49 protein-coding genes and 2 pseudogenes (1 of these 51 cut by a window edge) are annotated in these 56,719 nt (G+C 68.0%); 19 read left to right on the forward strand and 32 right to left on the reverse strand.

What is annotated here, in order from left to right:
- The first annotated feature begins 187 nt into the window (after positions 1 to 187).
- Complete coding sequence (locus ASF27_RS22105) at positions 188 to 808, forward strand: hypothetical protein (protein WP_156467464.1); 621 nt, start codon at positions 188 to 190, stop codon at positions 806 to 808.
- A gap of 540 nt (positions 809 to 1,348) precedes the next feature.
- Positions 1,349 to 1,942 (forward strand): hypothetical protein, encoded by a 594-nt coding sequence (locus ASF27_RS05745; protein ID WP_244480934.1) that lies wholly within the window; start codon positions 1,349 to 1,351, stop codon positions 1,940 to 1,942.
- A gap of 242 nt (positions 1,943 to 2,184) precedes the next feature.
- Here the strand turns inward: ASF27_RS05745 and ASF27_RS05750 are convergent.
- Positions 2,185 to 2,639, reverse strand: a pseudogene (locus ASF27_RS05750) (helix-turn-helix domain-containing protein); the annotation flags it as partial.
- A 55-nt stretch (positions 2,640 to 2,694) separates the two neighbouring features.
- Between ASF27_RS05750 and ASF27_RS05755 the strand changes: the two are divergent.
- Positions 2,695 to 2,946 (forward strand): annotated as a pseudogene (locus ASF27_RS05755) (transposase); the annotation flags it as partial.
- A 295-nt stretch (positions 2,947 to 3,241) separates the two neighbouring features.
- Here ASF27_RS05755 and ASF27_RS05765 read toward each other — a convergent pair.
- Positions 3,242 to 4,687: a saccharopine dehydrogenase NADP-binding domain-containing protein gene (locus tag ASF27_RS05765; protein ID WP_056358476.1), complete on the reverse strand. Its 1,446-nt coding sequence runs from the start codon at positions 4,685 to 4,687 to the stop codon at positions 3,242 to 3,244.
- Positions 4,688 to 4,969: 282 nt separating this feature from the next.
- Here ASF27_RS05765 and ASF27_RS22645 point away from each other — a divergent pair, with 282 nt between their 5' ends.
- Positions 4,970 to 5,140, forward strand: coding sequence for a hypothetical protein (locus ASF27_RS22645; protein WP_200918694.1), 171 nt, complete (start codon positions 4,970 to 4,972; stop codon positions 5,138 to 5,140).
- 17 nt (positions 5,141 to 5,157) lie between these two features.
- Here the strand turns inward: ASF27_RS22645 and ASF27_RS05770 are convergent, their stop codons facing one another.
- On the reverse strand, positions 5,158 to 5,721 hold the full coding sequence (locus ASF27_RS05770) for an N-acetyltransferase (protein ID WP_056303915.1): 564 nt from the start codon (positions 5,719 to 5,721) through the stop codon (positions 5,158 to 5,160).
- 124 nt (positions 5,722 to 5,845) lie between these two features.
- On the reverse strand, positions 5,846 to 7,012 hold the full coding sequence (locus ASF27_RS05775; RefSeq protein WP_056167385.1) for a type III PLP-dependent enzyme: 1,167 nt from the start codon (positions 7,010 to 7,012) through the stop codon (positions 5,846 to 5,848).
- Positions 7,013 to 7,680: 668 nt separating this feature from the next.
- Between ASF27_RS05775 and ASF27_RS05780 the strand changes: the two genes are divergently transcribed.
- Both ASF27_RS05780 and ASF27_RS05785 read left to right on the forward strand, forming a co-directional pair.
- Positions 7,681 to 9,258, forward strand: coding sequence for a glucan biosynthesis protein G (locus ASF27_RS05780; RefSeq protein WP_056303847.1), 1,578 nt, complete (start codon positions 7,681 to 7,683; stop codon positions 9,256 to 9,258).
- Positions 9,255 to 9,749: an N-acetyltransferase gene (locus tag ASF27_RS05785; RefSeq protein ID WP_200918695.1), complete on the forward strand. Its 495-nt coding sequence runs from the start codon at positions 9,255 to 9,257 to the stop codon at positions 9,747 to 9,749. The genes ASF27_RS05780 and ASF27_RS05785 overlap by 4 nt, the downstream gene beginning before the upstream one ends.
- 91 nt (positions 9,750 to 9,840) lie before the next feature.
- On the opposite strand, the gene ASF27_RS05790 is transcribed toward ASF27_RS05785, so the two are convergent.
- The 3 genes from ASF27_RS05790 to ASF27_RS05800 form a co-directional block, all read right to left on the reverse strand.
- On the reverse strand, positions 9,841 to 10,080 hold the full coding sequence (locus ASF27_RS05790) for a hypothetical protein (protein ID WP_056358607.1): 240 nt from the start codon (positions 10,078 to 10,080) through the stop codon (positions 9,841 to 9,843).
- A gap of 124 nt (positions 10,081 to 10,204) precedes the next feature.
- Entirely contained in the window at positions 10,205 to 12,328 is a 2,124-nt protein-coding gene (gene glyS / locus ASF27_RS05795) for a glycine--tRNA ligase subunit beta (protein WP_056358479.1), read from the reverse strand.
- 99 nt (positions 12,329 to 12,427) lie between these two features.
- Positions 12,428 to 13,375, reverse strand: coding sequence for a glycine--tRNA ligase subunit alpha (locus tag ASF27_RS05800; protein WP_056358482.1), 948 nt, complete (start codon positions 13,373 to 13,375; stop codon positions 12,428 to 12,430).
- 201 nt (positions 13,376 to 13,576) lie between these two features.
- On the opposite strand from ASF27_RS05800, the gene ASF27_RS05805 reads away from it, so the two are divergent.
- Complete coding sequence (locus ASF27_RS05805) at positions 13,577 to 13,816, forward strand: hypothetical protein (protein WP_056167396.1); 240 nt, start codon at positions 13,577 to 13,579, stop codon at positions 13,814 to 13,816.
- An 18-nt stretch (positions 13,817 to 13,834) separates the two neighbouring features.
- On the opposite strand, the gene ASF27_RS05810 is transcribed toward ASF27_RS05805, so the two are convergent.
- The 3 genes from ASF27_RS05810 to ASF27_RS05820 form a co-directional block, all read right to left on the reverse strand.
- Entirely contained in the window at positions 13,835 to 14,710 is an 876-nt protein-coding gene (locus ASF27_RS05810) for a S49 family peptidase (RefSeq protein ID WP_056358485.1), read from the reverse strand.
- A 113-nt stretch (positions 14,711 to 14,823) separates the two neighbouring features.
- Entirely contained in the window at positions 14,824 to 15,609 is a 786-nt protein-coding gene (locus ASF27_RS05815; RefSeq protein WP_056358487.1) for a methyltransferase, read from the reverse strand.
- The gene (locus tag ASF27_RS05820; RefSeq protein ID WP_056261169.1) at positions 15,590 to 15,814 is read right to left on the reverse strand and encodes a DUF2007 domain-containing protein; all 225 of its coding nucleotides are present in this window, start codon (positions 15,812 to 15,814) and stop codon (positions 15,590 to 15,592) included. The genes ASF27_RS05815 and ASF27_RS05820 overlap by 20 nt, the downstream gene beginning before the upstream one ends.
- A 195-nt stretch (positions 15,815 to 16,009) precedes the next feature.
- Here ASF27_RS05820 and ASF27_RS05825 point away from each other — a divergent pair, with 195 nt between their 5' ends.
- Positions 16,010 to 17,029, forward strand: coding sequence for a polyprenyl synthetase family protein (locus ASF27_RS05825; RefSeq protein WP_056167409.1), 1,020 nt, complete (start codon positions 16,010 to 16,012; stop codon positions 17,027 to 17,029).
- 22 nt (positions 17,030 to 17,051) lie between these two features.
- Here ASF27_RS05825 and ASF27_RS05830 read toward each other — a convergent pair whose 3' ends face one another.
- The 4 genes from ASF27_RS05830 to ASF27_RS05845 form a co-directional block, all read right to left on the reverse strand.
- Entirely contained in the window at positions 17,052 to 18,653 is a 1,602-nt protein-coding gene (locus ASF27_RS05830; RefSeq protein WP_056358490.1) for an EAL domain-containing protein, read from the reverse strand.
- A gap of 121 nt (positions 18,654 to 18,774) precedes the next feature.
- Positions 18,775 to 19,650: a 4-(cytidine 5'-diphospho)-2-C-methyl-D-erythritol kinase gene (locus ASF27_RS05835; protein WP_056358493.1), complete on the reverse strand. Its 876-nt coding sequence runs from the start codon at positions 19,648 to 19,650 to the stop codon at positions 18,775 to 18,777.
- Between the two features lie 88 nt (positions 19,651 to 19,738).
- The gene (locus ASF27_RS05840; RefSeq protein ID WP_056358495.1) at positions 19,739 to 21,580 is read right to left on the reverse strand and encodes a tetratricopeptide repeat protein; all 1,842 of its coding nucleotides are present in this window, start codon (positions 21,578 to 21,580) and stop codon (positions 19,739 to 19,741) included.
- A gap of 159 nt (positions 21,581 to 21,739) precedes the next feature.
- Positions 21,740 to 23,401, reverse strand: a complete 1,662-nt coding sequence (locus ASF27_RS05845) for an electron transfer flavoprotein-ubiquinone oxidoreductase (RefSeq protein WP_056167423.1) — start codon at positions 23,399 to 23,401, stop codon at positions 21,740 to 21,742.
- A 211-nt stretch (positions 23,402 to 23,612) separates the two neighbouring features.
- On the opposite strand from ASF27_RS05845, the gene ASF27_RS05850 reads away from it, so the two are divergent.
- The 3 genes from ASF27_RS05850 to moaB all read left to right on the forward strand — a co-directional run bounded on the left by ASF27_RS05850 (position 23,613) and on the right by moaB (position 26,090).
- Complete coding sequence (locus ASF27_RS05850) at positions 23,613 to 24,503, forward strand: uracil-DNA glycosylase (RefSeq protein WP_056358498.1); 891 nt, start codon at positions 23,613 to 23,615, stop codon at positions 24,501 to 24,503.
- A gap of 99 nt (positions 24,504 to 24,602) precedes the next feature.
- Entirely contained in the window at positions 24,603 to 25,508 is a 906-nt protein-coding gene (locus ASF27_RS05855) for a neutral zinc metallopeptidase (RefSeq protein ID WP_056167429.1), read from the forward strand.
- Between the two features lie 24 nt (positions 25,509 to 25,532).
- A complete protein-coding gene (gene moaB, locus ASF27_RS05860; protein WP_056358610.1) occupies positions 25,533 to 26,090 on the forward strand; it encodes a molybdenum cofactor biosynthesis protein B in 558 nt (185 codons plus the stop codon).
- A 51-nt stretch (positions 26,091 to 26,141) separates the two neighbouring features.
- Here the strand turns inward: moaB and ASF27_RS05865 are convergent, their stop codons facing one another.
- Positions 26,142 to 28,346, reverse strand: a complete 2,205-nt coding sequence (locus ASF27_RS05865) for a 3-hydroxyacyl-CoA dehydrogenase NAD-binding domain-containing protein (RefSeq protein WP_056358500.1) — start codon at positions 28,344 to 28,346, stop codon at positions 26,142 to 26,144.
- A 112-nt stretch (positions 28,347 to 28,458) separates the two neighbouring features.
- Here ASF27_RS05865 and ASF27_RS05870 point away from each other — a divergent pair, with 112 nt between their 5' ends.
- On the forward strand, positions 28,459 to 29,283 hold the full coding sequence (locus tag ASF27_RS05870; protein WP_056358503.1) for an EAL domain-containing protein: 825 nt from the start codon (positions 28,459 to 28,461) through the stop codon (positions 29,281 to 29,283).
- A gap of 93 nt (positions 29,284 to 29,376) precedes the next feature.
- On the opposite strand, the gene ASF27_RS05875 is transcribed toward ASF27_RS05870, so the two are convergent.
- The 3 genes from ASF27_RS05875 to ASF27_RS05885 all read right to left on the reverse strand — a co-directional run bounded on the left by ASF27_RS05875 (position 29,377) and on the right by ASF27_RS05885 (position 33,132).
- Entirely contained in the window at positions 29,377 to 29,859 is a 483-nt protein-coding gene (locus ASF27_RS05875; protein WP_056167438.1) for a hypothetical protein, read from the reverse strand.
- Between the two features lie 113 nt (positions 29,860 to 29,972).
- Positions 29,973 to 31,181, reverse strand: coding sequence for an acetyl-CoA C-acetyltransferase (locus ASF27_RS05880; RefSeq protein ID WP_056358505.1), 1,209 nt, complete (start codon positions 31,179 to 31,181; stop codon positions 29,973 to 29,975).
- Positions 31,182 to 31,344: 163 nt separating this feature from the next.
- A complete protein-coding gene (locus ASF27_RS05885; protein WP_056358507.1) occupies positions 31,345 to 33,132 on the reverse strand; it encodes an acyl-CoA dehydrogenase C-terminal domain-containing protein in 1,788 nt (595 codons plus the stop codon).
- Positions 33,133 to 33,423: 291 nt separating this feature from the next.
- Here ASF27_RS05885 and ASF27_RS05890 point away from each other — a divergent pair, with 291 nt between their 5' ends.
- Complete coding sequence (locus tag ASF27_RS05890) at positions 33,424 to 36,699, forward strand: SEL1-like repeat protein (RefSeq protein WP_056358510.1); 3,276 nt, start codon at positions 33,424 to 33,426, stop codon at positions 36,697 to 36,699.
- 129 nt (positions 36,700 to 36,828) lie between these two features.
- Positions 36,829 to 37,281 (forward strand): DUF3429 domain-containing protein, encoded by a 453-nt coding sequence (locus ASF27_RS05895; protein WP_056167449.1) that lies wholly within the window; start codon positions 36,829 to 36,831, stop codon positions 37,279 to 37,281.
- Between the two features lie 75 nt (positions 37,282 to 37,356).
- Here ASF27_RS05895 and pdeM read toward each other — a convergent pair whose 3' ends face one another.
- From pdeM to ASF27_RS05910, 3 genes are read right to left on the reverse strand one after another with little or no spacing between them, the layout of a single operon-like run.
- Positions 37,357 to 38,070 carry a ligase-associated DNA damage response endonuclease PdeM gene (pdeM, locus tag ASF27_RS05900; RefSeq protein ID WP_056167453.1) on the reverse strand — a complete coding sequence of 238 codons (714 nt, stop codon included), beginning with the start codon at positions 38,068 to 38,070 and terminating at the stop codon, positions 37,357 to 37,359.
- A gap of 37 nt (positions 38,071 to 38,107) precedes the next feature.
- On the reverse strand, positions 38,108 to 40,678 hold the full coding sequence (locus ASF27_RS05905) for a ligase-associated DNA damage response DEXH box helicase (protein ID WP_056303918.1): 2,571 nt from the start codon (positions 40,676 to 40,678) through the stop codon (positions 38,108 to 38,110).
- Positions 40,679 to 40,701: 23 nt separating this feature from the next.
- Positions 40,702 to 41,664: an alpha/beta hydrolase gene (locus tag ASF27_RS05910; protein WP_056358513.1), complete on the reverse strand. Its 963-nt coding sequence runs from the start codon at positions 41,662 to 41,664 to the stop codon at positions 40,702 to 40,704.
- A gap of 205 nt (positions 41,665 to 41,869) precedes the next feature.
- Between ASF27_RS05910 and ASF27_RS05915 the strand changes: the two genes are divergently transcribed.
- Complete coding sequence (locus tag ASF27_RS05915) at positions 41,870 to 42,214, forward strand: DUF6460 domain-containing protein (protein WP_056167460.1); 345 nt, start codon at positions 41,870 to 41,872, stop codon at positions 42,212 to 42,214.
- A gap of 68 nt (positions 42,215 to 42,282) precedes the next feature.
- Here ASF27_RS05915 and ASF27_RS05920 read toward each other — a convergent pair whose 3' ends face one another.
- The 6 genes from ASF27_RS05920 to ASF27_RS05945 all read right to left on the reverse strand — a co-directional run bounded on the left by ASF27_RS05920 (position 42,283) and on the right by ASF27_RS05945 (position 48,399).
- Positions 42,283 to 42,951: a L,D-transpeptidase gene (locus tag ASF27_RS05920; RefSeq protein WP_056358516.1), complete on the reverse strand. Its 669-nt coding sequence runs from the start codon at positions 42,949 to 42,951 to the stop codon at positions 42,283 to 42,285.
- Between the two features lie 199 nt (positions 42,952 to 43,150).
- Complete coding sequence (gene nadC / locus ASF27_RS05925) at positions 43,151 to 44,014, reverse strand: carboxylating nicotinate-nucleotide diphosphorylase (RefSeq protein WP_056167468.1); 864 nt, start codon at positions 44,012 to 44,014, stop codon at positions 43,151 to 43,153.
- Between the two features lie 37 nt (positions 44,015 to 44,051).
- On the reverse strand, positions 44,052 to 45,578 hold the full coding sequence (locus ASF27_RS05930; RefSeq protein WP_056358520.1) for an L-aspartate oxidase: 1,527 nt from the start codon (positions 45,576 to 45,578) through the stop codon (positions 44,052 to 44,054).
- Positions 45,575 to 46,597 carry a quinolinate synthase NadA gene (gene nadA, locus ASF27_RS05935; protein ID WP_056358523.1) on the reverse strand — a complete coding sequence of 341 codons (1,023 nt, stop codon included), beginning with the start codon at positions 46,595 to 46,597 and terminating at the stop codon, positions 45,575 to 45,577. The genes ASF27_RS05930 and nadA overlap by 4 nt, the downstream gene beginning before the upstream one ends.
- Before the next feature lie 132 nt (positions 46,598 to 46,729).
- A complete protein-coding gene (locus ASF27_RS05940; RefSeq protein WP_244472915.1) occupies positions 46,730 to 47,743 on the reverse strand; it encodes a hypothetical protein in 1,014 nt (337 codons plus the stop codon).
- Between the two features lie 89 nt (positions 47,744 to 47,832).
- On the reverse strand, positions 47,833 to 48,399 hold the full coding sequence (locus ASF27_RS05945; protein ID WP_056358526.1) for a sugar O-acetyltransferase: 567 nt from the start codon (positions 48,397 to 48,399) through the stop codon (positions 47,833 to 47,835).
- Positions 48,400 to 48,535: 136 nt separating this feature from the next.
- On the opposite strand from ASF27_RS05945, the gene thiE reads away from it, so the two are divergent.
- From thiE to ASF27_RS05960, 3 genes are all read left to right on the forward strand, one after another.
- Entirely contained in the window at positions 48,536 to 49,246 is a 711-nt protein-coding gene (gene thiE, locus ASF27_RS05950) for a thiamine phosphate synthase (protein ID WP_056167479.1), read from the forward strand.
- Positions 49,247 to 49,273: 27 nt separating this feature from the next.
- On the forward strand, positions 49,274 to 50,080 hold the full coding sequence (thiD, locus tag ASF27_RS05955) for a bifunctional hydroxymethylpyrimidine kinase/phosphomethylpyrimidine kinase (protein WP_056261127.1): 807 nt from the start codon (positions 49,274 to 49,276) through the stop codon (positions 50,078 to 50,080).
- 93 nt (positions 50,081 to 50,173) lie between these two features.
- Positions 50,174 to 50,803, forward strand: a complete 630-nt coding sequence (locus ASF27_RS05960; RefSeq protein ID WP_056167485.1) for an XRE family transcriptional regulator — start codon at positions 50,174 to 50,176, stop codon at positions 50,801 to 50,803.
- A gap of 68 nt (positions 50,804 to 50,871) precedes the next feature.
- Here the strand turns inward: ASF27_RS05960 and ASF27_RS05965 are convergent, their stop codons facing one another.
- The 5 genes from ASF27_RS05965 to ASF27_RS05985 form a co-directional block, all read right to left on the reverse strand.
- Positions 50,872 to 51,456 carry an ABC-type transport auxiliary lipoprotein family protein gene (locus ASF27_RS05965; RefSeq protein WP_056167489.1) on the reverse strand — a complete coding sequence of 195 codons (585 nt, stop codon included), beginning with the start codon at positions 51,454 to 51,456 and terminating at the stop codon, positions 50,872 to 50,874.
- A gap of 103 nt (positions 51,457 to 51,559) precedes the next feature.
- Positions 51,560 to 52,642: an MlaD family protein gene (locus ASF27_RS05970; protein WP_056167491.1), complete on the reverse strand. Its 1,083-nt coding sequence runs from the start codon at positions 52,640 to 52,642 to the stop codon at positions 51,560 to 51,562.
- A 62-nt stretch (positions 52,643 to 52,704) separates the two neighbouring features.
- Positions 52,705 to 53,427: an ABC transporter ATP-binding protein gene (locus ASF27_RS05975; RefSeq protein WP_244474187.1), complete on the reverse strand. Its 723-nt coding sequence runs from the start codon at positions 53,425 to 53,427 to the stop codon at positions 52,705 to 52,707.
- Between the two features lie 121 nt (positions 53,428 to 53,548).
- A complete protein-coding gene (locus tag ASF27_RS05980; protein ID WP_244472916.1) occupies positions 53,549 to 54,673 on the reverse strand; it encodes an MlaE family lipid ABC transporter permease subunit in 1,125 nt (374 codons plus the stop codon).
- Between the two features lie 65 nt (positions 54,674 to 54,738).
- Complete coding sequence (locus ASF27_RS05985) at positions 54,739 to 55,965, reverse strand: MFS transporter (RefSeq protein ID WP_056358529.1); 1,227 nt, start codon at positions 55,963 to 55,965, stop codon at positions 54,739 to 54,741.
- Positions 55,966 to 56,104: 139 nt separating this feature from the next.
- Here ASF27_RS05985 and ASF27_RS05990 point away from each other — a divergent pair, with 139 nt between their 5' ends.
- A protein-coding gene (locus tag ASF27_RS05990) for a hypothetical protein (protein ID WP_056358533.1) crosses the window boundary here: on the forward strand, positions 56,105 to 56,719 show its 5' portion. Its footprint extends 372 nt past the window's final position; the window shows 615 of its 987 coding nt (coding positions 1-615); it begins with the start codon at positions 56,105 to 56,107; its stop codon lies off the right edge, out of view.

The raw sequence follows: 56,719 nt of genomic DNA on the forward strand, positions 1-56,719 counted from the left end.
ATCCTGACCGCCCGCTCGCGGACCTCAGGGGAGAAGGGTGGGATATGCTTTGTCATGGCTCCAGTCTCTCAAGAGTTGGAGCCTCCGGAAATCCCGGGGCGGTTCACCGGCATGGAGGGATGCGCTTCCCCAAGACGATTTCGAGCGCCAGCTTTTTCGGAAGGCGAGCGATCTCGAGAAGCAAGGGGTGCCGCAAGGCGAGGTGCAGGACTGCTTCGACAAGGAGCGTGCCGCGCGTCGGGGGCGGGACACCATCGTCGAGGAGAAGCCGCGTCCCAGGTCGATACCGCCGCCTCCTGGGACCGTTCGCATCAACAGGAGAGATCGGAAATGCCTGGTCGATGAATACAAGAAGCTTCTCAACGTCTGTGACGGCGACTCGCATCACATCGTTCCGGATATGGTCTACCGGCTGGGCGCGCGACCGAAAGGCGCCGGGATGAGTTCGACCGCCGATCGCATCCCGAATGCTCCGACGCTGAACGAGGGTATGGCGATCTGTTTAAGCAAGGCGCAACACGGAAGTGGCCTGGACGGTATTCACGCCGATCTTCGGAAATCGCTGAACGATCTTGGAGCGCACTATACGCCATCGGGAACAGCGCCCCTTGGAGAAATCATTTCAGCAGCCAAGTTATCTATTGGTAATATTGAAGATCTTTCGGAAAAATGTAAGGATCTGGCGAAATCGAAACTCAGTTTTCAAATAGAACAAAAAGGTCTCGATTCAGAGCAGCCGGGTCGGACCCGGGAAAAACCGCTCCCAAGCGGGGCTGCGAAGAACGTCCTCCGACGCGGATATTATTGAAAGATGTCTATGGAAAATGAAATGATCGATTGGAAACCAATGATAAACGCAGCCCACGCCACGGGTCGTGGACAGTTCTGCGTCGCACTATGCGAATTGGAATATGACGATCCGTTCAGCGCGCTGCTCGATTACGATGAATCTTTCCCACAACCATGGTCGCGCACCGACATAGCACGAGAAATCTATTCTGTCACAGCCCCGGGAACCACAGAATATCCCGGATCTCGATTTGCTGCTCTTAGCAACGAAGGCGATGTTTACTGGGTCTGAGACCAAACGTCACTGGAGAAGATCCTCGGTGCAGGCGTGCAAAGTCCTGATGCTTCAGGCGCGGGTGCGCTCGCGGGTCTTGGGTTGATCGGAGGCCACCTATGGGCAGTCGGGCATGGCGCTCAGATCTATCGCAGGTCCGGCAGCCACCGTTGGGACAAGATACCTTTCACCAAAACGCCTAAGCTCGGCTTCGAGGTCGTGCGGTTTGGCCGTATCGTGAGCACCAACATCGATGACATATACGTTTCCGGAGTGTCTTTTCCGATGAAAGTCAAGATCGATAAAAAAACCCGGGAAGAGCTTCGTGAGAGCCGAAGCTGGGATGACTGGGACCGCGCTTACGAACTGGCCAGGAAGAACGCGCCGAGTAAGGGGCTATCCACGGAAGGACGGGCCTACCATTGGAACGGCGAAGCCTGGACAGAGATTCCGCTTCCAGGATCAAGTCCGTATGTCATCAAGGACATTTTCATCGAAACGCCCGACAGGGTTTGGATGGTCGGCAGTCGCGGCACCATACTGGTCGGAAATGCACGGAGTGGCTTCAGCAACGTAGGCTTTGCGGGCGACACCGAGACGCTCCTGTCGATCATCCGGTTCAAGGACAAGTACATTGTCGCGTCCGATTACGCCCTACACATCTTCGACGGCCACCACCTCACACCCCTGAAGCCGCGGCTGCGCCGGCGGGGGGGAGCACCGACGCCACTCAGGGTGCAGGCGGTGCACGACGTGCTGTTCTACTTCGACTACAAGCTCGGCGTTCATCGCTTCGACGGCAACCGCTGGGAGGAAATACCGATCCCACCCGAGTTGCTCGCGCGCGATTTCCGAGGCCTCGTCGGGCGCGGACCGTGACACCCCGGCCCTGGCACCTGCGTCCTTGGTTGCCTGTCGCCCGACGTGTGCCTGACGCGACAGGGCCCACCACTCGAAATGAGATTCGCAGACGATGACAGTCGAGAGATACGAAGCTCATTTCGATGAGATTGTGGAGAGCATGCGCCCTCGCACTACTTTGGCAGATTGATCTCAAGGTGGCTGGTCGAGGTCAGCGTCACAGCGCGGTCATCGCCGTGGTGGTGGCCGGCTGCGGTGATCCAGGATGGCTTGCCAGATCGCTGGTATCGAAGGATGGGGCGGTAGGCAGGCGATGCTCCTGCCAGATCCGTTGCATGGAGCGCAGTGAAATCCCGATCCGCTTGGCGACGGCACGTCCGGTCCAGTGCGTGACCTCGTCCTGCAGCTCCGAACAGGTCAGCGCCAGCACCTCCGCGACCCTCCGGGTGGAATGCGGTGGAGTACCAGGTGGGCGGGCATTGTCGCGCAGCAGGCCTTCGACGCCTTCTTCGGCAAAGCGCTGCTGCCAGCGCCAGACGGCGGGTCGACTGACACCGGCCCGCCGAGCCACCTCTTGCACGTTCACGCGCTCGGTTGAGAGCAGGACGATCCGCGCCCGCAGGATGTGCTTGAAGGGCCGAGATCGATCGCTGGCGATCGCGGCAAGCGCTGACTGGGTGGCATCGTCGAGGAGCACGCAGACGGTCTGAGCCAACGCTCAGACTCGCATGCATCACCTGATCCGTGAATCCTATGACCGCGTCACTGCACTAGGCAGCCATAAGAGTCCGGCCGTGCGGGCGGCGATCGAGGCGGCCGGCGCACGGCTGTTGTTCCTGCCGCCCTACTCGCCCGACTTCAACCCCATCGAGATGGCGTTCTCGAAGCTCAAAGCGCTGCTCCGCAAGGCGGCCGAACGCACCGTCGAGGGACTGTCGTCGGCCATCGGACGCCTCGTCAACACCGTCACACCCAACGAGTGCGCCAACTTCTTCGCCGCAGCAGGATACGAACCAGATTAAACCGAAAACGCTCAAGAGCGCTACGCAATCTTCAGTGGGAAAGGGAACGCTCCCCGTCGCGCATCGTGACGCTCGTCGCCTCAACCGCGCGCCCAGCCGAAGTCGGAAGACCACGCGGTCATCGACATCTCCGACTGCCGGGGATCCGTCGCGTTCGGACAAAGCGACGACTTCGTCGGATCGAAACGTTGCGAGGTCGATCGGTCGCCCTCACGGCTCCGGACCTCGATCCCGGACAGACCGTGAAGCACCGCGAACGCCGCCCGCAATCACGGGCGGCGTCGATCAGCGTTCGTCAGCCCTGGACCAGCACGTTCCGGAACTGCCACGGGTCGGTCTCGTCGATGTTCTCCGGGAACAGGCCCGGGCGGCCGGTCAGCGGGGTCCAGTCCGTGTAGACGCCGACCACTAGGCCGAGATACGGCATCTGCACTTCGAGGCAGCGGCGGAAGTCCATCTCGTCGGCCTCGACGATGCCGGACTCAGGGTTCTCGAGGGCCCAGACCATGCCGGCGAGGACGGCCGAGGTCACCTGAAGGCCCGTGGCGTTCTGGTAGGGGGCGATGCGGCGGGTCTCCTCGATGGAGAGCTGCGAGCCGAACCAGTAGGCGTTCTTCTCGTGCCCGTAGAGCAGCACGCCGAGTTCATCGATGCCGTCGACGATCTCGGTCTCGTCGAGGATGTGGTGCTTCTCCTGGACGACGGCGGCCTTGCCGAACATCTCGTGCAGGGACAGCACGGCGTCGTCGGCCGGATGGTAGGCGTAGTGGCAGGTCGGCCGATAGGCGGCGCGCTCACCCTCCAGCACCGTATAGTAATCCGAGATCGACACCGCCTCGTTGTGGGTCACGAGGAAGCCGAACTGCGCCTGGGCCGTCGGCGTCCACGAGCGCACGCGGGTGTCGGCGCCGGGCTGGAGCAGGTAGATGGCGCAGCGCGACCCCTTCTCCTGATCGCGAGCGTTGTCCGGACGCCACGTCTCGTGGGTGCCCCAGCCGAGTTCGGCCGGCTGGTTGCCCTCGGAGACGAAGCCTTCGACCGACCAGGTGTTGACGAAGACACCCCGGGGCTTCGGGTTCTTGGCGCGCTGGGTATCCCGCTCGGCGATGTGGATTCCCTTGACGCCGACTTCCTGCATGAGCTTCGCCCAGCCGGTCCTATCCGTCGGCTCCGCGGTCTTGAGGCCGATGTCGTTGGCGATGTTCAGAAGCGCCTGCTTGACGAACCACGACACCATGCCGGGATTGGCGCCGCAGCACGACACGGCGGTGGTGCCGCCGGGGCTGGCGGTGCGGGCATCGAGGATGTCCTGGCGCAGGGCATAATTTGTGCGGTCACCCTGACTCTTCGACTTGTCGAAGTAGAATCCGGGCCAGGGCTCGGCGACGGTGTCGATGTAGAAGGCGCCGAGCTCGCGGCACAGTTCCATGATGGCGCGGGACGAGGTGTCCACCGAGACGTTCACGCAGAAGCCCTGTCCTTCGCCCTCCGTGAGGAGCGGCGTCAGGATCGCGCGATAATTCTCCTTGGTCAGCGCCACCTGCTCGAAGCGCAGGCCATGCTGGTCGGCGAGCGCCTTATGGGCATCGGACGGCTCGACGACGGTGAATCGGCTCTTGTCGTACGCGAAGTGGCGCTCGATCAGCGGCAGGGTGCCGCGTCCGATGGAGCCGAAGCCGATCATCACGATGGGTCCGGTGATGCGGCCGTGGACGGGCCAGGCGGTGGCGGCTTCGGTCATGGGCAGGCACTCCTAACAACTTGCTCGGGCGTCGCGATGCGCGCGGGTGGCCGACGCACCTAGCCGGCACAGATGACGCGCACGCGACGGGCTCAGTGGCGGCTGGCGTCCGGCGGGTCAACCACGTCCAGCTCGGTTCCTAAGAGAGCGTGAACCCGTCCATGCTCTCACCGCAGCCTTGCATCCCACTCGGCGGGATTGCGAGCCTCGGGACGTGAGCCGATATTGCACTGCAACAAAGCCGGAGGACGCGCCGCCCCATCGAACCCAAGGACCCCAGCCATGCTCGCAATCCTCACCGCAAACCTGCCCGCCCAGGCGGAAGAGCCCATCGACCGCGATCCCGGCATCATCACCCTGACCGCCGCTCTCCTGCGCGCCCTCAGCCGCCAGCGGGATGCCGCCTTCCGCCGCCGCTGCGATCTCGCCGGACAGACCAATCCCAATCGTTAGGACGAACCACCCCGACGTCAGGCTACCCGTCGTCGCGACGCCGCACCGGCGTCGCCGAAGGCCGGGGGCGGAGCGTCCGCATCGCCCCATGCGCCGGTCGCGCGCACGATGCCCTGGGCACCATCGAGGCCGCCCTGGCGGAGATTGAGCCCGAGGAAGCGCTCGCGCTCGAACGGACCCGGCATCGATAAGCCCGCCACGAGTTCCGGCGTGAAGCCGAAGCGCGCGTAGTACGGCGCGTCGCCGACCAGCAGCACGGCGCCGTGGCCGAGAATCGTCGCCCGTGTGAGCGCATGGCTCATCAACGTCGCACCGAGGCCATGGCCCTGAATTTCGGGATCGACCGCGAGGGGCCCGAGCAGGAGGGCCGGCCGGCGAAATCCGGCCTCGACGTGCCAGAGACGGACGGTGCCGCAGACATGACCGTTATACTCGGCCGTGAACGCGAGTCCCTCGGCCGGAAGCCGGCCTTCGCGCAGCCGCTCGGAGGTCTTCAGGCGTCGGGCAGCGCCGAAGCACAGGTCGAGGAGATGCTCACGGGCGAGAACATCGCCCGAACGTTCATGGCGGATCTGAAACAAGGCCACACCCTTTCCCGAAATCTGGGCGGGGGACGAACGATCCTCGCGTCGGGCACGGGCCCTCGGTTCGGGATGAGAACGCGGACGATCGAAGGTCGACCGTCCGCGATGCTGGTAGTCCGAATCAGATGACGAATTGCTGAAGGGGCGGGAAGCCGTTGAACGCCACAGCCGCGTACGTGGTCGTGTAGGCGCCAGCGCCCTCGATCAGCACCTTGTCGCCGATGGAAAGCGAGACGGGCAGGGGATACGGCACCTTCTCGTAGAGCACGTCGGCCGAATCGCAGGTCGGTCCGGCCAGCACGCATGGGCTCGTGCGATCCCCATCGTGATCCGTGCGGATCGCGTAGCGGATCGACTCGTCCATGGTCTCGGCCAACCCACCGAACTTGCCGATGTCGAGGTAGACCCAGCGAATCTCGTCCTCGGCTTGCGACTTCTTCGAGACCAGCACGACTTCGGCCTCGATCATCCCGGCATTGCCGACCATGCCGCGGCCCGGCTCGATGATGGTTTCGGGCAGGTGGTTGCCGAAGTGCTTGGTGAGCGCGCGGAAGATCGCGTCGCCGTAGGATTCCACGCCCGGCACCGCCTTGAGGTACTTGGTGGGGAAGCCGCCGCCGAGGTTGACCATCGACAGGGTGATGCCCCGGTCGGCGCACTCGCGGAAGATCGTGGAAGCGGAGGCCAGCGCTCCGTCCCAGGCTTCGGTGTTGCCCTGCTGCGAGCCGACGTGGAACGACACTCCGTAGGCGTGCAGGCCCTGGCGGCAGGCATGCTCCAGCACGTCCACGGCCATCTCGGGCACGCATCCGAACTTTCGCGATAAGGGCCATTCCGCGCCTGCACCGTCGCAGAGGATCCGGCAGAACACCTGCACGTCCGCGGCCTCGACACCGGCGGCCTCGGCGGCCCGGGCGATCTTCTCGACCTCGACTTGGCAATCGACGGCGAACAGGCGCACGCCGAGCTTGAGGGCGCGGCCGATGCAGCGTTCCTTCTTGATGGTGTTGCCGAAGGAAATCCGGTCGGCGGTCGCGCCTGCGGCGAGCGCCATCTCCACTTCGACCACCGAAGCCGTATCGAAGCACGAGCCCATCTCGGCGAGCAGCCGCAGCACTTCCGGCGCCGGATTCGCCTTCACGGCGTAGAACACCCGGGTGTCGGGAAGCGCGCGGGCGAAAGCGGTGTAGTTGTCGCGCACGACATCGAGGTCGAGAACCATCACGGGACCTTCGTCCTGGCCCATGTCACGGCGCGCGCGAAGGAAGTCGCGGATGCGATCGGTCATGCTGTTTCCAACCCATAGGTTCGCAAGCGCCTTCGCGTGGGGCGCGCTGTCGAATGTCAGGACGACGTGAGTCGTCCGGCGTCTGGGATCGATGCGACGCGGCGCGCGGCGTGCTTTGGAGACACGCTGTCGAGCGCGGGCGCAAACGCTCCCGGAAGCTGCCTTGGATTGGAAGGGAGATCCCCACCGCACGCCGGGCAAAGAGAAACAAGCCTCTTCGGTGCCGGCCTTTGGAGGGCCGACGAGACCAAAAAAGCCCGTTCGTCGTTGCTTTAAGCTGCGTCCCCCGTGGAGAGCGGGGTTCGCCGGTTTCGCCTCCGGCTGCCGGTTGTTGTCGGGGTCCGGTGTCGCCACCTGGATGCCGGCCGTAGGGAATCCACCCTATCGACCATCGATCCTTTAAGACCCCTGGCGGCTGTCCGGCAGTTGGCCGGATGCCCACCAACCGACACGCGGCCACAGGCACGTGCGAAATTGGGCAAGGGCGATATACGAGCATCGCGTTCCGGCGACAAGAAAAAACGCGGATCTTTTCGACGCGACAGGGTCGCGGACCGCGAATGTTGCACAAACGCCGCGTCGGCCTCCACGGCCCCTTTCCAAGCCCGGGCTGACGCGCCATCAAGCGGTCCATTCACCCTTCGACGGCCGTATCAGGGCGCAGGATCATGACAGAACCGAACCGCCGCGCCGTCATCACCGGTTTGAGCGTCACGAGTCTGGCCGCCACCGGGCTGCTCTCCGGTGCCGCGTCGGCGCAACCGGGCGTGCCGCAGCCCTTTGGTTTTGCCGACGTGGAGCGGCGGGCCCGCGACTTGTCGAAAGTACCCCACGCCGCGAAAGCGCCGAACCTGCCACCTGCCATCGCCAGGCTCGACTACGATGCCTGGCGCGATATCCGCTTCAAACCCGACAAGGCGTTCCTGGGCGCCGAGGGCAGCCCGTTCCGGCTGCAATTGTTTCACCTCGGCTTCCTGTACGATCGGCCCGTCACGGTGAACCTCGTGCGGGGCGGCGTCGCCACTCCCATCGCCTATCAGGCGAGCCTGTTCGACATGGGCCGGACCAAGGTCGACAAGCCCTTGCCGGTGGATCTTGGATTCGCCGGCCTACGCATCCACTCCTTCCTCAACAGCCCGAGCCTCCTCGATGAGCTCATCGTCTTCCTCGGCGCCAGCTACTATCGCTTCCTCGGCCGCGATGAACGCTACGGCCTGTCGGCGCGCGGGCTCGCGGTGAACGTCGAAGGCGAGGGCGGACCGGAGGAGTTTCCGGTGTTTCGGGAGTTCTGGGTAAGCATGCCGGAAGCGAACGCCGATGCTCTCGTCGTCGATGCGCTCCTCGACGGCCCCGGCCTTACCGGTGCGTTCCGGTTCACCGTGCATCCGGGGGACGAAACCACGGTGGCGGTGCAGACCACGCTCTATCCCCGCACGGACCTCACCACCCTCGGGCTGGCGCCGCTGACCTCGATGTTCTTCATCGGCGAGAACGACCGGCGCCATTCCGACGATTATCGGCCCGAACTCCACGATTCCGACGGTCTTCAGATCGCAGCCGGCAGCGGCGAGTGGCTGTGGCGCCCCCTCGACAACCCGAAGGAGCGGCGCATTTCGAGCTTCTTCGACACAGACCCGAAGGGTTTCGGCCTGCTCCAGCGCGACCGGCGCTTCGAGAGCTATCAGGATCTGGAAGCGGCCTACCATCGCCGGCCCGGTTACTTCGTCGAGCCCGACGGGGCCTGGGGGGAGGGGGCGGTGATGCTCATGGAACTGCCCACCGACACGGAGACCAACGACAACATCGTCGCCTGCTGGCGCCCACGCCAGCCCTACGCGGCCGGCGAGGCGGTGCGCTTGTCGTACCGCGTGCGCAGCGTCGGCGGCGACCCCCTCCATCCCGGGGCCTGCGTGGTCAACACCTTCGGGGCGGCGGCGATTGCCAGCGGCACCGCCAAGGCGGACGAGGTCAAGGGTGCGCTGAGCCGCCGCTTCCTCGTCGATTTCGCCGGCGGCGATCTCGCCTACTACGGCGCCGATCCGAGCCGGGTCGAGGTGATCGCCAGCGCATCGAACGCCAAGGTGACGGCGACCTCCCTCGTCGCCAATCCGCATACGGGTGGCCTGCGCGCGGCCATCGACGTCACGGTTTCCACCCCGGGTCAGGAAACGGATCTGCGGGCCTTTCTGCGGGCGGGGGGACGGACGCTCTCGGAAACCTGGGTCTATCCCTGGATCGCCGCGTGAGCGCGGCCTTGCCGTTGCTCGATACCACGCCCGCCATCGCGATCCGCCCGGCGCGGATCGAGGATCTCGATGCGCTCGTCGCCCTCGAACATGCCGCTTTCTCCAGCGACCGCGCGGAGCGTCGGGCGATTCGCCACGCCATCCGCTCGCCCAGCATGACGGTTCTCGTGGCCTTGGCCGATGACGGGGAGGGGCCCGCGATGCTGGTGGGCGCCGCGACCCTGGAGCGCCGACGGGGCAGCCGCAACGCGCGGCTCTCCTCCATCGCCGTCTCGCCCGCGCGCGCCGGACTCGGGCTCGGCGGTCTCGTCCTCGATGCGGCGGAGGCGGACGCACGCGCCCATGGCTGCACGCACCTGCGCCTCGAAGTCCGCGCAGACAACGGCGCCGGCATCCGGCTTTACGAGCGCAGAGGCTACACGCGCTTTGCCGTGATCGAAGACTATTACGAGGACGGCATGGAGGCCTGGCGCTACGTCAAGGCGCTGTAGGCCGACGCGAAACGTAAAAACCCGCCCTGACGAAAGCCAGGACGGGTGTTGTGGACTTGTCATGCCCCGGCATCGCGCCGGAGCGGACGGATCAATCGCAGACTTCCTTCGTGACCGTCTTGCGGTCGCCGACGTCGTTTGCCTTCGTCACGGTCTTGGTGGCGCAGCCGTCGGCACTCTCGCGGGTCTCGACGGTCTTGCGCTCGCTCGCAGGCCGCTCGACGACCACGTCCGGCGCATCGCGGCGGATGATTGTGGTCTCGGCCTGGGCCAGGGCCGGAGCACCGACGAGGAGCGCTAGGGTGGTGGCGGCGAAGAGGGTGTTGCGCATGGGGACCTCCGTGTCGAAAACGTCGGCATCCAACGACGAACCAAGCGGGACCGTTCCCTCGATCCGCGCCTGTTCTTGCGCAATTCTCCCGTTCTGACGCAGGTCTCCCGAGATTTGGCGCGCTTCAACCTTCGATGCGCGAGAAATCCGCGACTTCCCGCGTCGCCGCCCGCAAGGCGTTGAGAAGGGCGAGGCGGTTTTCGCGCAAGGCCGGATCGTCCGAATTCACCGTCACCTTCTCGAAGAACGCATCCACGGGGGCGCGGAGCGTCGACAATGCCTGCATGGCGCCGGCGAAATCTTCCCGCTCGACCGCCGCCGAGGCGGCTGACCGCGCCGCCACGAGGGCTTCGGACAGGGCGCGCTCCTCAAGCTCGCCCCGTGCGGCGAGCGCCGCATCGGGCACGGCCTCGTAGGGCCGCCCGTCCTTCTTCTCCTCGATCCGCAGGATATTGGCCGCGCGCTTGTAGCCGGCGAACAGGTTTTTTCCGTCGTCGGTCTCCAGCAACTTGCCGAGGGCCTCGACGCGGCGAACCACCATCAGGAGGTCGTCTTGTCCCGGCAGGGCGAAGACGGCGTCGATGAGATCGTGGCGGGCGCCCTTGTCGCGGAGGTAGACTTTCAGGCGGTCGGCGAAGAAGGCGAGGAGATCAGGAAGATACTGATCTTCCAGCTTCTCAGGAGCAGAAACACTCTTCTGGGAAAATCCGAAGTCGGCGGTGTCGAAGTATTTCCGCAGCGGCAGTTTGACCTGGCGTTCATTGATAAGCCGAATGACACCCAGCGCGGCACGACGCAAAGCATAAGGGTCTTTGCTGCCGGTCGGCTTTTCGTCGATGGCCCAAAAGCCCACGAGCGTGTCGAGCTTATCGGCGAGAGCCACCGCGACAGCGACGGGATCGGTCGGCACGCGGTCCGAGGGGCCGACCGGCTTGTAATGGTCCTCGACCGCCGCCGCGACGCTCGGGTTCTCGCCCTGCAAAGCCGCGTATTTCCGGCCCATGAGCCCTTGAAGCTCAGGAAACTCGCCGACCATCTCGGTGACGAGATCGGCCTTGGCGAGGCGGGCGGCGCGCTCGGCGAGGTCGGGATCGGCGCCGACCAAGGGCGCGAGTTCGCGCGCGAGCGCCGCGATCCGCTTGACCCGCTCGCCCTGCGTGCCGAGCTTTTCATGAAACACGATCGAATCGAGCTTCGGCAGCCGATCCTCCAACTCGATCGCCTTGTCGGTCTCCCAAAAGAACTTCGCATCCGAGAGCCGCGCCCGCACCACCCGCTCGTTGCCGGCCGTGATGGCGAGCCCCCCGTCGCTGGCGACGAGGTTCGAGGTCAGGATGAAGGCCGGGGCGAGGCGTTCGGCGCCGGGCTCGCGCAGGACGAAACACTTCTGGTTGGCCTTGATGGTGGCGCGGATGGCCTCGGCCGGAATGTCGAGGAAGGCGGGGTCGAAGGTGCCGAGCAGCACCACGGGCCATTCCACGAGGCCCGCGACCTCTTCGAGCAGGCCCTCGTCCTCCACGAGTTCGAGGCCGCGCGCGAAGGCGAGATCGCGGGCGTCGTGCAGGATGATGTCTTTGCGCCGATCGGCGTCGAGCACGACCTTGGCGCGCTCCAGGGCGGCGACGTAATCGTCGAAGCGGCGCACCTCGATGGCGTCCGGTGCGAGGAAGCGATGACCGTAGGTGGTCGTCCCGGCCACGATCCCGTCGACGTCGAACGGCACCACGTCGGGCGTCTCGGTCTCCGGCCCGAAGGTGGCGACGATGGACTGCAGCGGGCGCACCCAGCGTAAACTGCCGGGCTGAGCCGAAGCCTTGCCCCAGCGCATGGATTTCGGCCACGGAAAGCTGCGGACGATCTGGGGCAGGATCTCGGCCAGCACGTCGAGGGTTTCGCGCCCTGGCTTCTCGATGATGGCGACGTAGAATTCGCCCTTCTTCGGATCGGAGACGATGGTCGCCTGGTCGAGGCTGGCGAGGCCCGCACTTTTCAGGAAGCCCTGGACCGCTCCGTCCGGCGCGCCGACGCGGGGGCCCTTGCGCTCCTCACGCACGTCCTTGCCGCGGGGCGGCAGGCCGGCGACGTGAAGGGCGAGGCGGCGCGGCGTCGCGAAAGCCTTGGCGCCATCGTAGAGAAAGCCGCGCTCGACGAGGGCATCGGTGACGAGCTTGCGCAAGTCGTCGGCCGCACGCCGCTGCATGCGGGCGGGGATCTCTTCGGAGCGCAGTTCGAGGAGGAGGTCGGGCATGGGATCAGGCGGCGTCCGAGATGATTTTTCGAGGGTGTCGCTGGTGCGGCGGGAGCCGCCATCGACGTCGAGAGGCCAAGTCGCGGTGCGGCCCTCGGATCAGGCCGCGCCACCGCCGGCCGTCTTCAGATACGCGGCCCCGCAGGCCTTGGCGAGTTCGCGCACCCGCAGGATGTAGCTCTGCCGCTCGGTCACCGAGATCACGCCGCGGGCGTCGAGGAGGTTGAAGACGTGGCTCGCCTTGATGCACTGGTCGTAGGCCGGCTGCGCCATCCGGTGCAGCCCGGCCTCGCCCTCGGGGGCCCCGGCGTCGAGGTAGGTCCGGCAGGCCTTCTCCGCATCGGTGAACTGCCGGAACAGCATCGCGGTGTCGGCGGCCTCGAAATTGTGGCGCGAATATTCTTGCTCCGATTGCAGGAAGACGTCGCCGTAGGTGACCTTGTCGTCGCCGATGCCGCCGTTGAAGTTGAGGTCGTAGACGTTCTCTACGCCCTGGACGTACATGGCCAGGCGTTCGAGCCCATAGGTGAGCTCTCCCGCGACCGGAGAGCATTCGACGCCGGCCACCTGCTGGAAGTAGGTGAACTGGCTCACCTCCATGCCGTCGCACCAACATTCCCAGCCCAGCCCCCAGGCACCGAGCGTCGGACTTTCCCAATCGTCCTCGACGAAGCGTATGTCATGGAGCTTGAGATCGACGCCGATGGTGTCGAGGGAGGCGAGATAGAGCTCCTGCAGGTTCGGGGGATTCGGCTTCAGGATCACCTGGAACTGGTAATAGTGCTGGAGCCGGTTCGGGTTCTCGCCATAGCGCCCGTCCTTCGGCCGGCGCGACGGCTGGACGTAGGCCGCCTTCCAGGGCTTCGGCCCCAGCGCCCGCAATGTCGTGGCCGGATGGAAGGTGCCCGCGCCCACCTCCATGTCGTAGGGCTGCAGGATCACGCAGCCCTGAGCGGCCCAGAACCGCTGCAGCGTCAGGATCAAGCCCTGGAACGAGGTCTGGGGCGCGAGATCGACGGCGCTCGACAGGTGGCTGGCGCTCGACATGGGCAATCCGGTCCGTGAAGGGGCGGCCAGCGTTTAAGAGGCGGGTCGGGGGTGTCAAGCGATGCCGGTGTGCGGGCGCACGCAATTTCGCCCCAATTCCGTCGGGTAGCCGGAACTGTCACGCTCACTGCCAAGTTGAGGCAACAATCAGGCAGTCTTCTCCGTCGCAGACCGACGGGCGACCATTTGGATCAACGCGCCATGCGCTCGTCTTTCGCAGTCTTCGCCGCCATCGCCGCCGCTTCGCTGGCTGCCACGCCCCTCGTGATGGGTGCCTCGAACGCCTTCGCGACGCAGGACTCCACCAACGTCGTCGCGATGCCGGCCCTCGTCACGCCCATCGACGTCGTCACCGTGCCGGCGCCGGTCCAGGCCGAGACCTGCACCCGCAAGGTTCGGGTGGTCTATGCGGGTTACGGTTCCGAGGGCTGCGCCCGCTAGAACCGCTGCAACGGCCGATCAGAGACCGTAGCGCGCCCATGCGGCGCGCTCCTCGATGACCGCCAGAGCCTCGGCGGCAAGACCGTCTGCCGCCAGACCGGCGGTGCTTCCGGGGTTCGCGCGCCGCAGCAGGCGGGCGACGAGTGAGCCGCGCTTCTCGGCCACCATGACGAGTTGGACATCCTCGCCGAACCGCGCTCGAAGGGTCGAGCGCGCATCCCCCAACCCGTCGACGAGGCCGAGGCGCAGGGCCTGACGTCCGGTCCAGACGGCGCCAGTGAACAGGTTCTCGCCATTGAAATCGAGGCTCGGGCGCCGGCCTCGCACCAGGGTGGCGAACAGGTCCTGCACATCGGCCTGGATCTGCTTCAGTCTGACGATATCGTCGGGATTTTCCGGCCGGAACGGATCCAGCATCGCCTTGGCCTCGCCCTGGGTGTGGACGCGGCGCTCGACCCCGAGGCGTTCGATGAGGCGATCGAAGCCGAACCCCGCCGAGACAACCCCGATTGATCCAATGAGGGACGTCGGATCGGCGACGATCTCGTCGGCTGCGCAAGCGATCATGTAGCCGCCGGACGCGGCGATGTCCTCGACGAAGGCGTAGACCGGCAAGCCCTTCTCCGCCGCGAGCGCCCGGATGCGCTGGTGGATGAGGTGTGACTGCGCCGGCGACCCGCCTGGCGAATTGATGACCAGCGCCACCGCCGCGACGTGCGGCATGGAAAAGGCCTGTTCCAGGGGACCGGCGAGCCCGGCAATGGAGAGCCCCGCCCGGAACGGCGAGGCGGCCCCGATGGCGCCGTTGAGGCGGACCACCGCCACCCGTGGCTTGCGCTTGCGCCAGCGCGCCGGAAGGAAGGCCCGCAGACCGGTCGGAATCGTGAGCGCCATCGTGTCTCGCTGGGATGTCGGGGAACCGGGCGCCGGATATTCCCGTGCCGTTCCCGCAGAGATGGTGCGCCGATCGGGCTTCGCCAACGCGGCTTAGCAACGGCGACCCGTCGTCAATCCTCGCTCGGCCGCGTGCCGATCCAGGCCGTACCGGCGTTGAGTGCGGCCAGGATCGGTGTGAACGCGCCGTCGGCACCGTGCAGCACGAGGGGCGTCAGCAGGCTGAACGGCGCGCGGCTTCCCTTCACGGCGGTGATCAGGACCCGGATCGCCGGCTCCCCGGCCCGCGCCTGGACCGGCCGGACGGCGATGCCGCCGAAGCGTCCCCGCAGGGCGTCGAGGCAGTCCGGCAGAGCATCGGCCCGGTGGATCAGACCGAGATGCCCCCGGGGACGAAGGATCTCGACGCAGGTTCGCAGCCATCCGTCGAGTGAGCCCGTTGGGAAAGTATGGGCGGCGGCCTTGTCGGCGATGGGAGAGATGCGGTGTCGGCCAGCCTCGAAATAGGGGGGGTTGGTGAGAACGAGATCGCAGCATTCCGGGACGAGGCCGGCGGCGCGGCGCGCGCCACCTTTGGCCAGAACGTCCGCCGCGACGACATCGACCCGACCGTCGAGACCGTTGAGCGTCGCGTTGAGGCGAGCGAGGTCCGCGAGGGCAGGATCACGCTCGACGAGGAGCATGCGGCAGGTCGGAGCACGCAACGCGACGGCGAGCCCCACCGCCCCCGTCGCCGCGCCGACATCGCAACACGTGGCACCCGGTGCGGGTCTGAGGAGCGCTGCCAGCAGCACCGCATCCGTGCCGGCCCGATGAGCGCCGCGGTCGGGCTGATACAACTGGAGGCGGCCGCCGAGCCACGCATCGGGGGAGCGCGGCTCAGGCGTCGCGCAGTTCATGGGCCAGACCCGCCTCCGTCAGCAGGCGGCGAGCCTGGGCAGCGTGATCCGCCGGCACGAGGAGCCGGCGTGCGAAGGCCCCGATGGAGCCTTCCAGACCGCTCATGTGACCGTCGGCGACGAAGGCCGGAATCTCGGCGCTCGCGAGAAGGGATTCGGCGAAACCGATCAGGACGATGTCGTTGCTGCGGATGAGTTCGGTCATCGCGGTTCCTGGAGAGGGCGAACGGTTCGTCCCCGTTCCTTCCGGCCCTTGCGGCATGGTGCATGTTGCAGCGCCTCCGAGCCCATGCGATGGGGTGCCGCACGGAAGTCGGTCGCGCAAGACGGGGTTTGGTGTTCGGGTCGGCCGGTTGCGGCGCGCCCGCATCGAGCCTGTCGGGTTGGGAGGCAGCGGGGTTTGGGCGTCGTAATACCCTTGGAGGACACTCGTCCCGATCCGGAGGCGAGCCTGACGGACCTCGTGGCCCTCGTCGCCGCGGGGATGGAGCGCGTCAACGCGACCATCCTGTCGCGCACCGGATCGTCCGTGCAGATGATCCCGGAAGTCGCCAATCACCTGATCGCGTCCGGTGGCAAACGCCTGCGTCCGATTCTGACCCTCGCGACGGCGGATCTGTGCGCCTACGCGGGCGACGGGGCGGTCAAGCTCGCGGCCAGCGTCGAGTTCATGCACACGGCGACCCTGCTGCACGACGATGTGGTGGACGAAAGCGACATGCGTCGCGGCACCGTCGCGGCCCGGATCAAGTGGGGCAACGAGGCCAGCGTGCTGGTCGGTGACTTCCTCCTCGGCCAGGCGTTCCGGATGATGGTCGAGGTCGGCTCGCTGAAAGCCCTCGACATTCTGTCGGCCGCCGCCACGGTGATCGCCGAGGGCGAGGTGATGCAGCTCGCGGCCGCCAAGAATACCGAGACGACGGAGGACGAGTACCTCGCCGTCATCCGCGCCAAGACCGCCGAACTGTTCGCCGCCGCCTGCGAGGTCGGGCCGGTCATCGCCGAACGCCCCCGGGCCGAGCAGGCTGCGTGCCGCGCCTACGGCATGAACCTCGGCATCGCCTTCCAGCTCGTGGACGACGTGCTGGATTACGGCGGCACCAGCGCCAGCCTCGGCAAGAATGTCGGCGACGACTTTCGCGAGGGCAAGATCACCCTGCCGATCGTGCTGGCCTTCCGCCGCGGTACGGACGCGGAGCGGGTGTTCTGGAAGCGTGCGCTGGAAGACGGCGACGTCTCGGACGACGATCTCGCCACCGCGCTCGCGATTCTGCGCCGGCACCGCGCCCTCGAGGACACCATCGAGCGAGCCCGGCATTACGGCGCCATGGCCCGCGACGCTCTCGGGCTTTTCCCGAAAAGCCCGATGAAGCAGGCTTTGCTGCAGGTCGTAGATTTCTGCATCGCCCGCGCGCACTGAGCGCGCAGGCGGTGCGGAGCTTTCAGGCGGCGACCGCTTTTGGCAGCGTGAGTTGGTCCTTGCCGGTCTCCGCGATGACGATGTTGCCGGCAGCGTCCGACCATTGGGTCAGCAGGCCGTCCGTCGTCGCTTTGTTCATCGGTTTGCCGAACAGGTAGCCCTGCCCGTAGGTGCAGCCCTGATCCGCGAGCCAGCCGACGCTCGACGCGGTCTCGATGCCCTCGGCCGTGGTCGAGAGGCCGAGGCTCGATCCGAGGGCGATGATGGCATCCACGAGCTTGGCCCGATCCTCGCCGAGGGGAATCGAGGCCACGTAGCTGCGGTCGATCTTCAGCTTGTCGAACTGCAACTCGCGCAGGTGGTAGAGGCTCGAATAACCCGTGCCGAAATCGTCGAGGGCGATACGCACGCCGAAGTTCTGGAGGGATTTCAGGGCCACCCGCGCGGATTCCAGATCGTTGACCAGGGCGGTCTCCGTGATCTCGATCTCGAGACGGCCCGGGGCGAAGCCGGTCTCCGTCAGGATCGCGAGGATACGCTCCGGCAACTGCTTGTCCTGAAGTTGCAGCGGCGAGATGTTGACGGCGAGTTGCAGGTGGCCGGGCCACGACCGGGCGTCGGTGCAGGCCTTGCGCATGAGTGCCCAGCTCAGGTCGGCGATCATGCCGGTCTCTTCGGCCAGCGCGATGAACTCCGCCGGTCCCAGGAGGCCCTGCTCGGGATGGCGCCATCGCGCAAGCACCTCGAATCCAATCAGCTCGCGGCCGGGGAGTTGCACCACGGGCTGGTAGAACGGCTCGATCTCACCGCGCTCGATGCCGAGGCGCAGATCTGCCTCCATGCGGGCCCGAACCTTCAGGGCGTGGCCCATGTCGAGATGGAAGAACCGGAAGTTGCCGCGGCCTTCGCGCTTGCCCTGATACATGGCGACATCGGCGGCATGCAGGAGCGAGACGGCATCGGAGCCGCTCTCCGAGGCGAGGGCGATGCCGATGGTGGCACCGACCTCGACCCGGCTCTGCTCCCAGACGACCGGCTTCGACAGGGCGGAGATGATCTGCTGGGCGAACCGGGGTACGGCTTCGCTGTCCTCACCGTAGTCGATCATGACGACGAATTCGTCGCCGCCGAGACGCGCGATCAATCCGCCTTGCGGAACCAGGGCGCGCATCCGATCGGCAACGGCGCAGAGAACGGCATCACCCGCAGCATGGCCATGGACGTCGTTCACGGGCTTGAAGCGGTCGAGATCGATCAGGAGGACGGCGATGGCCGCCGATCCCGGCTTCGATAGACGACCGTCCAGGGTCTCCTTGAAGAACCGCCGGTTGGCGAGGCCTGTCAGCGCATCGTGCCGAGCCGCGGATTCCGCGCGATCGCGGGCGAAATCCCTGGCCATCATGGCCTGACGAAGCTTGAACGACTTGCGGATCGACGCGACCACCAGGCCGAAACTCATGCAGATCGCGAGCATGAGAAGGTCGTGGAGGTGATGAAAGGTCGTGAAATGCAGGAGGTAGTCGAACATCCCGAGCTGGGTGCCGGCAGTCCAGATGCAGACGCCGATCATCATGAGGCACAGGGCCTCACGCAATTCCCCTTCGCCCCATGAGGCTTGCTTCATCTGACCCTCTGCCAATCCCGCCGAGTGACAGTGCCGACAAGACCCTTTCGTCTCGGTAAAAGACCGACTGTCCGGTGGACTTTGACCAATATTTCGTGGGCGATGGAACCGCTCTGCTAGCCTACCGTAGCAAGGACGGCTTCACCCACCATTGCGGATGACGGTCACGGATACGGCGCGCGGCCCGTACCGCGGCGGAGCGATCGACAAAGAGGCCGAACACCGTCGCACCCGACCCGGACATCCGCGCCAGTCGACAACCGGCCTCGACCGACAGGGCCTGAAGCGCCTCACCGATCACCGGGGCGAGACCGAGGGCCGGCGCCTCGAGATCGTTGCGGGCCGGGCTGATCGACGCCACCACCGCCTCGGCATCTGCGCCCTCGGCGATCTCCGGATGCGGCCCGGGTCGATACCGCTCACCCACCATCAACCCCAAGGCGCGGAAAACCGGTGCCGTCTCGACGGGGATGCCGGGGTTTATGAGGATCGCCGGGAGGGGAGAGATCCCAAGGGCGGCCCCAATGGTCTCGCCAGCCCCTCGCATCATCCGGGCCCGGGGATCGAGACAGACGGGAACGTCGGCGCCCGTCGCGCGCGCGGCGTCCAGAAGATCGGGATCCGTGGGGTCGAGGCCGTTGCTGCGGCCGAGCAGCCGCAGGGCAGCGGCCGCATCCGACGAGCCGCCGCCGATGCCCGCCGCCACGGGGAGGCGCTTGACGAGATGGAACGTCCCGAGTCGAAGACCGGGCCGGCGCCTAGAGAGATGACGGGCGGCCCGGATCACCAGGTTGTCGTCGAGGGGGCCGGCCGGACCCGCCGTCGGCCCCGACACTTCGAGGGCGAGCGCTTCGCCCGGATGAAGCGACAGGGTATCGCCGGCGCCGGTGAACGCAACGAGGCTTTCGAGCTCGTGGTAACCGTCCCCGGCGCGGCGCCCGAGAACGTGCAGGGTGAGATTGATCTTCGCCGGAGCGCGGATGACGAGGATTGGCACGGGCTCTCGACGGCTGTTCAGGGGATCGGGGCGCCGGTCTGGCCCTGCGCCCCTGCCCACGTCAAGTCCGATGCCGTGACGGACTCGATCAGCCGCCGCTCTTCTTGTCGGCCGCGCCCGGAGGCTCGCTCGGAGCCGGAGCGCCCTTGGGCAGTTCGGGATTGGCTTTCCCCTCGGGCGGATTCTCGGCCGTGGCGGCCGGCTTGTCGAGTTCCGGCAGGCCGTCCTTGAGCTTGGCGTTGATCTTCTCGAGTTCCTCCGGCTCGGGGTTCAGGTCCTTGGCGTGCTGCCACTGGAACTTGCCCTCCAGACGGCGGCCGGCGCGCCAATAGGCATCGCCGAGGTGGTCGTTGATCGTCGGGTCGCCGGGCTTGAGCTCGATGGCCTTCTCCAACTCGCGCATGGCTTCATCCCAACGCCCGAGGCGGAAATAGGCCCAACCGAGACTGTCGATGATCATCCCATCGCGCGGGCTGGCGTCCACGGCCTGCTTCAGCATGGTGAAGGCTTCGTCGATGTTGATGTTCTGGTCGACCCACGAATAGGCGAGGTAGTTCAGGACCTGGGCGCGGGCACCCGGCTGCGAGGCCGGCACGAGTTCCAGAGCCTTCTTCAGGTCGGCCTCGGCCTTGCTCCACTGCTTGGCCCGCTCGTAGGCGGTGCCGCGGAAGTAGAACGTCGTCCAGTAGTTCGCCGCCGGCTGGTCGCCGATGAGAGCGATGGCGCGGCTGTAGGTCTCGGCCGCCTCTTCGTACTTCTTGCGCGAGCGCTGAACGTTACCGAGCGCCGTGATCACGTCGATGTCGTTGGGATGAGCCTTCATGGCTGCATCGAGGTGCTGGATCGCCTCTTCGCCCTTGCCCATCTGCTCGAGATTGAGCCCGATCTGCACGTCGGCATTGAGGCGCAGCGGCGAGTTCGCCGGGATCTGGGCATAGGCCTCGTTGGCGCGCTCCGGCTGCTTCATCCGGTCGAGGATGTCGGCCAGGGTCAGGCGAGCCAGGGCGTGCTCGGGTGCGAGATAGAGGGCGAGGCGCAGATAGACCACCGCCGGCAGTTCGTCGCCCTGCGTCGAGCCCGCCGAACCGAGCCCATAGAGCACCTCGCCGGCTCCCTCCTGCGCCGTATTGACGAGGCGGGTGAGGGGCTTGCCCTCCTTCAGCCTGGTAAGCGCATCGCGAACGACGGGATGGCGTGGCAACAGCTTGTCGAAGTCGGTGTAGGCCTGGATCGCCAGATCCGTGCGCCCCGCCTGCGCCTCGAACCGCGCATAGGCGTCGACAACCCGGAGGGTGTTGCGGTCGCCGTCGTAGGCCGCCTTGAGACGGCGCTCCGCCTCGGCCTGGTCACCAGTCAGCGCCGCGATCAGGCCAGCGTGGTAATCTCGGAACGTGTTGTAGGTTCGCTCGCCCTTGAGCTTGTTGATGGTCTCCTGGGCGCGCTTGCCGTCACCGGCCCCGGCGAAGGCCCAGGCCGTGAGGAGGGTGCCGGTGAGATCGGCGGCGGCACCCCGGCCGCTGCGGGCGAAGTTCTGACGGGCCTGGGCGAACTGACCGGCCTTGATCTGCCGGACGCCGAGCGCGAGCTGAGCGAGACCATTGGCACCGTCGCGGGTCGTCAGGCGCTCTGCGGCGCGGAACGCGTCCGGTAGGGACCCGTCGGCCAGGAGCGACACGAAGGCGCGCTCCAGCAGTTCGGCGTTGCGCGGGTCGGCCTTCACAGCCTCGCGGTAGAAGCTCGCCGCCGCCGCCGTGTCCTTCGAGGCACCGGCGATGTAAGCCGCGAGGAAGTTGCCTTCCAGGGATTCCGCGGGCTCGAACTCCGGCAGCGGCGTCGATTCACGTGGTTGCGCCGCGTGCGTCGGCACAGTCGCCGCGAGGCAGAAAGCGAGGGCCGACAGGGCTCGGCGAGTCGCGGCGTTTCCGTTCATGGGCACCGTTCAGGGCTTCTGCGCACCGGCTCGATCGGGGCCGGCGCTCGATCGGGCGGGACACTGAACTCTTCCCACCATCCCTGCAAGGCATAAGGATGCCGCCCCGAGCGCGGGGAGGGCGACCTCAAGGCCTCACCCATCCCTCCCGCGCGGCGATCACATATTCGGGTAGTTCGGACCGCCCGGGCCCTCCGGCGTCACCCAGTTGATGTTCTGGTTCGGGTCTTTGATATCGCAGGTCTTGCAGTGGACGCAGTTCTGCGCGTTGATCTGGTAGCGCACACCGTCGCTCTGGGCCGCATCCGCCACCCACTCGTAGACGCCGGCCGGGCAATAGCGCGCCGACGGTCCGCCGTAGACATCGTGCTCGGATGCCTTCTGGAGGTCGAGGTTCTTCACATTGAGGTGGGGCGGCTGATCCTCCTCGTGGTTGGTGTTGGAGAGGTACACCGACGAGAGGCGGTCGAAAGTCAGCTTGCCGTCCGGCTTCGGGTAGACGATGGGCGTCACCTCGGCGAGCGGCTTGGTACAGGCGTGATCCGGCTTGCCGTGCTTGAGCGTGCCGAACAGGGACGTCCCGAGCAGGGTGTTGGCCCACATGTCGGCGCCGCCGAGGCCGACACCCACCAGGGTGCCGTACTTCGACCAGAGCGGCTTTACGTTGCGCACGCGCTTGAGGTCCTGGCCGATGGCGCTGTCGCGCCAGCCGTTCTCGTAGGCGGTGAGTTCGTCCCCCTGGCGTCCGGATTCGAGGGCCTGCGCGATGGCCTGCGCCGCCTGCATGCCCGAGAGTACGGCGTTGTGCGATCCCTTGATGCGCGGCACGTTCACGAAGCCGGCGGAATCGCCGACGAGGCAGCCGCCGGGGAACACGAGCTTCGGCACCGACTGCCAGCCACCCTCCATGATGGCCCGCGCGCCGTAGCCGATGCGCTTGGCCCCCTCGAAGGTCTCGGCGATCATCGGGTGCGTCTTGAAGCGCTGGAACTCGTCGAACGGCGACAGGGTCGGGTTCTCGTAGTTCAGGTGCGTGACGAACCCCACCGAAAGCAGGTGGTCGTCGAAATGGTAGAGCCACGAGCCGCCGCCGGCCTTGTTCGGCAGGGGCCATCCCATGGTGTGCTGGACGAGGCCGGCCTGGAACTTGTCTGGGCTCAGCTGCCACAACTCCTTGACGCCGAGACCGTACTTCTGGTGGTCGCTGTCGGCGTTGAGCTTGAATCGGTCGATGAGCGTCTTCGTCAGGGAGCCGCGGGCGCCCTCTCCGAAGATCGTGTACTTGCCGCGCAGCTCCATGCCGCGGGTGTAGTCGTCCCGTGGCTCGCCCGAGCGGCCGATGCCGAGATCGCCCGTGGCGATGCCGACCACCACGCCCCGGTCGTCGTAGAGCACCTCGGAGGCCGGAAAGCCCGGGTAGATCTCGACGCCGAGCGCCTCGGCCTGGGCGCCGAGATACTTCGTCACGTTCGACAGCGAGCCGACGAAGTTGCCATGGTTGGACATGAATTTCGGGAAGAACAGGTTCGGCATCGTCAGGCCGCTGTTCTTCGTCAGGAACATGAACTCGTCGCGCTCGACCGCGGTCTTCAAGGGCCGGTCTGGATCGGTGCGCCACGCGGGCAGGAGGTCGTCGAGGCCCGCCGGATCGACGACGGCGCCCGACAGGATGTGCGCGCCGACCTCGGACCCCTTCTCGACCACCACGATGCTGACGTCGGAGGACAACTGCTTGAGGCGAATGGCGGCGGCGAGGCCCGCCGGCCCGGCGCCGACGATCACCACGTCGAAATCCATCCCCTCGCGTTCGGGCAGCGCCATTCCGTCATCCTCCTGTCACGCCCGCCGTCCGGCGGGTCCCGTGAATTGGTTCAGATCACTCTCAACCGATTCCAAGATGGGAACGCAAGCGGCCTGCGCTCCCTGCGCGGTGTCGTGATGAAGAGTCGCGCCGTGCGAAAGCGGAGGATCGGGTCGCCGGGACGCCGCGCCCCCGTTGTCCACAGGCGACGAACACGCCACATCTCACCTCATGACTGCGAGCGACGAACGCCAGCGTGATCTCATCGCCGCCCTCGACTTCCATGTCGCGGCGGGGGTCGATCTCATGCTCGACGAGCACCCCCACGACCGCTTCTCGGAAGCGGATGCCCCGGCACGTCCCATGGTGTCGACGCTGGAGCCGGAGCACAGCCCCCCCCTTGAGCATTCTGCGCGGCGGGAGCCCGCCACGACGGCGCTCCGTCGCGAATCGCCGCCACGCGGCGAGGCGCCTCCCCAAGCCGGGACCTACGGCCAATCCGCCGCCGCCCGTCCTGGCGAAGCGGCCGGCGATGCGCGGGCGCGGGCAAAGGACGTCACGTCCCTCGAGGAACTGGAAGCGCTTCTCGGCGGCTTCGACGGCTGTCCGCTCAAGTTCACGGCAAAGAACCTCGTCTTCGCCGACGGCAATCCGGCAGCGAAGCTCATGTTCATCGGCGAAGCGCCGGGAGCTGACGAGGACCGGGTCGGTAAGCCGTTCATGGGCCGCTCGGGCAAGCTGTTGGATCGGATGATGGCGGCGATCGGCCTCGACCGGACGAGCGCCTACGTGACCAACATCGTGCCGTGGCGCCCGCCCGGCAACCGCAACCCGACGCCCCAGGAGGTCGCAATCTGCAGGCCGTTCATCGAGCGGCAGATCGAACTCGCGGCGCCCGACCTCATCGTCTGCCTCGGCAGTCCCTCCACCCAGGCGATCACCGGCACCAAGGACGGGATCCTCAAGGCGCGGGGCCGGTTCTTCCCCTACCGGGTCGGGGATCGCGAGATCCGCGTTCTGGCGACCCTTCATCCGGCTTACCTGCTGCGCCAGCCGCTGCAGAAGCGGCTGGCCTGGCGAGATTTTCGCACCCTTCGTGCCGCCCTCGACGGCAAGGCCTAACCTCGGTACGGAGACCCCAAGCGGAACTGTATGTGACAGGCGGAGATTACTTCGCAGGGGTGGCGTCCGTCCGCGGTCCGGAACGAGTGGTGAGAGCACATGCGCTGGGAAGATTTCCGTAGTTCGGACAACGTCGAGGACCGTCGCGGCGAAGGTGGCGGCGGGGGCGGCTTCCCGGGCGGCGGCGCCGGCGGACTCGGCATCGGAACCATTGTCATCCTGTGCATCATCGGCTGGGTCACGGGCATCAATCCGGCGGTCCTCATCGGCGGGGCCGAGCAGATGACCGGGGGCGGGCGGCCGCGGCAGGAGCAGGTCGACCCTCAGACGCAGGCGCAGCGCAAGACCAAGCCAACGGACGAGAGCGGGCGCTTCGCCGCCGCGATCCTCGGCAACACCGAGGATGTCTGGCGGGAGATCCTTCCCAATCAGACCGGCAAGCAGTACCGGCCGACCGGCATGGTGCTGTACACCGGTGGCACCCGCAGCGGCTGCGGCTCGGCCCAGGCCGCCATGGGGCCGTTCTACTGCCCGCTCGACAAGAAGGTTTATCTCGACACGTCCTTCTTCAAGGAAATGGAGCAGAAGTTCGGCGTGAAGGGCGACTTCGCCTACGCCTACGTCATCGCTCACGAGGTCGGGCACCACGTCCAGGACGAGCTCGGCATCCTCGGCAAGGTCCAGGGCCGCCAGCAGGCCGCATCGAGCAAGGTCGAGTCGAACCAACTCTCCGTGCGTGTCGAGCTCATGGCCGATTGTCTCGCCGGCGTCTGGGCCAAGAATTCCAACGACAAGTACAATTCCCTGGAGCCGGGCGACATCGAGGAAGCGATGAACGCCGCCAGCGCCATCGGCGACGACAGGCTGCAGAAGCAGTCGCAGGGCTACGCTGTGCCGGACTCGTTCACACACGGATCGTCGGCGCAGCGCCAGCGCTGGTTCATGACCGGCTACAAGAGCGGCCAGACCAAATCCTGCGATACGTTCCGGGCCGCCCGGAACTGAGTGCCTTCGGAGGTCACGAACGTCATGGTCGCATCCGACAAGACCCGCAGCTTCGTGCCCCTCGCCATCGCGGTGCTCACCGTATCGGACACGCGTTCCCTGGAAGAGGATCGCTCCGGCGACGTGCTGCGCGACCGTCTCACCGCGGCCGGTCACACCCTCGCGGCCCGTGCCGTGGTACCGGATGAGGTCGAACGGATCCGCGGGCAGGTCGATGCCTGGTCACGGGATCCGGCGGTGGACGTGATCCTCACTACGGGCGGGACGGGCTTCACCGGGCGCGACGTGACGCCGGAGGCCATCGAGCCGCTGTTCGAGAAACGGATGGACGGATTCTCGGCGGTGTTCCACCGGATCTCGTACGACAAGATCGGCACCTCGACCCTCCAGTCGCGGGCGACGGCGGGCGTCGTGAACGCCACTTACGTGTTCGTGCTGCCGGGCTCGCCCGGCGCATGCCGGGATGCCTGGGACGGCATCCTGGCCGCCCAACTCGATTACCGGCACCGGCCCTGCAACTTCGTCGAGATCATGCCGAGGCTGGACGAACATCTCCGGCGCGGAGCATCCATCACGGTCTGAGACGGGGCCTTAAGGAAGGGCGTGCATGGAGATGCACGCCCTTCCGCGTTTTCAGGCTGCTTTGCGGGCGGCCGCGTCGCCGTAGAACGTCCCGCCCCGCTCGGCCATGGCGAGGAGATTGTGCGGCACGGCGAAGCGTGGTCCGTGCTTGGCCTCCAGCCCCTGCGCCAGGGCCACGAAGGCCTTGGCGCCCATGAAATCGATGTACGACAGGGCGCCGCCGGTGAACGGGGCGAAACCGAAGCCGAGGATCGAGCCGACATCGGCCTCGCGCGGATCGGTGACGACGCCTTCGCCGACGGTGCGGGCCGCCTCCAACGCCTGGACCACGAGGAGGCGCTGCTTCAGTTCCGTGAAGTCGACGGCCTCCGCATCGACATGGGTCGCCTGTAGATCCTTGAGGCCGGGCCACAGGCGCTTCGGTGCTCCGTCCGGATAATCGTAGAAGCCACGCTTGTTCTTGCGCCCGAGGCGGCCCTCGCCCTCGACCAAGGTGGTGAGGAGCGCCTTCTGCGCCGGATCGATGGACCCGGCGCCGAGTTGCGCCTCCGTCGCCTTGACGATCTTCAAGGCCAGATCGACCGCCACCTCGTCCGTGAGCGACAGCGGTCCGACCGGCATCCCGGCCTGCCGTCCGGCATTCTCGATCATCGCCGCCGGGATACCCTCGTTGAGCATGGTGTGGCCTTCGAGGAGGTAGGCCCCGACGCAGCGGTTGGCGAAGAACCCGCGCGCATCGTTGACGACGATGGGGGTCTTCTTGATGGCGCGGACGAAATCGATGGCCGTGGCGAGGGCCGTGTCGCCGGTCTGGTCGCCCTTGATGATCTCGACGAGCATCATCTTTTCCACCGGCGAGAAGAAGTGGATGCCGACGAAGTTCTCCGGCCGCGCGGACGTCTTCGCGAGGCCGGTGATCGGCAACGTCGAGGTGTTGGAGGCGAAGATGGCGTCGGGACGGATCGCAGCTTCGACCCTGCCGATGACCTCCGCCTTCACCGCCGGATCCTCGAAGACCGCTTCGATGACGAGGTCGCACTCGGACAGGGCAGCGTAGTCCGCACTCGTCGTGATGCGCGCGAGGAGCGCGTCGCGGTCTGCCGTCTTGGCCCGGCCCTTGTTGATCTGGTCGGTGACGAGCTTATGGGCGTAGGCCTTGCCCTTCTCGGCCGCCTCCGTGGACTGATCGACCAGCACCACGTCGAGGCCGGCATTGGCCGAGACGTAGGCGACGCCCGCCCCCATGAAGCCGGCGCCGACGACGCCGATCCGCTTCACCGCGGTCGGGGCGACATCCTTCGGCCGACGAGCCCCCTTGTTCAACTCGCCCATGGATAGGAACAGGGTGCGGATCATCGCCGCCGCTTCCGTGGACCGCAGGATCTTGGCGAAGTATCGGCTCTCGACCCGCAGGGCCAAGTCCATGGGCAGTTGCAGTCCCTCGTAGACCGCGCCCAGGATCGCCTTGGCCGCGGGATAATTGTCGTGGGTCTCGCGACGGTAGATGGCATTGGCGGGCGGCCAGGTCATCATTCCGGCGGGCGAGTACACCTTGCCGGACGGCGCCTTGAACTTCGGCACGTCCCACGGAGCCACCGCCGAGCCGCCGCCGAGGATCCAGGCCTTGGCCTTCGCCACGATCTCGTCCTTGCCCGCGACCTCGTGGACGAGGCCCATGTTGCGAGCCATGAGCGGCCGGATCTGCTCGCCCTTGAACAGCATCTGCAGGGCATCGCCCGTCTGCATCAGGCGGGGCACGCGCTGGGTGCCGCCGGCGCCCGGGAACAGGCCGACCTTGATCTCCGGCAAGCCGACGCGGGTCTTCGGATCATCCGACAGGACGCGGTGATGGCAGGACAGCGCGAGTTCGAAGGCACCACCGAGGCAGATGCCGCTGACCGCCGCCGCGAAGGGCTTGCCGCAGGTCTCCAATTTGCGAAACAGCAGGGTGAGCTTTCGCGACTCCTCGAAGAAGTGCCGCATGGCTTCTTCCTCGCCGCGCTCGGCCTTGAGCGCTTCGAAGGCGCGGCCGAGCCCTTGAAGCATGGTGAGATCGGCGCCACCGGAGAAGTTGTCCTTCCCCGAAGTCATGACGCAGCCCTTGATGGCGGGATCCGCCACCACCGCGTCGATGACAGCGTGCAGGTCGTCCATCACCGCATTCGTAAAGACGTTCATCGAGCGGCCAGGCATGTCCCACGTCGCCAGCGCAACACCGTCGGCATCGGTCTCGAAACGGAAATTGGTGAGATCCATGGCTGATCCTCGGGTTTGGGGTGGCCTCGGGCTGGCTGCCTTAAGCCAAAATCAAAACTTATGGGTGCAGTCGGGTGGAGTAGGGGCCCATGCGAACCTTCAAGGGATCACGATGACAGGACGGATCGGCTGCCAGGGTTGCCGCGAGGGCGCCGAGCTCGATTTCACCTTCACCATGGCGTTCCAGCCGATTCTCGACATCGAGACGGAGCGCGTCTGGGGCTACGAGGCGCTCGTTCGCGGCACCGGCGGTGAATCCGCCGGTTCCATTCTGGCCCGCGTGACCCCGGAGACGGTCTACCGCTTCGACCAGGCGGCACGGGTCAAGGCGATCGAGTTGGCGGGGCGCCTGTTCCCCGCAGACGACCGGACCAAGCTGTCCATCAACTTCATGCCGAACGCGGTCTATGAACCGGCAGCCTGCATCCGCTCGTCCCTGGAGGCCGCACGCCGGGCCGGGTTCGCCCATGATCGGATCATGTTCGAGTTCACGGAGAACGAGAAGTTCCGCGATACGGCCCATGTCACCCGCATCGTCGCCGAGTACCGCAAGCAGGGCTTCCTCACGGCGCTCGACGATTTCGGCGCGGGCTTCGCCGGCCTGAGCCTGCTGGCCAACTTCCAGCCTGACCTCATCAAAATCGACATGGATCTGTTGCGCGGCATCGATACCGATCACCGTCGACAGATCATCGTCGGCGGCCTCATCGGGATCGCCCGGGGCCTCGGCTTGGCCGTGATCGCCGAGGGTATCGAGACGGAAGCCGAGTTCGCGACCCTCCGGGGCCTCGGCGCGACGCTGTTCCAGGGCTACCACTTCGCGCGGCCGCATCTCGAACACCTCCCGGCCGTGGCCGGTTTCCCGACCCACGTTGCGTTCGCCCAAGAACTTGCGTTCGCCCAAGAACTTGCGTTCGCCCAAGACATGGTCGCCTGAGCCGCCCGACCGGATTGGGCGAACCCGATCCGGTCCGCCCGGGTGGCGTGGGGTCTCGGTCATGGGCGAGGCCGACACGGGTGCGGGCGTGTCCTAGCGTGCCGGCATCGGCAGGGGCGGCGCGCCGGCCTTGCTGTCCCCCGCCTGCGCGATGGCGAGCATGTTGAGGAGCTTCGTCACCGAGGCCTGCGAAATCGCCGTGACGCTCGACGCCGGGTCGGCGTTGACCGCCTGGAACTTCTGGTAGGTCTTGTCGTCGTAGATGCCGCTGAGGTGCTTGAGTTCATCCAGGGTGAACTTCTCGGCGTAGGCCTTCGACAAACCCTCGATCATCACCTCGCGCTGCTTGTCGAACTCGGCGCGCACTTCCTTGCGCACGGCCTCGGCCTTGTCCTCGGGCATCGACGCGACGGTCTTCTCGAGGGCGCCGGTGAACCCGGTCTCGAGGTTCTTGATCAGGGTCTTCTGGACCAGATCCTTGGCCACCCCGACGCGGTCGGAGGCATCGTCCGCGCGGGCACTGAGCGGCAGGCACAGGGCGGTGGTCAGGCACAGGGTGGCGAGCAGGCGCGTCATCGTGGCGTTTCTCCCGATTGTTCTAGGCTTGCGCGCCATCGCGAAGAACGCGACGGGCGCCGCCGTCTACCAGTGTTTCGAAGGGTTTGTCGCCCCGTGGCCGGGACCCGGCATCACACCCGTTCGATGATGGTCGCCGTGCCCATGCCCGCGCCGATGCAGAGCGTGACGAGGGCGCGCTCCTTCCCGGTGCGCTCCAGCTCGTCGAGGACGGTCCCGAGGATCATCGCCCCGGTGGCACCGAGCGGATGCCCCATGGCGATGGCGCCGCCGCAGACGTTGACCCGCGCCGGATCGAGGTCGAACGCCTGCTGAAAGCGAAGCACGACGGCGGCGAAGGCCTCGTTGACCTCGAACAGGTCGATGTCCGACAGGCTCAGGCCCGACCGCGCCAGCACCTTGCGGGTGACGTCGACGGGGCCGGTGAGCATCAGGGCCGGGTCGGAGCCGATATTGGCGAAGGCACGGATCCGCGCCCGCGGCCTCAGGCCCGCAGCGTCGCCGGCCTCGCGCGAACCGATGAGCACGGCGGCCGCTCCGTCGACGATGCCCGACGAGTTGCCGGCATGGTGGACGTGATCCACGGCCTCGACATCCGGGTGGGCGTCGATGGCGACCGCGTCGAAGCCGCCCATCTGACCCATCTGGACGAAGGACGCCTTGAGCTGTCCGAGCGACTGCATGTCGGTCGTGGGCCGCATGTGCTCATCGGTGGCGAGCAGGGTGATCCCGTTGATGTCGCGCACCGGCACGACGGCGTCGCCGAACCGACCCTCGGCCCACGATGCGGCCGAGCGCTTCTGCGACTCGACGGCGTAGGCATCGCATTCGGCGCGGGAGAACCCGTACTTCGTCGCGATGAGGTCGGCCGACACGCCCTGGGGCATGAACCAGGACTTGATGGCGATGGCGGGGTCCACGGGCCAGGCGCCGCCCGAGGCGCCGAGGCCGACGCGGCTCATGGATTCGACGCCGCCGCCGATGGTCATGTCGTGCTGGCCGGCCATCACCTGGGCCGCGGCGAAGTTCACAGCATCGAGGCCCGAGGCGCAGAAGCGATTGATCTGCACACCGGGAACGTGGGTGCCGTAATCGGCCACGAGGGCTGCGGCACGGGCGATGTCGCCGCCGGCCTCGCCGACGGGATCGACGCAGCCGAGGATCACGTCGTCGACGCGCCTGGTGTCGAGGCCGTTGCGATCCTTGAGGGCACGCAGCGTGATCTCGGCGAGGCGCAGGGCCGTCACCTCATGCAGCGCGCCATCGGGCTTGCCGCGACCGCGCGGGGTGCGGACGTGATCGTAGATATAGGCCTCGGGCATGCGCGCTTCCTTGTTTCCATCCTCCCTCCGCGGGGAGGGCGGCGAACGTCAGTGAGCCGGGCGAGGGGAGCGCGACATCTCCAGGGACGGCGCTCCCCCCAGCGACCCGGCCTTTCCAGCCGGGCCACCCTCTCCCGCAGAGAGGAGAGGCAACGGCGCCTTCTTAGAAAGCCTCGGCGTTCAGCGCCATGGTGGTTTCGGCGCCGGCCTTGATTCGAACGAGCCGCATGGCCGTCTCGGGCAGCATCCGCTCCATGTAGAACCGCCCGACGACGAGCTTGTCGGCCATGCGGCTGGTCGCCGCCTCGGCCTGCTTGGCCAGCGCCGCTTTGGCGATGCGCGCCCACATGTAGCCCATGGCGACGAGGCCGAGGAGGTGCATGTAGTCGGTGGCACCTGCTCCCGCATTGTCGGGCTTCGAGAACGCGTTCTGCATGAACCACATCGTTGCGCCCTGCAGGTCGTCGAGCCCGGCCTGGAGCGGCGCCGCGAAGGGTTTCATGCCCTCGTCCTCGCCGTGATCCTTGAGGAAGGTCTGGACCTCGGACAGGAAGCCCATCATGGCGCGGCCGCCATCCTTGGGAAGCTTGCGCCCGATGAGGTCCATGGCCTGGATGCCGTTGGCGCCCTCGTAGATCATGGCGATGCGGGCATCGCGCACGAATTGCGACATGCCCCATTCCTCGATGTAGCCGTGGCCGCCGAAGAGCTGCTGGGCCTCCACGGCATTGGCGAAGCCCCGATCGGTGAGCACGCCCTTCACCACCGGAGTCATCAGGCCCATGTGGTCCTCTGCGCGCTGCCGCTCGGCCGCGTCCTCGGAGCGGTGGCCGATATCGGCCTGGAGCGCGGTCCACAGCACGAGGGCGCGACCGGCCTCGTTGAAGGCCCGGATACCCATGAGGGTGCGGCGGACGTCGGGGTGGACGATGATCGGATCGGCCACCTTGTCGGGGGCCTTGGCACCGGTGAGGGACCGGCCCTGAAGCCGGTCTTTCGCGTAGGCCACGGCGTTCTGGTAGGCGACCTCGGATTGGCCGAGGCCTTGGACGCCGACGGCGAGGCGGGCCTCGTTCATCATCACGAACATGGCGTTGAGGCCGCGGTTCTCCTGGCCGACGAGCCAGCCCTTGGCGCCGTCGTAGTTCATCACGCAGGTCGAGTTGCCGTGGATGCCCATCTTGTGCTCGAGGGAGCCGCACGAGACCGGGTTGCGCTCACCCACCGAGCCGTCGGCGTTCACGAGGAATTTCGGCACCACGAAGAGCGAGATGCCCTTGGTGCCCGCCGGTGCGCCCTCGATGCGGGCGATGACGAGGTGCACGATGTTCTCGGACAGGTCGTGCTCGCCGGCCGAAATGAAGATCTTCGTGCCGGTGAGATTGAAGGAACCGTCGCCGTTCGGCACCGCCTTGGTCTTGAGGAGGCCCAGATCCGTGCCGCAATGGGGCTCGGTGAGGTTCATGGTACCGGTCCAAGCGCCCTCGACCATCTTGGGCAGGTACATCGCCTTCTGCGCGTCCGAACCGTGGACGAGCAGCGCCGCCATGGCACCCTGGGTCAGGCCCGGATACATGCCGAGCGCCAGGTTCGCGCCGGACACGAACTCCGAGATCGCCGTGTTGAGGGTATGGGGCAGGCCCTGTCCGCCGAACTCCTCCGGTACGGACAATCCCATCCAGCCGCCGGCCGCGTAGGTGTCGTAGCCGGCCTTGAACCCCTTCGGCGTGGTGACACCGGAATCGGCCTGGCGGGTACAGCCCTCGCGGTCGCCGACGGCGTTCAAGGGGGCGAACACCTCCTCGGCGAGCTTCGCCCCTTCGCCGAGGACGGCCTCGACCACGTCGGGCGAAGCATCGGAGAAGCCCCGGAGATTGCTGTAGCGTTGGAACCCGAGAACGTCGTTCAGAAGAAACAGAACGTCCTCGACCGGCGCCTTGTAGCTCGGCATCGCACAGCGTCCTTCCCTGGTCACGGCGACACGCGCATCCGACCGGATCGCGGTACCGCTCGATGGATGGTTCATATCTAAACCATCCTGAGGCGAGCGGAAAGAGGAAACGGTCGGGAAACCGAATGTCGAAGTCGGCCGCGGCGCGGCTTCGGAAGCGGCTTCGGTTAACCCGCTATTTACCAAGAAAGTTAAAGGTCGGGTTAGACGATCCGACGTGGACCCGCGCCATCATCCGCCGGGGGCCGGCGCCGCGCATCGAGACCGGACCTCGCCGCATCAGGTTAGACGATGACACGCTCCGCCCCCATCGATCTCGACGGCTTCGACCCGGACATCCTCGACGCCGCGCGCGATGTGGCCCGGCGGGCCGGCGTCCCCGTCGAGACCTGGATCGCCTCCATCGTCACCCCGGATGACGTGGCCGCGCCGCAACGCGACGCTTCTTCCGGAACGACCCGGGAAGCCCCCGCCACACCGCCCGGCGCGTCCCCCGCCAAAGCACCCCGACAGGGGACTGCGAAGTCGAGTCGCGAGAACCCGTCGAAGCCGGCACCGAAGACCGCGCCGCCGGCGCCACTCCCCGACGCAAAGCCGGCGCCCGGCGCCGAGGCCGCCGAAGCGGGCTCCGAGGCGCCCGCGACCGCAACGCCGACGCCCGACGCGACGGCGCAGGCGCTTGCGGAGATGATGCAGCGCCTCGATGCCATCGATCGACGGATCGCTCAGGAGCAGACGGCCACGCAGACGGCGGCCAGCCGCACCATCGCCGACCTCCAACGACGCGTGGCGGAACTCGGCGAGCAGGTCGTCGCGCCCCGTCCCATCGGTCGGCGCGGCCGTTCGGCCGCCCTCGAAGTTCGGGATGCGGTGAGCGAGATCCGCCAGCGCCAGCGCGAACTCGATACCGGCCCTGCCCCCATCGCCACGGTCATCGGTGAACTGCGCAGCGAGACCAGCCGCCTGCGCGCCTCCCTCGACGGCGTGGCGACGGGCCGTGAGGTCGGCGCCCTCGAGGAGGCGATGCACGCCCTCGCCACGGGCGTCGACGGCGCCCCGGCACAGGCCGACCTCTCCGCCGTCACGGCACCCCTCGATCGCATCCGTGCCGAGGTCGGCCGCTTGTGCGGCGACACGGCCCGTGAGGTGCAGACCCGCCTCGCCGCCGACCTCGAGACCCTCGGAGCGCGGGTCGATGCCGTCCTGAGCAACGGCCCGGACGCCTTCGCCGATCGCGAGGCCCTCGACGAACTCTTTCGTGAACTCCACGACATCCGCACCGCAATCGCGGGGCTCGCCGCGCCCGAGCGCATCGAGACCCTGGCCTCCGGCGTCGCTGCGATCAGCGCCGAGATCGCCCGCCTCCAGACCGGCGTCGGGGCCGATTCGGGCGTGGCCTCACTGCGTCCTCTGCTGGAGGAGATCCGGTCGGGGTTGAACCGTCCCGTACCGGGCGGCCTCGAAGACCGGATCGACGCCATGGCGGCGAAGCTCGACGCCCTGCGCGACGGCTCCGCCCTGAATGGCGGCCCGAACTCGAACGCGATCATCCATCGGATCGATGCGTTGTCGGCGAAGGTCGATGCCGTCCACGTCAACCCCGTCGGCGACCTCATCGAGCGTCTCGAAGGCCTCGGCGCGACCCTGCGCCGGCCCGTGTTGCCGGACGGCGACCTGGCGGCCATCCACGGTATGCTGCACGACCTTTCCGTGAAGGTCGACCGCATGGGGACGTCGGACACCGTCTCGGCGGAGGGGCTCGATTCCCTCGAGCATCAGGTCCTGGCGCTCGCCGCCCGTATCGACACCCGCGACAGCGACCCGGCCCTCGCCGGTTTGGAACGCACCATGGGTGACCTGCTGGCTCAGGTCTCCGCCCTGCGCGAGGAAGCGCCGCTGATCGAGCGGACCGGCCGCCACGGATCCGTCGAGACCCAGACGGATGGGAACGACCTCGTTCGCCTCCAGGCCGGCCTCGCCGACCTGCGCGACCAGCAATTCGCGTCCGAGCAGCGCCTGCAATCGACCCTGGTCGGAGTCCACTCGATCCTCGAACGCCTTGCCGGACGGGTCGGATCGACCGAATCCGGACCGATGTCGTCCGAGACGCAAACACCGGCCGAGCGTCTCCTCGGCACCGGTGGCATGCCCCCGACCAAGTCTGCGGCCAGATTCGCCGGCAAGCCGATCGCGCGAGCGAGCGCCCGCACGACGGAACGTCCCATCGCCGACGCCGTTCTGGGCGACCTTCCCCTGGAGCCCGGGGCCCGGCGGCCCGGACGCGACCCGATCACCGAGGACGCGGAGCCCAACGCGTCCGCCGCCCTCGACGGCGACATCAAGTCCAGCTTCATCGCCGCCGCTCGTCGCGCCGCTCAGGTGGCGCAGGCGGAGGCATCCGGTGCCGTGCAGGCGCCCCGTGCCCGGCACGGCTCCGATGCGTCCTCCTCGAGCGAGGCGGTCGCGTCGGCTCCGGTGAACGCCCGGTTCGCCCGCCTGCGCGCTGAACTCGATCGCCGCCGCAAGCCCCTGCTTCTCGGGCTCGCCGCCATCATCCTCGCCCTCGGTGCGCTTCAGGCCATCGGAACCCGAGGCCCGGCCCGCGAGACCGTCGCCGCATCGGCGGAGGCCCCGAGGACCGAAACACCCGCGGGCGCAGCCTCCGGCCTCCCGGACCCGGTCACCACCCAGTCACTCGCCGATTCGGCCTCGCTCAAGGAAGAGGTGGCCAAAGCCGACGCCACGAAGACGGATTCGGCGAAGACCGACCCCGCCCGGGTCGATGGTGCCAAGGCCGAAACCGTCCGATCGGGCACGAACCGGATCGTCCCGCAGGTGACTGCGATGGCGGCCCTGTCGCCCGATCTCACCGCCGTTCCGGCAAACTTGGCCTCCCTGCGTCAGGCCGCCATCGAGGGTGATGGCACGGCCGTCTACGACCTCGCCGCGCGCTTTGCCGACGGGCGCGGCGTGACGCGCGACCTCGCCCTGTCGCACAAGCTCTACGACAGGCTCGCGCAGGCCGGCTACGCGCCGGCCCAGTACAAGCTCGGCGGGCTCCATGAGAAGGGACTCGGCGTGCCCCGCGACCTCGCCCAGGCCAAAGTCTGGTACGGACGCGCGGCGGAGCAGGGCAATGCAAGGGCGATGCACAACCTCGCGGTGATCCATGCGGAGACACCGACGGCCTCGGGCAAGCCGGACTACACCACGGCGGGGCAATGGTTCCGGCGCGCGGCCGAGTACGGCCTGCGCGACAGCCAGTACAATCTCGCGGTGCTCTACGCCCGCGGCCTCGGCGTGCAACAGGACCTCCAGCAATCTTTCCTGTGGTTCTCCGCTGCCGGTGCGCAGGGTGATGCCGACGCGGCCAAGAAGCGTGACGACGTGGCGGCCAAACTCGAACCGAAGGACCTCGCCACGGCGCGGGCCCTCGTCGCCGCGTTCAAGGCCAAGGTGCCCGATCCGGCCACCAACGAGGCCCCCACGGCTTCAGCTGCGCCTCGGACGATGACCCTGCTCGGGGCGACGCCCCCGGCTCCGGTCACCCCGCCGCGACGCAGCTGAGAATTGTCACAACGCGTCCATCCTGTCGCGCGTGCGGGTATCTGCCGCCTTTCCTCGGGCGCCCCGAGGCGTTTGGATGGCGGATGCTTTCTCGCGGACGGCGGGGGCCGGCCCGAATGGGATTCACGGATGACGGGAGGGCCGAGGGTGCGGGTGACGACGGTGCCACCGGCGGCGGTGATCCTCGGGATCGCCGGCCTGATCCCGTTCCTCGGCTTCGCGTTTCTCTCCGTCAGCGGTGGCAATGCGGGCCTGAGCACCATCGGCCTCGATCCGCGCATGGTGTTGTCCACCTACGGGGCGGTGATCGCTTCGTTCCTCGGTGGAATCCGCTGGGGCGCCGCTGCGGCACGCGGCGGTGGCGGGGCCGATTACGCCATCGCCATCGTGCCGTCCCTCCTGGCCTGGGCGGCCTTGGCCATGCCGGCCCCATGGGACTTGCGGACGCTCGGCTGCCTCGTCCTGGCCTGGGGCTTCATCGATCAGGATCTTCCACGCCGCGGCCTCGTGCCCGTGTGGCTGGGCCGTCTCCGGCTCGTCCTGTCGGTCGTGGCCGGGGCGTCCCTCCTCGTCGCGGCGTAGAACTCCGGCGTGAGAGCTTGTCGTCGGCTTCCGCGAGAGCCGATCGGAGAAAGGGTGCCTCGCGTACCCTGACGATCAGTCCTTCGCCAGCATAGACTTCCCGATGGCGAAGACCCGCCCATCCCCCAGGAGATGCGCGGTGAAGCCCGCCGGAAACAGCGGCTCGAACACCGGATTGCGCACGTTGAGACCCCCCGCATAGGCGCCGAAGGCCGGCATGATGAGGCGGCGACCGTCGGTGACGAAGCAGCGGCGACGCACGGCCCGACCCCGCATGGCGACCTTGCCGCACGGATGCAGGTGACCGGACACCTCGCCGTCCACCGCGTCGGGGGTCGGCTCGTGGCGGAGCGTGAGGCCGCCGAGCGTCAGGATCTCGGCGTAGCGCCCGCCCACCCCCTCGGTCACGGCGTGATCGTGGTTGCCGGCGATCCAGACCCAGTCGCGCCCCTCCTGCAGGGCCGCCACCATGGCGCGGTCGCCCGGCTCCATGCGATCCGGCCCGCGCGCATCGTGAAACGAATCGCCCAGAGCCACGACGCGGGCCGGGTCGAGGCGGGCCACCACCTCGTGTAGACAGGCCAGGGTCTCGCGGGTGTCGTAGGGCGGCAGGAACTGGCCCGAGCGCGCCGCGAACGCCGAGCCCTTCTCCAAGTGGAGATCGGAGACGATGAGGGTGCCGTGGGCGGCCAGCCACAGGCCGCCGCACAGGTCGAGGGTGAGGTGTTCGCCGGCAAGCGTCAGGCCGGGGGCCTTCGTGGTCTTCTCGAGTCGTGCGCCGAGCGCCAAAACCGCATCCTCGTCATCGGGTGAGCAGGGCGACACGTCAGCCGAGCGCCTCTTCGAGAAGCTGCGCCTCGGCCTCGGCCAGGATCTCGTCCGCGCCCTCGCCGTAGACCTTCTCCCGCCCGATCTCGAGCATGACGGAGACGGACAGGGGCGAGACGCGGTCCAAGGCCTTATGGACGATTCGCCCCTGGATGCGCCTCAACATCACACCGAGGCGCTTCACGTCGAGGAGTCCGGTTGCCGCATCCTGCCGCGCCGCGCGCAGGAGCAGGTGGTCGGGCTGGTGCTTGCGCAGGACGTCGTAGACCAGATCCGTGGACATGGTGACCTGGCGCCCGGTCTTGGCCTGCCCCGGATAACGGCGCTCGATGAGCCCCGCGATGACGGCGCATTGCCGGAATGTGCGCTTCATCATCGCCGATTCGTCGAGCCATGCCTCGAGATCGTCGCCGAGCATGTCCTCGGCGAATAAGGCTTCGAGGAAGTCCGACTCGGTGGCGATGCGCGCGCTGAGATCGCGGGTCATCCAGATGGCGATGCCGTAATCGTTGGCGGCGAAGCCCAGAGGCCGCATCCGTGCGCGCTCCAGGCGGCGGGTGAGGAGCATGCCGAGGGTCTGGTGCGCGAGCCGCCCCTCGAACGGAAACGCCGTGAGGTAGTAGCGCCCCGAGCGCGGAAACGTCTCGACCAGCAGGCCCGTCGGGCCGGGCAGCACCGAGCGGGTGCGCTGCTGGACGAGGTAGTCCGAGACCTGTTTCGGCAGGCGGTCCCACTCGAACGGATCGGCGATCATCGCCCGCACCCGCGCGGCGAGGAAGGTCGAGATCGGGAACTTGGCCCCGGCATAGGACGGGATCGCCGGGTCGGTGCCGGGTCCGGCACGGGTGGCGAGCGCCTCGTCCTCCGTGAGGCCTTCGAAGCGCAGGACCTCGCCGGCGAACAGGAAAGTGTCGCCGGGGGTCAGCGTATCGGCGAAATCCTCCTCGATCTCGCCGAGGACCCGCCCGCCGCGCGGCAGCACGGCGCCGGGGCGTGCCCGGTTCGCCCGGGCGAGGCGGACCTTCACCTTGGCCGACTCGACGATGGTGCCGACGTTCATCCGGTATTGCTGCGCCGTGCGGGCGTCGCGCACCCGCCACAACCCGTCGGGACCGCGCAGGATCTTGGCGAAGCGTTCGTAGGCCCGCAGCGCGTAGCCACCGGTGGCGACGTAATCGACCACCGCCTCGAAATCCTCCCAACTCAGGGTAGCGTAGGGGGCGGCCGAGACGATCTCGTCGTAAAGCCGGAGCGGGTCGAACGCGTCGGCACAGGCCATGCCGAGGATGTGCTGGGCGAGCACGTCCGGGGCGCCGAGGCGCGCATCCGGCGTGTCCTGCGCGGCGGCCTCGACGGCGTCCAGGGCCGCCTGGCATTCGAGGATCTCGAAGCGGTTGGCCGGCACGAGATAGGCCTTCGAGGGCTCGTCCATGCGGTGGTTGGCACGGCCGATGCGCTGCATGATCCGGCTCGCCCCCTTCGGCGCGCCGATGTTGACCACGAGATCGACGTCGCCCCAATCGATGCCGAGGTCGAGGGTCGCGGTACAGACGATGGCGCGCAACTGGCCCGCCGCCATGGCGGCTTCGACCCGGCGGCGCTGGGTGGCGTCGAGGGAGCCGTGATGCAGCGCGATCGGATACGACTCCTCGTTGATCCGCCAGAGTTCCTGGAAGGTGTACTCGGCCTGGAGCCGGGTGTTGACGAAGACCAGCACCGTGCGGTGACGACCGATGAGATCGTAGATCGCCGGCATCGCCTGCCAGGCGGTGTGACCGGCGAGCGGGAGCGTGAGCCCGGTGTCGAGCATGTGAAGGTCGGGCGCCGCGCCGCCCCGTACGACGACGAGGTCGGCCATGGGAGGCTCGGGCACGCCGGCTTCGTCAGCACCACCGTGCTCCCGCTCCTGGAGGGAGAGGGTTGGGGACCCGCGCTCGTCCGCCGAGGCGTGGCGCTGCGGCACGAGATACCGCCGCAGATCGTCCGGCTCCCGTACGGTGGCGGAGAGGCCTATCGCCGTCAGGCCCGGGCTGAGCCGGTGCAGCCGCGCCAAGGCCAGGGACAGGAGGTCGCCGCGCTTCGACGTCACCAGGGCGTGCAACTCGTCGAGCACGACGCAGGACAGATTGGAGAAGAGTTCGGACGCCTCGCGGTGAGCGATGAGGAGCGCAAGCTGTTCGGGCGTGGTCAGCAGGATGTCGGGCGGTCGCTCGACCTGCCGGGTGCGCTTATGGGACGGCGTGTCGCCCGTGCGGGTCTCGACACTGATCGACAGGCCCATCTCGGCAATCGGTGCTTCGAGGTTGCGGGCGATGTCGACGGCGAGCGCCTTCAGGGGCGAGATGTAGAGGGTGTGCAGGCCTCGTGATTTCTTTGCCGGCGGACGTTCCGCCAGCGCCGTGAGGCTCGGCAGGAAGCCCGCAAGGGTCTTGCCGGCGCCCGTGGGGGCGACCAGCAAGGCGGAGCGACCCGCGCGCACGATGGCGAGAAGGTCGAGCTGGTGCGGGCGGGGTGTCCAGCCCCGCGCGGTGAACCAATCCGCGAACCGGTCGGGCAGGACCTCGGGCAGCGCACGGTGCGGGGGGGTGGCGCTCAGGCGAGGGCCATGAGGAAACGATCGATGAGCTCCAGGGCCCGCTCCGTCAGGGCACCGGGATAGCGCACGAAGACGTGGCACCCACCGGGATAGATCGCCGTATGGCCGCCATTTCCGGCAGCGGCCCAGCGCGACGACATGTAGAGGGTGTCGTCGAGGAGGGGGTCGTGGGTGCCGACGGTGAACAGGGCTGGGGGCAGTCCGGCGAGGTCGGCGTAGAGCGGCGACACGTCGGGGCGACGGCGATCGATGCCATCCCGAACGTAGTCGTTGGCGAAAGTGGTCAGATCCTTGGTGTTCACCACGAGGCGCTCGTCGCCCCAATTGCGCACGCTCGGGGTCAGGCCGAGGTCGAAGAACCCGGCATTGAGGTTGGCACCCCGGAAAGCGCGCGGCAGACCGTGCCGGTCACGCAGGCGGAGGAGGGTCATCACGGCGAGATGGGCGCCGGCCGATTCGCCACCGATGGTGAGGGCCGTGATGCCGAGTTCCGCCCGACCCGGACCGGCGAGCCACAGGGCGGCGGCCTCGCAATCCTCCAGGGCCGCCGGATAGGGGTGCTCGGGCGCGAGCCGATACTCGACGGACAGACAGACGAAGCCGCAGGTGTCGGCAATCCGCTCAAGCCACGGGTCCTGCTCGTCGGCAGCGCCCCAGACCCAGCCGCCGCGATGGATGTGCAGATAGGCGCCGCGCGCCTTCGGCCACTTTCTGGCATCGGGGCGGATCATGCGAAGCGCGAGCGGACCGCCCGGCCCGTCGATGATCACCGTTTCGGCTCGTACGCTGCGGGGCATGGCCGGCGAGGCCTTGGTGCCCTGGCGGCGGCGTTCGCGGACCGCCGCGATGGGGATCGACCACGGGTCGGCCTGGGCCGCATGTGCCGCGATGATCTCGGCGTTGAGCCGTTTGGTGTCCGGATCGATCGTCGCCGGGTCGAACAGGGCGTGGTCGATCATGAATCGCTTCGTTTCATCGTAAAAAGAGGTCGTTCCAACTTGGACCGCGCAGCCGGCATTGCCACCTGGGCTATCGACAGCAACCCGCCTAACGCCCGAGCGTCCGTCCGGTTTCGCCAAAGTGTGTCGATTCGGTCACGCTTCCGCCGGCTTCGGGGGGTTGAGAGACCGCATTCGCCGCGCGCCGCAAGGAAACCTTCGCCCGATGAGCCTCGATCACGATCCGCGCCGCCCGCAGCCGTTTCCCGGCCAGCCCTATGCCGGCGCCTATCCCGAACCGGGTCGTCGCTCGGCCCTTCGCCGTTTCCTCGGCGGTTCGCCGGCGGCGGTGTTCGCCAAACTGCTGTTCCTGTCGATCCTGGTCGGCGCCGTCATGGCCATGCTCGGGGTGACGCCGGGCCTGCTGTTCTGGCACGCTTACGATGCCGTTCGAGCCCTCGTCGATCTCGGCCTCGACACCTTCCACGATTTCGGACGCTGGATTTTGGCCGGCGCCGTGGTTGTGGTGCCCCTCTGGCTGCTGTCGCGATTCTTCGCCGTTTCGAAGTGAGGTCAAGAACGAAGAAAGGCCGGCGTTTCCACCGGCCTTTCTCGAATGCCCGCTCGTGAGCGAACCGTTCAGCGAACCACGATGACCTTCGCGCCGACCTTGGCGCGGGTGTAGAGGTCGGCCACGTCGTCGTTGGTCATGCGGATGCAGCCCGACGAGACGGCGGTGCCGATGGTTTCCGGCTCGTTGGAGCCGTGGATGCGGTAGATCGAATTGCCGAGATACATGGCGCGGGCGCCGAGGGGGTTCTCAAGGCCGCCCTTCATGAAGCGCGGCAGATCGGGACGGCGACGCAGCATCTCGGCCGGGGGACGCCAATCGGGCCATTCGCGCTTCATCGTGATGGTCTGAACGCCGCCCCAGGTGAAGCCGGGCCGGCCGACGCCGACGCCGTAGCGCAGGGCTTGGCCGTCACCGAGCACGTAGTACAGGCGACGCTCGGCCGTGGAGACCACGATGGTGCCGGGGGCGTAATTGCCGGAATAAGCCACCTGCTCGCGCTGGATCGCCGACATCTGCGGCACGGCCGAGGCCATGGGGTCGGCCGGCGACGGCGATGCGTTGGAGGTCGGCACGGCGACGACGGCCACCGGCTCGGCCTGCGGGCGCACCCGCAGGACCAGGGCGTTGTCCAGGGGCTGGCGGGTTAGAGGGTCGATCTCGTAGGCGGCAGCGGGCGATGCCCACGCGCCAAGCGCACAGGCGAGCCCGGTGAGGGCGGGGGCGAAACGGCGCATCGGGGCCTCTCGAGGGCAGTCGGAAATCACGGCGTTCAGCTCGACGCACGGTACCGCGCGAAGAATGCCCAAGACGTAAACGCTGGGGTTTCAAAGCCAAGCTCTATCCGCGGTGCAGCATCGCTTGCCGCGACGTCGTGACTCCATGGCCACAGTGTGGCGCCTTGGCCGTAAGGTCCTTCGGTTTCAGGCCAAACCTTCAAGCATCGTCGAGACCGAGATCGATGATCGGCGCGCTGTGGGTGATCCAGCCGCAGGAGATCAGATCGACGCCAGACGCAGCCACCGCCCCGACGGTCTCGCGGGTGATCCGGCCCGAGGCCTCCGAAATGGCGCGCCCGTCGATCATCCGCACGGCCTCGCGCAGTTGATCCGGGTTCATGTTGTCGAGGAGCACGGCGTCGGCGCCGACGGAGAGGGCCTCTTCGAGTTGGGCCAGGGTGTCGACCTCGCACTCGATCTTGACGAGGTGGCCTGCATAGGCCCGCGCCCGGGTGATGGCCGGGACGATGCCGCCGGCCACCGCCACGTGGTTGTCCTTGATGAGCACGGCGTCGTCGAGGCCGAAGCGGTGGTTCGAGCCGCCGCCGGCCCGGACCGCATGCTTCTCGAGGGCGCGGAGGCCCGGTGTGGTCTTGCGGGTGCAGACGATGCTGGCCCTGCCGTGCGGCCGCGCCACCGTGACGAGGCCCGCCGTGGCCGTGGCGACACCCGAAAGACGGCACAGGAGATTGAGGGCCACCCGCTCGGCGGTGATGATCGCCCGCGCCGGGCCGGACAGGCGGATCACCACGTCGCCCGGCGCCACGGTGGCGCCGTCGCCGCGCACCACCGTCACCACCACGGCCGGATCGATGAGGCCGAAGGCGAGGACGGCGGCGTCGATGCCGGAGATCACGCCGTCCTGGCGGGCGGCGATGACGGCGTTCATCGTTAAGGATGCCGGCACGATGGCGTCGGTGGTGATGTCGCCGGCCCGGCCGAGATCCTCCAGCAGGGCTGCCCGCACGATGGGCTCGACCATGAGGCGGGGCAGGGGGACGAGGTGCAGATCGTCGGTCATGGAAGCCCTCCCGGGCGTTTCGGGCAGTGGGCCGGAATCAGGCGAAGGCGGGTGCGTCGACTGCCGAAGAGCTCAGGACTTCGGCCAAGGTCGTTTCGGTGTGCCGGACCGGAGCTTGATCGGGACAGTCGCTGCGCCAGTGCGCCCCCCGGCTCTCCCGACGCGACAGGGCCGATGTGGCGACCACGAGCCCGACGAGGGCGGCGTCGCAGCCGGCCTCGGCTGCTGGCATCAGCCGACGGACCGCCTCCGCGAGGCCGTCCGCATCGCGCACGACGCCGACGCGTTGCTCCATGATGGCGCGGATCGTCGGCAGATCCGACGCCGGACGGGGCTGCTCCGGCACCGCCTGCGCGGCCCCCGGGACCGGAACGGCCTCGATGGCCTCGGCGATCCAGGGCGCGAACGCCATGGCTTCGAGAAGCGAATTGCTGGCGAGGCGGTTGGCGCCGTGCAGGCCCGTGGACGCGACCTCGCCGCAGGCGAACAACCCCGGTACGGTGCTGGCGCCGCTGCCATCCACCCTCACGCCGCCCATGTGGTAGTGCGCCGCCGGCCGCACGGGGATCGCCTCGTGCTGCGGATCGATGCCGGCCGTCGCGCACAAACCGGCGACCGTGGGAAACCGCGTGGCCATGCGAGCGCCCAAGGCGCCGCGGCAGTCGAGGAACACCTGCGTGCCCCGTGCTTGCGCCTGAAAGATCGCCCGGGCGACGACGTCCCGGGGCGCCAGATCCCCACCCGTGATGCCGGCCATGATCGGGGCACCCAGTCCGTCGACGAGCCGCGCGCCCTCGCCGCGCAGCGCTTCGGTGGCAAGCGGCATCGGATCGGCGCCGACCGCGATGGCGGTGGGGTGGAACTGAACGAACTCCATGTCGCGCAGGCTGGCACCGGCCCGGGCCGCCAGGGCAAGGCCAGCCCCGGTGGCGCCGCGCGGATTGGTCGTCGATGCGTAGAGCGCACCGATCCCGCCGGTGGCGAGCACCACGGCGCGGGCCGCCAGGCGCAGCCGCGTGCCGCCGCGCTCGCACACAACGCCCGCGATCGCCCCCTGACGGTCGTGCATCAGGTGACGCGCCCGCGCCACGACCACGTCGATGGACGGCGTGACGGACACGGCCCGCACCAGGGTCTCGAGGACGAGACGACCGGTCGAATCGCCGCCGGCTCGCACGATGCGACGGCGGGAATGGGCAGCCTCGAGCCCGAGCGCGAGGGCGCCGACGGTATCCCGGTCGAACGGGGCATTCAGGCCGACGAGCCATTCGATGAGGCCGGGGCCGGCCGCCGCGACGCGTTCGGCGACCTCCGGCTCGCTCAGGCCCGCGCCCGCCGCCAGGGTGTCGGCGGCGTGAAGGGCCGGTGCGTCGTCCTCACCCATGGCGGCGGCAATGCCGCCCTGCGCCCAGCCCGTGGCGGTGCCGAGCCCGAGGGGACTCGCCGTGACCAGTGTGACGGGACGCGGTGCGAGGCGAAGCGCCGTCGCGAGACCGGCGACGCCGGCTCCGATGACGATGACGCGGTCCGGCGTCGCGAAGGAGAAGGGTGCGTGCGCGTTCATCGCGGCCGCACCGCGAGCATGCGCTCCACCGCCAAGCGCGCCCGGTCGGCGAGTTCGGGTTCGACCGTGACCTCGTGAGTCAGGGTCTCGAGGGCGCGGCGGATGTTCTTCAGGCTCATGCGCTTCATGTGCGGGCACAGGTTGCACGGCTTGATGAACTCGATGTCCGGGTTGGCCGCCGCGATGTTGTCGCCCATCGAGCACTCGGTCACGAGCACCACCTGCCGGGGGCGCTTCTCGGTCACGAAGTTCATCATCATCGCCGTCGAGCCGGAGAAATCGGCTTCGGCCACCACGTCGGGCGGGCATTCGGGATGAGCGATGACCGTGACGCCCGGATAGCTCTCGCGCACGGCGTGGATATCCGCCGGGGTGAAGAGTTCATGGACTTCGCAATGACCGGCCCAGGTGAGGATCTCCACCTCGGGCACCAGGGCCTGCACGTTCTGGGCGAGGAACTCGTCGGGAATCATAAGAACGCGGGGCGCGTTGAGGGACCGAACCACGTCGACGGCATTGCCGGATGTGCAGCAGAGGTCGGATTCGGCCTTAACGGCCGCCGACGTGTTGACGTAGGTGACGATGGGAACGCCGGGATACTTTTCGCGCAGCCCCCGCACGTCGGCGGCGGTGATCGAATCGGCGAGCGAGCAGCCGGCGGCCATGTCCGGAATGAGGACGGTCTTGCCCGGGTTGAGGAGCTTGGCGGTCTCGGCCATGAAATGCACGCCGGCCAGCACGATCACGTCGGCATCCACCGTCACGGCCTCGCGGGCCAGCGCCAAACTGTCGCCGACGATGTCCGCCACCGTATGGAAGATTTCCGGCGCCTGATAGTTGTGGGCGAGGATGACGGCGTTGCGCGCCTTCTTCAGTTCCAGGATCGCCGCAACGTCATCGGCGAGCGCCGGCCATTCGATGGCGGGCACGTGCCGGGCGACCCGCGCGTAGATATCGGGCAGGGGCAGGCCGGCATAAACCGCGGGCGCCGGAGCGATCGGAAGACTGGTGGCCGCCATGGATGCGTCCTCACTTATGCTCAAAATGAGCATTGTGCCGACTAACGTAGTGGCCCCATCCGCACTTGTCTAGATATGCTGGACTTGAGCATAACGTTTTTGCAGCGCACCCTCGATGGTGCGCCGCGGCTGTCAGGTGGGGCGTTTCGCCGGCCTGAGGCGGAAGCCCGGGGCAGGGCGTTCGAGGAGGACTTCGCGCCGGAACCGAACGAGGCGGGCCGGCCTGCCGGTGGCACCGCTGGTGACCCCATCGGTCTCTTCGACCAGACCCTGCTGAGCGACGAGCCGGCGGAAGTTCTGCTTGTGCAGATTGGTCCCCGACAGAGCCTCCACCGTGCGCTGAAGCTGGAACAGCGTGAAGGTCGGCGGCATCAGCTCGAAGACAACGGGCCGATACTTGATCTTGCCACGCAGGCGCCCGATGGCGGTGGCAAGCACCCGGCGATGGTCGAACGCCATGGGTTGTCCGGTCACCGGGAGGTCGGCGGGGCTCGCGGCACCCGACTGGCCTTGCGCCTCGGGAATCAGGCCTGCCTCGAACAGCAGTTCGTAGCGCTCCAGCACGCGCTCCTCGTTCCAGGTGCCGTCGCACAGGCCGAAGGTGAGGCTGAGGCGATCCTCGCGCCGGCGCTTCAGCTTCGGGTCGCCGGTCCCGCCGGCCCAGGCGAGGAGTTTCGGCTCGATCTCGGCCAGGGCCGCCGGCCGGCCCTCGCGAAAATCCTCCCAGGGCAGGTAGCGGTACCAGTTGCGCCACGAAGCCTCGGCGAGACCGCCGGGTCGAACCTCGCGAACCAGCGCGAGATAGGCCACCGACAGGGAATGCAGGCCCTGACTCTCGTCGCCCTGACGGTCGCGATCGCCGAAGGTGTAGAGCTGTTCGACGTAACCGAGGCGCTGATGGGTCTGGCGCTCGACCCACGCTCGCAGCCCACGTTCCAGGGTCGGGTGCTCGGGCACGAGGGGCCCGGCGGGCAGTCCGTCCGAACGGCCCGGCGCCTGCCCCTCGACCTGCACCGTCAGGGCCCGCGGCTCGCCGTCCGTCGCGGCGATGATGACGGCGACGAGCCCCACGGCGGACGGGTTGACGAGCGAGGCGTTGTCGCGCCCCTGCGAGTCCTTCACCGTCGTCACCTGGTCAGCCTCCATCTCGCACCGCGTGCATTTTGCACATCGTGCCGCGTGCTCATGGCACATCGCGCCGCCGTGATGAACGGCCAAACGGCATGGCCTATGGGTCAGGCTTCCTCCCGCCGGGGCAAGGGCCGGGCCGGGTTTCCCACCACCGTATCCCCCTCGGCCACGTCCCGGGTCACCACGCTGCCGGCGCCGACGATCGCGTGATCGCCGACGGTCACCCCCGGCAGGATGAGGGCGCCGCCGCCGATCCAGACGTTGCGGCCGATCCGGATCGACTGCGCGAACTCCAAACCGGCCTCGCGCGAAGCGGCATCGCGGGGATGATCCGCCGTGAGGATCTGGACCCCGGGTCCGATCTGCGTGCGCGCGCCGATATGGACCGGGGCACAATCGAGGATCACACAGCCGAAGTTGAGAAAGACATGGTCCTCCAGAGTGATGTGAAGGCCGTAATCGCAGTGGAAGGGCGGCCGGATGACGGACTCGTCGCCGACGGCCGCGAAGCGCTCGCGCAGGAGCGTGCGCCGGTCGCCGGGCGACAGACCGAGGGCCGCGTTGTAGCGCACCATCCAGGCCTTGCAGGCGCCGGCATCGGCCTGAATCTCGGGGTCGTCGGGATGATAGAGCTCGCCCGCGAGCATCTTCTGTTTCGGCGTACGGTCCATGCGGATCCCCCAATTGTGTTCGCCCCACCAACGCCGCCCCACCGGTCAAGCTCCCGAGCTTCCACCTTCGCGGGCCCTTGCGGCATGGGAACCAGCCCGTAAGACGAATGGGACGGGGCTGACCGGGGAGAACGCTGTGATCGGACGGGACGACGCGCCGGGGCGCACGGTGCCGGTGGATCTGCGCCTCTACGGAATCCTCGACACGGGATTCTGCGGCACCGATGTCGGGCGGCTCGCGGCACTGGCGAGCGCGGCGGCGCGCGGCGGCTGCACCCTCCTCCAGTATCGCGAAAAAACCATCGACGATGCCCGTGCCGCCCTGGCGCGCATCCGGGCGATCCACGAAGCCCTCGCGGGGAGCCATGTCCCGCTTCTCGTGAACGATCGCGTCGACCTCGCCCTCGCCGCGGGCGTCGAGGGCGTGCATCTCGGCCAGTCCGATCTCCATCCGGCCGATGCGCGCCGCCTCCTCGGGCGCTCGGCCATCGTCGGCCTCACCCTGAAGACCGGTGCGCAGGCCGACGAGCTCTACCGGCTGCCGGTGGATTACGCCTGCATCGGCGGTGTGTTCTCCACCGCGAGCAAGGACAACCCCGACCCGCCCGTCGGCCTCGATGGCCTCGGCCGCATCCTGTTCCGGGGCCGCCTCGCGCGGGGGCAGAACTTCCCCCTCGGGGCCATCGCGGGCATCGATTCAAGCAACGCGGCGGCCGTGATCGCGGCCGGAGCGGACGGAGTCGCGATCATCTCCGCCCTGTTCGCCGGGGACGATGTCGAGGCGCGGGCGCGCGACCTGCGCCACCGGGTCGATTCGGCCCTCGCCGCCCGCGCCGCGGTTCCGTAAGGTCGTCGCAGGACGCAAAGGCACGCCATGACCCCCATCGCCGTCACCATCGCGGGCTCGGATTCGGGCGGGGGCGCCGGCATCCAGGCGGACCTGAAGACCTTCGCGGCCCTGCGCGTCTACGGCGCCAGCGTCGTCACCGCGCTGACAGCCCAGAACACACAGGGCGTCCAGGGCATCCACGACGTACCGGCGGCCTTCGTCGCGGCGCAGATGGACAGCGTCTTCGGCGACCTTGCGGTAACGGGGGTGAAGATCGGAATGCTTTCGCAGGTCGCGACCATCGAGGCCGTGGCGGCGGGTTTGCGCCGGCATGCCCGGGATATTCCCATCGTGCTGGATCCCGTGATGGTGGCGACGAGCGGCGACCGGCTCATCTCGGAGGACGCGGTGGAGGCCCTGCGCCACCTGCTCCTTCCGCTCGCCGACCTCGTCACCCCCAACCTGCCGGAAACCGGAACGCTGATCGGCGCCGCAGCGCCGAGGAGCGAGAACGAAGCCGTGGCGCAAGCACGGCAACTTCTGGCGCTCGGAGCCAGGGCGGTTCTGGTGAAGGGCGGCCACGGGGAGGGCGACGAGAGCGTGGATCATCTGCTCTGCGCCGATGGAACGTTGCGCCGGTTCGCCGCTCCCCGGGTCGCCACCCGCAACACCCACGGCACCGGCTGCACCCTGTCGGCGGCGGTGGCGGCAGGGCTCGCGCACAAGCGCCCCCTCGTCGAAGCGGTCAGGGACGCCAAACGCTACCTGACCGCCGCCCTCCAGGCGGCCGATACGATGCAGGTCGGGCGAGGACACGGACCGGTTCATCACTTCCACGCCCTGTGGACCTGAGACCACTGCCCGCCTTGCGCGTGTCCGAATTTTGCGTTTGAAGTACCGCACGTTCGTTCGATGTACGGAACGATCCGGCGGGTTACAGGGACAATGGACGATCAGGTGACGACCCCCGAGCGCGGGCGGCAGCGGGATATCCTGACGGGCGCCCAACTGCTTTCGGGTCAGCTCGGCAAGACGATCCAGCGCTTGCGCAAGGCCTACAACCTCTCGCTGTCCGAACTCGCGGAGCAATCGGGGGTCGCGAAGTCGATCATCTCCCAGATCGAGCGCAACGAGACCAACCCGACCCTGGCCACCATCTGGCGCTTGAGCCAGGCACTGGACGTGTCCATCGAGCGCGTGTTGGCGACCAGCGACGAAGAGCCGTTCATCGAGAAGACCTCGCGCGCCGATACGCCGATCCTCGTCTCGGACGACGGCAAGGTGCGGCTCGCCATCGTCGGGTGGATCAAGACCGTCGAGTGGCTGCAATGGTACGAGGTGTCGGCCGATCCCGGCGGCATCCTCGATTCCGATCCGCACCAGCGCGGCTCGGTCGAATCCCTCACGGTCACCACGGGGCAGCTCGAAGTGGAAGTCGCCGGCACGGTCCAGCGCGCCCGCGCGGGCGAGACCCTGCGCTATCGCTGCGACCGTCCGCACACTGTGCGCTGCATCGGTCCGGAGCCGGCCCGCGCCATCATGGTGGTGATCATGAAGGCGGCCGTGATGGAATGATCGTTTGGTGGACACACCGCTCTCGGGAATGAGCGCTACGTCCGCGAACGATCATCCGTTCGAAGGCCTCAGCGGCCGGAATTCACCCACACGACCATTTCGCCGAGCACCCGCGCGAGCGCCGCGTCGAGCCCCACGGCGGCCGAGGCGACATCGACCTTCGCCACCGGGATGCGGGCCGTGAACACCCGAGCGGCAACGACCTTTCCGGTGCCCTCGGCGATGATCTTGGCGGAGAGGTCCACCACTGCCTCGCCCGAGCCCGCAGCGATATCGAAGGCGCGGATCTCGGAGATGAGCTGGAAATCCGAGACGATCTTGTCGCCCGGCCGGCTCACGGACTTCAAGCGACCGGAATTTTCGAGGCTCTGGATCAGGCGCGTCTGGATCAGCCGCGGCAGCCGGTCGGCCCATTGGGCGCCGCCGAGGAAGGACAGGGCTCCGCCGGGCTCGCGCACGATGATGCGGTCGGCCTCGAACGGCTGGATACCGACGGGCTCGGCCACGGTGACGGAGCGCGCGGACGCGCTGACCCGACCCGAGGGCGGGAGCGCGGCGAGGTCGAAGGTGAGCGGCACGGCGCCGCCGCAGCCACCGAGGGCCACGGCGAGCAGGCTCACGCCGAGGGCGAGGGCCGGTGAAAAGTGGGTCATACGCGATCCGGACTTCGCAGCGCGACAGGCTGCGAGGGACAAACTACGGCAAAGCTCGTTTCGTGCCGTGCGCCGGGACACCCTCATCCCGGCAAAACAGCATTCAACGACCACCGTTGTATTCCGGCAACGACGGCTTGCCGCCGAAGATCACCTGGCTCGGGTCGCGCTCGAGGTTCTTCACCGTGCGGTTGAGGGTGTTGAGGGTGCGCTGCCCGTCCGTGGACAGGGCTTCGACCTCGCGCCGACCCGTGCCGCTGAGGCGGTTGAAGCTGGTTGCGATGTTCGACGTCCGTTTGTCGAGGTTCTCCGACAGGGTGCGGAACGCCTTGCCCGCGTCGCGAACGGAGATAGCGGCCTCACGCACCTCCGTGAACGTGCTGGTCCCGGCGGAACCCGAGGCCGAACCGAGGAAGCCCTCGGCCCCCTTCAGTACGGCGTCGACGCGGTCGGCCGAGGTATTGAGCTTGGCCATCATCCCGCGCGCGTCCCTGAGGGCGCCTTCGATGTCGGGACTGCCGGCCGCCAGCGCCGCCGAGAAGCGATCCGCATTGTCGATGACGCGGTTGAGCTTCTGTCCATCGATGGCCTTCACCAAGCCGCTCACGGCCGGTCCGGCATCCGCCAGGGTCTTCGAGAACGCCTCGACGTTGGCCAGCGTCCGGTTGATGGCGCCCTCGTTGCCGGCCACCACCTTGTCGAGGCGCTGGAGTACGTCGTCGGCCCGTTGGGCGATCTGCTTGGCCGCCGCCATCATGTCTTGGATGTCGGACGAATCGGCGAAGATCGTCGGCATCTGGTCGCCCGTACCGGTGCCCAGGGCCGGTGCATCGGCGTTGCCGCCGGACAACGAGATGGTGGAGACGCCGGTCAGCATCGCCGAATCGAGGCGCGCGCGGGTGTCGGCGCGAAGCGGCGTGGTCCGCTCGACCTCGACCACGGCGACGACGCGGCGCGGGTCCTGCGGCAGCAGGCGCACGTCCGTGACCTCGCCGACCTTGATGCCGTTGAACGCCACCGTCGAGCCCTTGGCCAAGCCCCCGACGCTGCCGGAGAAGACGATCCGCACGGCCTGACGGGCCTGGCTGCGCGAGCCGCCCTGCAGCCAGAACACGAAGCCGAAGGCCGCGACGAGCACGGCGAGGGTGAAGGCGCCGATCAGGGCGTAGTTCGCGCGAGTCTCCATCGGATCAGCGATTGCCCGGGTTCGAGGTGGACGCGCGGTGCGTCACCACACGGTGAAGGGGATCAGGCCGCCGCATGGCGCGTGCCGTTGGGGATGACGGCGCGGCCGCGCTTGCCGTGGAAGTAGGAGCGCAACCACGGATGGTCGCTCTCCAACATCTCCGAAATGGTGCCTTGCGCGATGATCTGGCCGTCGCCGAGCGCCGCGATGCGATCGCAGGCGGTGTAGAGGCTATCGAGGTCGTGGGTGACCATGAACACGGTCAGGCCCAGGGTCTGCTTCAGGGTGGCGACGAGTTCGTCGAACTCGCCGGCGCCGATGGGATCGAGGCCCGAGGTCGGTTCGTCGAGGAACAGGATCTCCGGGTCGAGGGCCAGGGAGCGGGCCAAGGCCGCGCGCTTGATCATGCCGCCGGAGAGTTCCGACGGCAGCTTGTCGGCGGCATCGGGCTTGAGACCAACCATCTCGATCTTGAGACGCGCGAACTCGTCGAGCAGGCGCTCGGACAGGTTCAGGTGCTCGCGCATGGGCATCTGGATGTTCTGCTTGACGGTCAGCGCCGAGAACAGGGCGCCCTGCTGGAACAGTACGCCCCAGCGCTGCTCGATCTGCCGGCGCCGGGTGACGGTGAGGCCGTCCACGTCCTCGCCGAATACGGTGATCCGGCCCGACCGCTTGGGTACGAGACCGAGGATGGTCCGGGTCAGCACCGACTTGCCCTGGCCCGAGGGTCCGACGAAGCCCAGGATCTCGCCCCGGCGAATGTCGAGGTCGAGGCCCTTCATGACGATCTTCGAGCCGAACCCGACGACGAGGTCGCGGACGCAGATGATCGCGTCCGGCTCTGTGCCGGCTACGTGTTCACGGGTCGGCCGCTCGGCCTGGGCGCGTTCGGTCTGCACAGGGTCAGAAATCGATTGCCGCGAAGAAAACAGCGAAGAGTCCATCGAGGACGATGACCATGAAGATTGACTTCACGACTGAGGCCGTGACGTGGCGCCCGAGGGATTCGGCCGAGCCTTCCACGGCAAAGCCCTCGATGGTCGCGATGATTCCGATGATCAATGCCATGAACGGCGCCTTGATCAGCCCCACGGCGACGTGGTGGAACGACACCGCCACCTGCAGCCGGGCGAGGAAAGCTTCCGTGGTCATGCCACCGTAGAGCGCCGCCGTCAGGCCGCCGCCGGCGAGCGCTGCGAGGGATGCGAGAAAGGCGAGGATCGGCAGCCCGACCACGAGGGCGAGGATACGCGGGACGATGAGGATCTCGATGGGATCTAGGCCCATGACCCGGAGGGCGTCGACCTCCTCGCGCATCCGCATCGAGCCGATCTCGGCGGTGAAGGCCGAGCCGGAGCGGCCCGCCACCATGATCGAGGTGAGGAGCACGCCGAGCTCGCGCAGGATGAGGAGCCCGATGAGGTTGACGACGAAGCTCTGCGCCCCGAAGCGCTGGAGCTGGAAGATGCCCTGCTGGGCGACGATGCCGCCGACGAGGAACGAGATGAGGACGATGATCGGCACGCCCCGGAAGGCGACCTGATCGAGCTGGTTGACGAAGGCGGTTCCGCGGAACGTCCCGGGCCGGGCCGCGACCCGGATACAGGCGGTGACGACTTCCCCGAAGAAGGCGAGGCCAGCGACGAGGTCGGAGCGGGCGCCGACCACGCGCTTGCCGAGGTCGTGCAGGAAGCCGAACATCCGGCCGCGCCGTGCCAACACGGGCTCGGCCGCGGGCAGCTTGACCTCGCCCAGGAGAATTCGGTGTTCGGGGCTGGCACCCGCGTAGGCGAGGCGCCCGCCCGCGGCCTCGATCTCCGACCGGGTCCGCTCCAGGACCCAGGCCCCGAGGGTATCGAGGCGGGTCACCCCCGTCAGGTCGACGACGACGGAGCCCCTCTCGGCATCGCGAAAAATTCCCGCGGCGGCGGCCTCCACGGCGTTGCCCTGGTCGACGGTCCAGCGCCCGCGCAGGGCGATGCGTCCACCCGTGAGGGCGGAGGCGTCGGCGACGTCCGGGTTCGGCAGGGTCTCAGCGGTCGGCACGACACGCCACTCCGTTACTCGCGTTCCCCGTTCCTCACAGGTTAGGGTTACGCAATCGTATCCGGGTGCTGGCCCACAAAGGCGGCGCTGTGAAGACGCTGCCGCCGCGCGAGGCGCGCGGCGCGTGCCGTCAGGCACAGGCCGATCACCGCCAGCGGCGCCATGAGGCCGAAGGCGAGGGGTCCACCGCCATGCCCGTAGGCGAGCCCGCTTGCGAGGGTGGCGCAGGCCGACGCCAGGGCGTTGGTGGCGCTGAGCGTCCCCTGCGCCCGTCCGCGCGCGCCCTCTGGGGCGAAGCGCGACACCGCCGCCATGGCGCCGAGCTGGGTCGCACCGAAGCTGAAGCCGTGCAGGCTCTGCAGAACGACGACCGCCCCGAGGGTATCGCCATAGAACGCCATGCCGATCGCGCGCACGGCACCCGCGGCGGCCCCGAGGCCGAGCAGGCGGAACGGCGTTCGCCACCCCGCCGGACACAAACCGATGCCGGCGAACAGAACGATCTCGGCCAGCACGCCGATGGCCCACAGGGCTCCGATCCAGGCCACGGGAAACCCACTGAGACTCCAGTGGATGCTGGCAAAAGCGTAGAGCGCGGCATGGCTCGCCTGGATCGCCGCTCCGGCCGCGATGGTGAGCCAGAGAAGGCGGGGCAGGGGAACACGCGTCGCCTTCGTACGCGGGACGGCCGCCGTGGGAAGTTCGAGGCGGACACCCGCGCACACCGCCGCCGCCAGCAGGGCGAGGGCGGTGGTGAGGAGCGGCACGGCGAGCCGCTCGCCGAGAAACCCCAAGGCCGCGCCACCGGCGAGGTTGGCGGCGAGAAAGGCGATGGAACCGGCCATGCGGATCCGGGCGTAGTCGAGGCGGGCGCTGCGGCGAACGGCGGCGAGCGTCAGGTAGTCGATGCTCGGCACCAGGGGGGCGCCGGCCGCCGCGTTCAGCGCGATGAGGAGCGCGAGCACCGGCCAGCCGAGCGCCGCGCCGGCCGGCATCAGGGCGTAGGTGGCCGCCAAGGCGAGACTTCCCGCCACCAGGAGGGCGCGCGCACCGACGCCCCGGTCGATGAGTCCGACGAGGGGGGCGGTGGCGACGATCTTGACCGCGATGGGCAGGGCGAGGAGCACGCCGATGATCCCGGCCTCGAGGCCGAGAGCGTTGAGCCAGACGGGCATGAACGGCATGGCGATGCCGATCTCGACGAAGACCACGGCGTAGAGGCTCGCGAGCCGGAACGGGTTCGGCTCCGGTGGCGTGGCGGTGGCGTGGGGCACGTTGGCTCGGGGCCGCGAGAAGATGTGGGGACAGATCGGACCCGTAAAGCCCGCGTTAAAACCATCGTGTCAATCGTTCGGAATGTCTGTGGCCCCGATCGAACACCGGGGGTGCAGCAACCCGAGGACCCGGATCTACATGTCGCGTTCCCGCTCGCTGACGTCCATCGACGTTTCGGAATACGATCGCATCGAGACGGCGATGTCCGAGAGCGCACGGGGGCGCTGGTTCCTCGACGAATACGCCCGGCGCACGCGGGGCGAAGACACTCAGTCCGTCCTGGGCGCCATCGCACGCCTCGAAGCCGTCGTCACCCAGGAGCGCGACGGGTCCCAGGTCGGGCGCATGCGCGGCGACCTCCTCGACATGGCCAACGCCATCGCCCGCACCAAGGCGGAGATCGTCGCCCTCGGCACGCCGGACCACGAGAACAGCCGCCTCGGCATCGCCTCCGTGGCCCTCGACGCCATCGTGCGCTCCACGGAGCGGGCGACCTCCGACATCCTGAGCGCCGCCGAGGACGTTCAGGAGGCCGCCTGGACATTGCGGGAATCGGGCTCCGACGCGGCGCTCTGCGATGCGCTGGACCAGCGCGCCACCGAGATCTACACGGCCTGCTCGTTCCAGGATCTCACGGCGCAGCGCACGGCACGCATCATCCACACCCTGCGCTACCTCGAAGAGCGGGTCGCCGCGATGATGGCGATCTGGGGCGATAGTCTCGAGGCGGTGCCGCCCGCCCCCGGTGAGTCC

It is taken from the genome of Methylobacterium sp. Leaf102 (genome assembly GCF_001422425.1).
Lineage (GTDB): Bacteria > Pseudomonadota > Alphaproteobacteria > Rhizobiales > Beijerinckiaceae > Methylobacterium.

Excerpts from the sequence above, each read along its gene's own strand:
- ASF27_RS05970 (WP_056167491.1), bottom strand. The coding sequence starts at position 52,642 with ATGGAGACTCGCGCGAACTACGCCCTGATCGGCGCCTTCACCCTCGCC.
- ASF27_RS05865 (WP_056358500.1), bottom strand. The coding sequence starts at position 28,346 with ATGGATCTCACCAATTTCCGTTTCGAGACCGATGCCGACGGTGTTGCG.
- ASF27_RS05800 (WP_056358482.1), bottom strand. The coding sequence starts at position 13,375 with ATGTCGAGCGCCAGCCACCTGTCGAGCGCCGTCGATCTCGCGCCCCAG.
- ASF27_RS05845 (WP_056167423.1), bottom strand. The coding sequence starts at position 23,401 with ATGGCGCTGCCCGAACGCGAGGGGATGGATTTCGACGTGGTGATCGTC.
- nadC (WP_056167468.1), bottom strand. The coding sequence starts at position 44,014 with ATGACCGACGATCTGCACCTCGTCCCCCTGCCCCGCCTCATGGTCGAG.
- ASF27_RS05830 (WP_056358490.1), bottom strand. The coding sequence starts at position 18,653 with ATGAAGCAAGCCTCATGGGGCGAAGGGGAATTGCGTGAGGCCCTGTGC.
- ASF27_RS05775 (WP_056167385.1), bottom strand. The coding sequence starts at position 7,012 with ATGACCGATCGCATCCGCGACTTCCTTCGCGCGCGCCGTGACATGGGC.
- glyS (WP_056358479.1), bottom strand. The coding sequence starts at position 12,328 with ATGCCCGACCTCCTCCTCGAACTGCGCTCCGAAGAGATCCCCGCCCGC.
- ASF27_RS22645 (WP_200918694.1), top strand. The coding sequence starts at position 4,970 with ATGCTCGCAATCCTCACCGCAAACCTGCCCGCCCAGGCGGAAGAGCCC.
- ASF27_RS05855 (WP_056167429.1), top strand. The coding sequence starts at position 24,603 with ATGCGCTGGGAAGATTTCCGTAGTTCGGACAACGTCGAGGACCGTCGC.
- ASF27_RS05975 (WP_244474187.1), bottom strand. The coding sequence starts at position 53,427 with ATGAAGGGCCTCGACCTCGACATTCGCCGGGGCGAGATCCTGGGCTTC.
- ASF27_RS05820 (WP_056261169.1), bottom strand. The coding sequence starts at position 15,814 with ATGACCGAACTCATCCGCAGCAACGACATCGTCCTGATCGGTTTCGCC.
- ASF27_RS05790 (WP_056358607.1), bottom strand. The coding sequence starts at position 10,080 with ATGCGCAACACCCTCTTCGCCGCCACCACCCTAGCGCTCCTCGTCGGT.
- ASF27_RS05850 (WP_056358498.1), top strand. The coding sequence starts at position 23,613 with ATGACTGCGAGCGACGAACGCCAGCGTGATCTCATCGCCGCCCTCGAC.
- ASF27_RS05940 (WP_244472915.1), bottom strand. The coding sequence starts at position 47,743 with ATGGAGGCTGACCAGGTGACGACGGTGAAGGACTCGCAGGGGCGCGAC.
- ASF27_RS05920 (WP_056358516.1), bottom strand. The coding sequence starts at position 42,951 with ATGCGCCGTTTCGCCCCCGCCCTCACCGGGCTCGCCTGTGCGCTTGGC.
- ASF27_RS05885 (WP_056358507.1), bottom strand. The coding sequence starts at position 33,132 with ATGCCGAGCTACAAGGCGCCGGTCGAGGACGTTCTGTTTCTTCTGAAC.
- ASF27_RS05870 (WP_056358503.1), top strand. The coding sequence starts at position 28,459 with ATGACAGGACGGATCGGCTGCCAGGGTTGCCGCGAGGGCGCCGAGCTC.
- ASF27_RS05965 (WP_056167489.1), bottom strand. The coding sequence starts at position 51,456 with ATGACCCACTTTTCACCGGCCCTCGCCCTCGGCGTGAGCCTGCTCGCC.
- thiD (WP_056261127.1), top strand. The coding sequence starts at position 49,274 with ATGACCCCCATCGCCGTCACCATCGCGGGCTCGGATTCGGGCGGGGGC.
- ASF27_RS05910 (WP_056358513.1), bottom strand. The coding sequence starts at position 41,664 with ATGATCGACCACGCCCTGTTCGACCCGGCGACGATCGATCCGGACACC.
- ASF27_RS05745 (WP_244480934.1), top strand. The coding sequence starts at position 1,349 with ATGAAAGTCAAGATCGATAAAAAAACCCGGGAAGAGCTTCGTGAGAGC.
- nadA (WP_056358523.1), bottom strand. The coding sequence starts at position 46,597 with ATGGCGGCCACCAGTCTTCCGATCGCTCCGGCGCCCGCGGTTTATGCC.
- ASF27_RS05880 (WP_056358505.1), bottom strand. The coding sequence starts at position 31,181 with ATGCCCGAGGCCTATATCTACGATCACGTCCGCACCCCGCGCGGTCGC.
- ASF27_RS05930 (WP_056358520.1), bottom strand. The coding sequence starts at position 45,578 with ATGAACGCGCACGCACCCTTCTCCTTCGCGACGCCGGACCGCGTCATC.
- ASF27_RS05815 (WP_056358487.1), bottom strand. The coding sequence starts at position 15,609 with ATGAACTGCGCGACGCCTGAGCCGCGCTCCCCCGATGCGTGGCTCGGC.
- ASF27_RS05895 (WP_056167449.1), top strand. The coding sequence starts at position 36,829 with ATGACGGGAGGGCCGAGGGTGCGGGTGACGACGGTGCCACCGGCGGCG.
- ASF27_RS05915 (WP_056167460.1), top strand. The coding sequence starts at position 41,870 with ATGAGCCTCGATCACGATCCGCGCCGCCCGCAGCCGTTTCCCGGCCAG.
- ASF27_RS05810 (WP_056358485.1), bottom strand. The coding sequence starts at position 14,710 with ATGGCGCTCACGATTCCGACCGGTCTGCGGGCCTTCCTTCCGGCGCGC.
- ASF27_RS05960 (WP_056167485.1), top strand. The coding sequence starts at position 50,174 with ATGGACGATCAGGTGACGACCCCCGAGCGCGGGCGGCAGCGGGATATC.
- ASF27_RS05945 (WP_056358526.1), bottom strand. The coding sequence starts at position 48,399 with ATGGACCGTACGCCGAAACAGAAGATGCTCGCGGGCGAGCTCTATCAT.
- ASF27_RS05780 (WP_056303847.1), top strand. The coding sequence starts at position 7,681 with ATGACAGAACCGAACCGCCGCGCCGTCATCACCGGTTTGAGCGTCACG.
- ASF27_RS05875 (WP_056167438.1), bottom strand. The coding sequence starts at position 29,859 with ATGACGCGCCTGCTCGCCACCCTGTGCCTGACCACCGCCCTGTGCCTG.
- ASF27_RS05765 (WP_056358476.1), bottom strand. The coding sequence starts at position 4,687 with ATGACCGAAGCCGCCACCGCCTGGCCCGTCCACGGCCGCATCACCGGA.
- ASF27_RS05840 (WP_056358495.1), bottom strand. The coding sequence starts at position 21,580 with ATGAACGGAAACGCCGCGACTCGCCGAGCCCTGTCGGCCCTCGCTTTC.
- ASF27_RS05805 (WP_056167396.1), top strand. The coding sequence starts at position 13,577 with ATGCGCTCGTCTTTCGCAGTCTTCGCCGCCATCGCCGCCGCTTCGCTG.
- moaB (WP_056358610.1), top strand. The coding sequence starts at position 25,533 with ATGGTCGCATCCGACAAGACCCGCAGCTTCGTGCCCCTCGCCATCGCG.
- ASF27_RS05890 (WP_056358510.1), top strand. The coding sequence starts at position 33,424 with ATGACACGCTCCGCCCCCATCGATCTCGACGGCTTCGACCCGGACATC.